We start from the raw sequence: 55706 nt of genomic DNA, 5'->3' as shown, positions 1-55706 counted from the left end.
TCAGCTCGCCCCATGCGGGCGACCGACAAGGGGCCGCCAGTCGCCGCGGCCCCTTGACCCCGGGCTCCCGTCCTGCCCACCCGCCGCTGCGCGGTCCCTTCGCTGCTTCAGGATTTCTGCCGGACCGCCAGGCCGCGCCATCCCTGGCGCGGCCTGACTTTCGCCGACGTCCTGTCGGCTCATCCGGAAATCCTGCATCCGCTCAGCGAGTGGGAAGGCCGGCCCACTCCACCGCTTTGATACCTGTGCCAAAACTACTTTCCGCGTCGCTTCAGATGCCAGAAAAGCATCACAGCTTATTGCTGTTCATTTTTTCATTTTCGTCAGGCCTTCCTGTCTTCAGTTCTGATTGCGCATGTTAATAACAGGCAAAGCAGGCCTTTGGGAAAAATACACGCCCTCACAGGCGAGGGTTTGCTCGAGGCATCCGCCGCGCTGAGGAGAGAACGAAGGCCAGGACGGCGCGGCACGGAAGCCGCGACGAGGACGGCTGCGCCAGGGACGGCGCATCCGGACGGTCCGTCAGGCCGCAGTGAATGACGAAGGTACAGCGGCGGCTGCCGGACGCCGGGATTGTTAAGGGGCTGGCGCAAGCCCCTTAACCCGACCGCCTGCATGGACAGGCTGAAACTCCCCACCGCCTGGCGGGCGGAACATTCTCAGTGCAAAACCGTAAATACCCGCAGGCAGGCAAAGTATGCGCCAGCCTTGAAGACAAACTCATTAAAGAAAAACCCTCCAGGCAAAACCACACCAAACAAAGAACAAGATCCCACAGGCGGGGGGGTTCCGGAGGCATCCGCCGCGCTGAAGAGAGAACGAAGGCCAGGACGGCGCGGCACGGAAGCCGCGACGAGGACGGCTGCGCCAGGGATGGCGCATCCGGACGGTCCGTCAGGCCGCAGTGAATGACGAAGGAACAGCGGCGGCTGCCGGACGCCGGGATTGTTAAGGGGCTGGCGCAAGCCCCTTAACCCGACCGCCTGCACAGACAGGCTGAAACTCCCTCACGCCTGGCGGACGGAACATTCTCGGAGCAAAACCGTGGACTTATCACCTGGCAGGCCCCAGGCAAAGCCGCACCAAAAAAAGAACAAAATCCCACAGGCGGGGGTTTTCCTGAGGCATCCGCCGCGCTGAGGAGAGAGCGAAGGCCAGGACGGCGCGGCAGGGAAGCCGCGACGAGGACGGCTGCGCCAGGGATGGCGCATCCGGACGGTCCGTCAGGCCGCAGCGAATGACGAAGGAACAGCGGCGGCTGCCGGACGCCGGGATTGTTAAGGGGCTGGCGCGAGCCCCTTAACCCGACCGCCTGCACGGGCAGGCTGAAACTCCCTGCCGCCTGGCGGGCGGAACATACTCAGAGCAAACCCCATCCCCGCCAACGGCGGAACTCCCTCTATATGCCCAGCAACAGCTGCCGCTCCAGCTGCGGATCCACCAGCGTCACATGCAATCCCACCAGCCGCACACCGCGACCCGCCCGGCGCTCATCCCAGGTTTTACGCGCCACGGCAATCATGTCTTCTTTATTTAGCACCGGCCAGACATGCTCCTGAGTCGTCTGTTGGAAATCACTGAACTTCAGCTTCACGCCCTGGCGCGCAATATGCTTATCGGGGCGAATCTGCGTCAGGCGCCGATCAAGCTCGGCATAGAGGTAATCAATGATTTCCAGGCAGCGCTCCCAGCTGTCGATATCGTCAGCCAGCGTACGCTCAACGCCTAATGATTTCCGTTCGCGTTCCACCACCACACCGCGTTCATCAATACCGTGGCTGCGCTCCCATAATATCCGGCCAAACTTACCAAAACGTTTTAGCAGCAGCGCCAAATCGGCATTTTGCACGTCGGCGCAGGTGTGCAGGCCCATCTCTTCCAACTTTTTTGCCGAGACTTTCCCCACGCCGGGGATTTTTGCCAAGGGTAACGCCAGCAAAAAGTCAGACATCTGCGCAGGCGTGATGACGTACTGACCATCCGGCTTATTTAAATCAGAGGCGATCTTGGCAAGGAACTTGATCGGTGCGATGCCCGCCGAGGCGGTGAGCTGCGTTTCGCGAAAAATAGTGGCGCGGATCTCCTGGGCGATCAACGTGGCAGAGCCTTGGCAGTGCGTGCTGTCGGTAACGTCCAGATAGGCTTCATCCAGCGACAGCGGCTCAATAAGGGAGGTAAAACGGGAAAAGATGGCGCGAATCTGGCTGGAGGCTTCTTTATAGACTTCATAGCGCCCGGGCAATAAACGCAGATGGGGGCAAAGCTTTAATGCCATACCGGTCGGCATCGCACTGCGCACGCCATATTTACGTGCCGGATAGTTAGCGGTACTGATCACGCCGCGGCGATCGCGGCTGCCGCCAATGGCCATGGGAATATCACGTAATGAAGGGTCATCACGCATCTCCACTGCAGCAAAAAAGCAGTCCATATCGACATGAATGATCTTACGCATCGCCCCTCCAGTACTGGATAAGTATACAGTCAGAAGAGACTTGTGCAATATTTCTTGCAGTTGCTAACAAACTTTACAAATTTTCAGCGCTATTCCATCAAAGAAATGGACATTTTGCTCTGCGCTGTATTGCTAAAAAAACACACAATGTTTAATGTTGCGCTGCGGTAGCGGAAAGTTCCGATAATGCAAACAGAGGCGCACTTACCGCGCCATTGTTCTTCTTCACTTCAAGGTATACACAGCATGGGCAAAATCGCACTTCTGTTTGCGATGATTTTACTGCCAGCCCTCAGCATGGCAATGACTCCTGAGCCGGTTCAGCAACTGGCCCCGGTCAGTAAAGAATTAAAGAAACAGCTAATCGGTACACCGGTTTATATTCAGATCTTTAAGGAAGAGCGTACGCTTGAACTATACGGCAAAATTGGTAATGAGTACCGTTTGCTGGATACCTACCGCATCTGCAACTTTTCTGGCGGCCTTGGCCCTAAACGTCGTGAAGGCGATTTTAAAAGCCCGGAAGGTTTTTACAGCGTAAAAATGAATCAGCTGAAGCCAGACAGCCGTTTTTACCGCGCGATTAATATTGGCTTTCCCAACCAATATGACCGCGATCAGGGCTACAGCGGTAACTACCTGATGATTCATGGCGACTGCAAGTCTATCGGCTGCTATGCCATGACCAATGCTTACATGGATCAGATTTTCACTTATGTGAACGCCGCATTACGCAATGGCCAGCAGGAAGTGAATATTGCCATTTATCCGTTTCGCATGACGGAGAGCAATATGCAGCGTCATCGCTATTCCACCTATGCGGATTTCTGGAAGCAGCTTCAGCCCGGCTATGCCTACTTTGCGCAATATCATCAGCCGCCAACGGTGAATGTTGCCAGCGGCAGATATGTGATGAACAGCAGCCCGGTCATCACACAACCCGAAGCGGCCTCACAGTCGTTCCTGGCGCTCTCCAAGGTAAAATAAAGCCCATTCGCCTGGCACGATCCGGTGCCAGGTTTCATTCCCCGTTAACGGCTGTGTCGCAATGACAGTGACCACATCGTTCGCGCCGGTATGTTTCTGGAAATCAATTTCCACATCCTGATCAAGTAGCTGCGCCCGGCCAAAAGGGGCTCGGCGGGTAATCCAGAACAGATTGGTCGAGCAGAACGCCATTAAGTAGCGACCATCCGACAGCAGCATGTTAAACACGCCCTTCTGCCGCAGTTCGCCCGCCAGTTCGCCGATATAGCGAAAGACCGCAGGCCAGTTACCTGGCGTACGCGGATAGCGCGTGGCCAGCTTGTGCAGGATCCAGCAGAATGCCTTTTCACTGTCGGTTTCACCAACCGGACGAAAGGTTCCGGTCTCCAGTTGCCTGTAGCCTTTAAGCTGCCCGTTGTGCGCATAGGTCCAGTTTCGCCCCCACAGTTCCCGCGTAAACGGATGGGTGTTTTCCAGAGAGACCGGCCCACGGTTCGCCTGGCGAATATGCGCCACGACGGAATGGGACTTGATCGGGTATTCCTGCACCAGACGCGCAATGGGGGAATTAAAACTCGGCAACGGATCTTTAAAGGTGCGGCAACCTTTATCTTCGTAAAACGTAATACCCCAGCCGTCTTTATGCGGCCCTGTTCCGCCGCCGCGCTGCACTAATCCGGTAAAACTGAAACAAATATCGGTGGGAACATTGGCGCTCATCCCGAGCAATTCGCACATAGCAACCGCCTTATGTCAAAACGCCTCCTGCCGCTCAGGAGGCCAGTCGTGCTGTTACCTGACCATCTCTTTTTCAATCAGCAGCATCAGGATATGAATCACTTTAATATGGATCTCCTGAATGCGATCGGCATAGCCAAAATGCGGCACACGGATTTCAATGTCCGCGCTGCCAGCCATCTTACCGCCATCTTTACCCGTCAGAGTGATCACTTTCATCCCCTGCGCACGCGCAGCCTCAACGGCCTTGATGATGTTGGCCGAGTTTCCTGACGTCGAGATCCCGAGCAGCACGTCGCCTGAACGCCCTACCGCTTCAACGTAACGGGAAAAGACGTGGTCATAGCCGAAGTCATTGCTCACGCAGGAAAGGTGGCTGACGTCTGAAATGGCAATAGCCGGATATCCAGGACGATTTTCACGGTAGCGGCCCGTGAGTTCTTCAGCAAAGTGCATCGCATCACAGTGAGAACCACCGTTGCCGCAGGAAAGCACTTTGCCGCCCGCTTTGAAGCTGTCAGCCAACATCACCGCCGCCCGTTGGATGGTGTGAATGTTCGCGTCGTCACTCAGAAAGTGATTCAACGTCTCTGCCGCTTCATTGAGCTCTGAACGAATAATGTCCTGATACATAGACTTGTCCTTTGTAGGGGAGGTTAATCGCAGCAAGTTTAACGGAATGGTTGACCTGCGCAAAGCACCACAGGGTCAGATAGCCGTGTGCCCGCCGTTTTTTTCACGTTCGTTATTTTCATTACGGGCGCTGTTTCGCTGATTTTGTGAGTCAGGTTGTAATTGCGATGTAAACAAATTGATAAATGCCAGCAGGTGATTTAAACCTCTCTTTATAACAGGTCAGACCTCTTACTACTTAACGGAGCACTTCATTATGATGGTTGTCTCGATTCTTGCGACAGTGGTGCTAATTGGCGCCCTGTTTTATCACCGCATCTCTCTGTCACTCAGTAGCGCAATCCTGCTGCTGTGGACCGCTGCGATGGCGGTGGCCCACCTGTGGACGCCGTGGCTGCTGTTGCCGCTGGCGATCATCCTGCTGCCGCTGAACCTGACCAGCCTGCGCCGCAAACTGTTTTCCAAACCGGTGCTGCAGCGCTTTCAGCAGGTCATGCCGCCGATGTCTCGTACGGAAAAAGAGGCGATTGACGCGGGCACAACCTGGTGGGAAGGCGATCTTTTTCAGGGCAAACCTGACTGGCAGAAACTGCACAACTACCCGCAACCGCGCCTGACGCCGGAAGAACAGGCCTTTATTGATGGCCCGGTGGAAGAAGCCTGCCGCATGGCGAATGATTTCCAGATCACCCATGAACTGGCGGATATGCCGCCAGAGTTGTGGGCCTATCTGAAAGAGCACCGCTTCTTCGCCATGATCATTAAAAAAGAGTACGGCGGACTGGCATTCTCCGCCTATGCCCAGGCACGCGTGTTGCAAAAACTGTCGGGCGTATCGGGTATTCTGGCGATTACCGTGGGGGTGCCTAACTCACTGGGTCCGGGCGAACTGCTGCAACATTACGGAACGGAAAAACAGAAAGACCATTATTTGCCGCGTCTGGCGCGGGGCGATGAGATTCCCTGTTTCGCCCTTACCAGCCCGGAAGCGGGTTCCGATGCCGGGGCAATCCCCGATACCGGCGTCGTTTGCATGGGCGAATGGCAGGGCCAGCAGGTGCTGGGCATGCGACTGACCTGGAACAAGCGCTATATCACGTTAGCCCCAATCGCCACCGTACTGGGTCTGGCCTTTAAGCTTTCCGACCCCGAGCACCTGCTGGGCGAGAAAGAGGAACTGGGCATTACCTGTGCCCTGATCCCAACCAGCACGCCGGGCGTGGAAATCGGTCATCGCCACTTCCCGCTCAACGTACCGTTCCAGAATGGTCCAACCCGTGGGAAAGACATTTTTGTCCCCATTGATTTCATCATTGGCGGCCCGGAAATGGCTGGTCAGGGCTGGCGGATGCTGGTGGAATGTCTGTCCGTCGGCCGTGGCATCACGCTGCCGTCAAACTCAACCGGTAGCCTGAAAACGGTGGCACTGGCGACCGGCGCCTATGCGCACATCCGTCGTCAGTTCAAGCTGTCTATCGGTAAAATGGAAGGTATTGAAGAGCCGCTGGCGCGCATCGCAGGTAATGCCTATGTAATGGACGCGGCCGCTACGCTAATCACCACCGGGATTATGCAGGGTGAAAAACCCGCGGTGCTGTCAGCCATCGTCAAATATCACTGTACCCATCGCGCTCAACAGTCAATCATCGATGCGATGGATATTGCGGGTGGTAAGGGCATCATGCTGGGTGACAGCAACTTCCTGGCGCGTGCCTATCAGGGTGCGCCCATCGCTATCACCGTGGAAGGCGCGAACATTCTGACCCGCAGCATGATTATCTTTGGTCAGGGGGCAATTCGTTGCCATCCTTATGTCCTGCAGGAAATGGCCGCCGCCGCCAGCAACGATGTTGCCGCCTTCGATAAGGCGCTGTTTAGCCATATTGGTCACGTTGGCAGCAACGCGACGCGCAGCCTGTGGCTAGGCCTGCTGGGCGGTCGCACCAGCGCCGCGCCAACCCGCGATGTAACGCGTCGCTATTATCAGCACATGAACCGCATTAGTGCCAACCTGGCCTTGCTGTCAGACGTCTCTATGGCGGTCTTAGGCGGCAGCCTGAAACGTCGCGAACGGATGTCTGCTCGCCTGGGTGATGTGCTGAGTCAGCTCTATCTGGCGTCTGCCACTCTGAAACGCTATGACGATGAAGGACGCCACGAAGCCGATTTACCGCTGGTGCACTGGGGCGTGCAGGATGCACTGAATAAAGCAGAGAAAGCCATGGACGATCTGCTGAGTAACTTCCCGAACCGCCTGGTGGCTGGCGTTATTCGACTGATGGTGTTTGCCGGTGGTCAGCACTGCCCTGCACCGTCCGATCGTCTTGATCACAAACTGGCAAAAATGCTGCAGGTGCCTTCGGCGACGCGTACGCGTTTAGGTCGTGGTCAGTATCTGGCTCCCAGCGAGCATAATCCTGCAGGTCAGTTAGAGCAGGCATTGCAGGACGTGATGGCGGCGGAAGTGATTCACGACCGCCTGTGCAAGCAGCATAAAAAACACTTCTCATTCACCCGACTGGATGCGCTGGCTAAACAGGCGTTGGAACAGGGCTGGATTGACGACAAAGAAGCTGAAGTGCTGAAACGCGCCGAGCAGAGCCGTCTGCGTTCCATTAACGTGGATGAGTTTGAGGCTGATGCGCTGGCCGTGCCGGCAAAGCAGGATGTCTCAAAACCCGCCCGCCCCAGTGAGGCGGCATAAACAATCAGGCCGACATCATGTCGGCCTTTTTTTATCCTGCCTGACGAATGCGGGCAATCAATGCCTCGACATCGTCCACGTGCCCGGCGGCCAGAATCAGGGTGCGGCCTAAGGTAATCGCATTGCGAATACAATCGGTGCGCATTTCATCATCCCGAATCAGCTTCATGTCCGCCACGTGCGACATGCCCACCGTTCGACGGATCAACTCCGTTCCACAAAAGCCAATTGTATCCGCCCAGACTTTGCGCAGAAACGCCTGTGCATAACCCGGATACGCCATGGCCACATCCTGGGTGTGACTTTCTGCCAGCGCCAGGAAGCGCGTCGCAAAGGTATTCCAGACATCACGCACGTCGCTAAGGCGCTGCTCACGGGCATCAACGGCTTCGCGGGGAGGCAACAGGCCCGGTAAACCACAGTAGTTGATCAGCAGGTTACCCAGCGCGGTGCCCACGTCAAAGCCGATGGGTCCAAAATAACCAAACTCGGCATCAATCGCTTTTAAGCTGCCGTCAGCCACAAAAATCGAGCCGCTGTGGATATCCCCATGCAGTAACGCCTCGGCATGGCTGAAGAAAACGTGTTTGAGCCCGGCCACAGCAATACGCAACGCGTCGTCAGTGCGGAGGGATGCGACCAGCGGCTCCAGCGCGTCAGGATAGCTGTTGCGCTCGTGGTCAGTGTAGGGATCGTTAAAGAACAGATCTTCGGTGATCTCGCACAGCTCAGGGTTGATAAAGCGCGCCACCTCGGCTTTCTTGTGATGCGGGTGCAGAATAAAGTCTGAAGTGTGAAACAGCGTTTGCGCCAGATATTCGCCGAGCTGACGCGGCGCTTCAGGGTAGTAGGCGCCTTTCACCAGCTCACTGCGCCAGATGCGGTGGCTGGAAAGATCTTCCATCACCATCACCGCCAGATCCGCATCGTAATGCGTAACCTTAACCGTGTGCTGGGGGCAATATTTGTAGTGCTCAACCAGCGTTTGCGCTTCGATACGCGCACGATCCAGGGTTAACGGCCACGATTCGCCGACGCAGCGAACATAGGGCAGCGCCTGTTTGACTACCACGCGGCTTTTACCCTGGTTGTCGTAAATTTTAAAGACCAGATTGAGGTTACCATCGCCAATCTCTTCCGCGCTGCTTAGAACAGAAGGATCATCCATGCCGCCAAACGTTTTGGCATATTCCACAGCATCGGCTGCAGTGAACGTACGGTATTGCGACATTGACCTTTCCTCATCAACAAACGCCGGTGCAAGCCGGACCTGATTAATCTTTCGTAATAAGCCGTTCAGACGTCTATACATCCGTTAAGCATGTTGGCACAATATCCGCTATTAACGCAACATGGATTTCACCAACAATGCAGACATTCCAAACTACCAGCTTACAGGTTCGTAACAACCAGCTCTGGATACTGGATCAGCAGGCCCTGCCCCAGCAAAAGAACTGGCTGCCTGCCCATTCGGTCGCGCAGTTGGTTGAACATATTCATGCGCTGCGGGTGCGCGGTGCGCCGTTAATTGGCCTGTCTGCATCCCTGCTGCTGGCACTGCTAGCGGAACAGGGTGAAACGCGCGAGCAGCTGGTGCAGTCGCTGGAAATATTGCGGGCCGCCCGCCCGACCGCGGTCAACCTGATGAATAACCTCGATCGTATGAAACAGGCGCTGGAGCAGTCAGACAGGGTGACGAGCCTGGCAGAAGAAGCCTTGCGGCTGGTACAGGAGGATAAACAGCTCTGCGATCGCATCGCCGAAGCCGGAAGCTCGCTGGTCAAACCCGGCAGCCAGCTGTTAACCCACTGCAATACAGGCGGCCTGGCGACCGCAGGCGTCGGCACAGCCTTGGGCGTTATCGCGCGCGCACATCAAGAGGGCAAGGTCCGAAATGTTTGGGTCGATGAAACGCGTCCCCTGTTGCAGGGCGGGCGCTTAACCGCCTGGGAACTCGGCGAACTCGGCGTGCCTTACCAGTTGATCACCGATTCGATGGCCGCCAGCCTGATGGCTGCGGGCAACGTGGACGCTATCTGGGTGGGCGCGGACCGTATCGCCGCCAATGGTGACGTAGCGAACAAAATCGGCACCTACAGCCTGGCGGTGTTAGCGCACTATCACGGTATTCCGTTCTACGTTGCGGCCCCGCATACCACGCTGGATCGGCTCTGCCCGACGGGCGCGGCCATTCCTATTGAACAGCGTGCCGCCAGTGAAGTCACCGGTGTGTCCGGAAGCTTCGGCAGCGTGCAGTGGGCTCCTGAAGAAGCGCAGGTCTACAATCCCGCCTTTGATGTTACGCCTGCCGCGCTGATCAGCGGTTGGGTGCTGGATACCGGCGTGATCGCACCGGCTCAGGTTGCCGCTGGCATCTTCCAGCCACAGTAAGCGGACGGGCGGCTTACGGAATCAGCCGCCCGCAGAATGCGCCGTGATTACGCAAGGCGCGGATAGGCATCGGCAATCTTGTCGCCGGTGAAATTGGCGATCCAGCCTTCCTGATTATCAAAAATGCGAATCGCGGTGAAGTGCGGGGACGATCCCATATCAAACCAGTGCGGCGTGCCGGCGGGCACCGAAATCAGATCGTTCTTTTCGCACAGGATCTGCAAAATTTCACCGTCCAGATGCAGACAAAACAGCCCCGCACCCTCGACAAAGAAGCGCACTTCATCTTCGCCGTGCGTGTGTTCCGACAGAAACTTCTGGCGCAGAACGTCCTTCTGCGGGTTATCGGCACGCATGCTAATCACGTCCCAGCTCTGATAGCCTTTTTCGGCCACCAGCCGGTCGATGGCATGCTGATAGGCGTTGATGACCGTTTCCGCATCCGGGTTTTCGCCCAGATCGCGGTCGGCCTGCCAGCGTTCAAAACGGACGTCTTTGGCATTCAGCCGCGCGCGAATCGCCTCAGCATCGGTGCTGTGCCATATCGGCTGGCTGGGATCGCTATCGCTAAAAATGGTCAGTGCACTCATCTCAAATCGACTCCGGGTTAATCTGGGAAAAATCGGCGACCTGACGATGATGGCTGTCATCATCTGCCGCGTCACGAATCAGCTGCAGCGTGTGCCAGCCGGCCTGCTCTGCTGCGTCCAGCTCCTGATGAATATCAGAAAGAAACAGCAGTTGTTCGGCGGGCAAGCCCGTTTGCGCAGCGATGTTCTGATACGACGTCTTCTCACGCTTGGCGCCCACGTGGGTATCAAAATAGCCGCTGAACAAACCAGTAATATCACCTTCGTCGCTGTAGCCAAATAACAATTTCTGCGCGGCAACCGAGCCAGAGGAATATATATATAATTTAATGCCTTGCGCGTGCCAGGCCTTAAGCGCGGGCAGCACATCAGGATAAAGGTGCCCGGTAAAGCGACCGCTCAGGTAGCCCTCGCGCCAAATCATTCCCTGCAGCGCCTTCAGGCCGGTCGATTTGCGATCCGCATCCATGTAAGAAAACAGAATAGCGATGACCTCGTTTGTATCGGCATCGGGTTGCCCCGCTTCGGTACGCACGGCGTTTAGCGCCTGTTGCACCTCAGTCTGCGTCTGATTCTTGCGAACATAATCAGCCAGATGCGCTCGGGCATAGGGAAACAGAACGTTATGTACAAAGCGGATATCGCTGGTGGTCCCTTCAATATCGGTAACAATGGCCTTTATCATGCTTTCTCCAGCAGGCGACGTTGGCGCTCGCATTCAAATAAAAATTCCAGACCTTCAAGATGACGACGGGCTTCAGCGACATCTTTGCCCCAGCAGGTCAGGCCGTGTCCGCGCAGCAGAAAGCCATAGCGCAGGGGAAAACGGGCGGCATAATCCTCGATCTCTGACGCCAGCGCCGCCACATCCTGACTGTTGTCGAACAGGGGAATCGCCACGGTAGCATCGTGGGTCGTTTGCCCGCTCAGCGACTTTTGCATCTCATAGCCGTAGAGCAGCACGGCGGCACCCTGCTCAACCCGCGACAGCACCGTGGAATTGACCGTGTGCGTGTGCAGTACCGCGCCCGCCTCCGGGAACAGACGGTAAATCAGCGTGTGCAGCGCGGTTTCTGCCGAAGGCTTGCGGCCCGAGGGGGCCAGATTAGTGGCAATGTGGACCTGAATAAAATCATCCCGCGTCAGGCTGCCTTTGTCTTTGCCCGACTCACTCAGCAGGCAAACATGTGCATCCTGGCGCACCGACATATTGCCACCGGTGGCCGGTGCCCAGCCCTTCGCGCCTATCCAGTGACAGGCTTGCACCAGCTGATCTACTGCAGAAGAATCGGACATCATCGTTCCTTTTAGCCGTCTAAGCGTCTTGATTGCCAAATACTAGCATCCTGTTTATAGTGGCATCAACTAAGGGTTTTTCCGCTACCGTTTTTGCGCGTAAGGCTACCTAATCATGACGCAGTCCAACCTGACGCCCGAGAGCAAGCTGCCTGCACTCGGCACCACCATATTCACGCAAATGAGCACGCTGGCACAGCAGCATAATGCGATTAATCTTTCTCAGGGATTTCCGGATTTTGATGGTCCGTCTTACCTGCAGGAAAGGCTGGCTTACCACGTCAGTCAGGGCGCGAATCAGTACGCACCCATGACCGGCGCACAACCGCTTCGCGAAGCCATTGCGGATAAAACCGCCGCGATCTATGGCTATCGGCCCGATGTGAACAGCGATATCACCGTGACGGCAGGGGCTACTGAAGCCCTGTATGCCGCCATCACCGCCCTGGTGCGGCCCGGTGACGAGGTCATCTGTTTCGATCCCAGTTACGACAGCTATGCGCCTGCGGTACAGCTGGCGGGCGGTACACTGAAACGCCTCACCTTGCAGCCACCGTTGTTCACGGTTGACTGGCCTGCGTTCTCCGCGCTGCTAAGCGACAAAACCCGCCTGGTCATCTTAAACACGCCGCATAATCCCTCGGCCAGCATCTGGCATCACGCGGACTATGCCGCGTTATGGCAGGCTGTCGCCGACCGAGAAATCTACGTGCTGAGCGATGAAGTCTATGAACACATCTGCTTTGCACAGGACGGTCATGCCAGCGTGCTGGCGCACCCTGAGTTGCGTCAGCGTGCGGTGGCGGTGTCATCCTTTGGCAAAACCTTTCATATGACGGGCTGGAAAGTCGGTTACTGCGTAGCACCGGCGGCCATTAGCGCCGAGATCCGTAAGATCCATCAGTACCTGACGTTTTCAGTCAACACGCCTGCGCAACTGGCGATTGCCGATATGCTGCGCCAGCATCCCGAACACTATCGTGAACTGCCCGAGTTTTATCGCGCGCGCCGTGACCGACTGATACAGGCCTTGCGCAGCAGTCGTTTTCACCTGTTGCCCTGTGAAGGCACCTACTTCCTGCTGGCGGACTACAGTGCCATTTCGGACCTGGACGATGTCAGTTTTTGCCAGTGGCTGACGCGTGAAGTGGGCGTAGCCGCCATTCCGCTGTCGGTATTCTGCGAGGCGCCTTTCCCGCACAAACTGATTCGGCTGTGCTTTGCAAAACAGGAAGCCACACTTGATGCGGCAGCGGAGCGGTTATGTCGACTTTAGCGATAACGCTGCTACAGGAGCCACTGACGTGGATGGATGGCGAGGCCAACCTGCGCCATTTCGATCGGATCTTAGCCGACCTGACGCAACGGGATGTCATTATTCTGCCCGAAATGTTCACCACCGGTTTTGCCATGGAGGCCGCACAGTCGGCGCTACCGCAGGCGCAGGTCGTGGAATGGTTACAGCACCATGCTAAGCGCAGCAATGCGCTGGTGGGCGGCAGCGCCGCCGTTCATACCGCAGAAGGTGCCGTGAACCGTTTTCTGCTGGTTGAGCCGGATGGCACGCTGCACCAATATGACAAACGTCATCTGTTTCGCATGGCCGATGAACAGCAGCATTATCTTGCGGGCAAGGCGCGTACGGTGATTCCGTGGCGCGGCTGGCGTATTCTGCCGCAAATCTGTTACGACCTGCGCTTTCCGGTGTTCTCACGCAATCAAAATGACTACGATCTGGCGCTGTATGTCGCCAACTGGCCTGCAGCGCGCGCCCTTCACTGGCAGGCCCTGCTGCTGGCTCGCGCTATCGAAAATCAGGCATATGTAGCAGGCTGCAACCGTGTGGGCAGCGATGGTAATCAGCATCAGTACAGTGGGGACAGTCGAATTATTTCTCCGCAGGGGGAGATTCTGGCGGCGGGCGAGCCGTTCAAAGCCGGTCAGGTTGAGGCGTCGCTGTCGCTAGCCGAGTTGCAGGCTTATCGCGAGCGGTTTCCGGCATGGCGCGATGCGGATGGCTTTACGTTGGCAGAATAAAATCGCCCCCGACCAGGCCGGGGGCGATTCAGGCGTTTACTGCAGGTCGAAACGGTCCAGGTTCATCACTTTCGTCCAGGCCGCCACGAAGTCGGTAACAAACTTCTGTTTTGCATCGCTGCTGGCATAAACTTCGGCCAGAGCGCGCAGGATGGCGTTGGAACCGAACACCAGATCGGCGCGCGTCGCGCTGTACTTCACTTCTCCGCTCTGACGATCGCGGCCTTCGAAGATCTCTTCACTGCCGTCGGTCGCACGCCATGCGGTGCGCATATCCAGCAGATTCACAAAGAAATCATTACTCAGCACGCCCACGCGGTCGGTGAACACGCCGTGATGGCTGCCGTCAAAGTTGGTGCCCAGGACACGCAGGCCACCCAGCAGGACGGTGAGCTCTGGGGCACTCAGCGTCAGTTGCTGCGCCTTATCCAGCAACAGGGTTTCAGTGGATGATCCTCCCTGTACGCGACGATAGTTACGGAAACCATCTGCCAGCGGTTGGAGTACGTTAAAGGATTCTACATCAGTTTGATCCTGACGAGCATCCACGCGGCCTGGGGTAAAGGGCACCTGTGCGCTGACGCCGGCTGCGGCTGCGGCCATTTCGATGCCGACGCTGCCCGCCAGGACAATGACGTCAGCTAATGAAGCTTTACCGGATTCCTGCTGGATCTGCTGCAGTTTCGGTAACACATCGTTAATGACGCTGGCGTTCACCGCCCAGCTGTTCTGGGGCGCCAGCGCCAGACGGGCACCGTTTGCGCCGCCGCGTTTGTCGCCACCACGGAAGGTTGAAGCCGAAGCCCAGGCCGCCGAAACCAGCTGGCTTACCGTCAAACCTGATGCAGCGATTTTCGCCTTCAGTTCACTGATATCATCGGCCGTCGGCTGATGCGTTGGCTGCGGTAACGGATCCTGCCACAGTAAATCTTCCTTTGGCACTTCCGGACCGATGTAACGCGCTTTTGGCCCCATATCGCGGTGGGTCAGCTTAAACCAGGCGCGGGCAAAGGCTTCGTTAAAGGACTGCGGATCGTTCAGGAAGCGGCGAGAAATCTTCTCGAACTCGGGGTCGAAACGCAACGTCAGATCCGTCACCAGCATGGTCGGTTTGCGCTTTTTCGCAGGATCGAACGGATCCGGAATAATGTCGTCAGCGTTGACCGCTTCATACTGAATCGCACCCGCCGGGCTGTGCGTTTTCACCCACTCATATTTGAACAGGTTCTCAAAGAAGTAGTTGCTCCACTGGGTTGGCGTTTGCGTCCAGACGACTTCAAGGCCGGAGGTAATCGCATCTGCACCCACACCGCTGCCGTGGCTGTTGTTCCAGCCAAAGCCCTGTGCTTCGATAGGTGAGGCTTCAGGATCGACGCCCACGTGACTGGCGGCGGCGGCACCATGGGTTTTGCCCAGGGTATGTCCACCCGCAATCAGCGCCACGATCTCTTCGTCGTTCATGCCCATGTTGCCGAATGTCGCGCGAATCGCTGGCGCGGCAGAAGCGGGATCGCCGCTGGCTTCAGGCCCCTCTGGGTTCACGTAGATCAGCCCCATTTCGGTCGCGCCCAGCGGTGCGTTAGCCAGGCTTTCCGGATGGCGATGGGCCAGCCACTCGGTTTCGTTACCCCAATCCACGTCCATATCCGGTTCCCAGACGTCTTCACGACCGGCACCAAAACCAAAGGTACGGAAACCTGAATTTTCCAGCGAAACGTTGCCGGCGAGGATGTAGAGATCGGCCCAGGAAATTTTCTGACCGTATTTTTGTTTTACCGGCCACAGCAGGCGGCGGGCTTTATCAAGGCTGACGTTATCTGGCCAGGAGTTCAGTGGGGCGAAACGCTGTTGACCCCGGCCTGAGCCACCGCGCCCGTCGACGGTGCGGTACGTACCGGCACTGTGCCACGCCATACGAATAAACAGGCCAATGTAGGTGCCCCAGTCGGCTGGCCACCAGGATTGGGAGTCGGTGAGCAACGCCCGGATGTCGGCTTTCAGTGCGGAGTAGTCCAGCGTGCTGAACGCTTCGCGGTAGTTGAAGTTTTCGCCGAGGGGATTAGAACGGTTGGAGTGCTGGTTTAGCAGATCCACGCGCAACATGTTTGGCCACCAGTCGCGATTGCTGGTACCACTGCCGGCTCCACGAGCCAGAACGCTTTCTTCTTCCGATTTACCGTGATGAAAGGGACATTTACCTGAAGCGGCTACATCATTATCTTTTGGCGTGCTCATTATCGGCTCCGTTGCCTTCACATTATTGACCTTAAGATAACCCTGGCGTTAGCAGGAATATAGTCGGATGGGCCGAAGGTATTGATAGCCGATAGCTCTCAAGCGCAGCGGAAAAACGCTGCGCCTGATGCACCTGTTAACTGCCGCGATAGGTAGACCAGCTCCAGGGCGAGATTAAAAATGGCAGATGATAATGGCTGGCGCTTTCCGTCAGCACAAAATCAATTTGCGCACTGACGTACAATGTTTCTCGTCCGCCTGCGCGGAAGTATTCGCCAATCGCGGCCGTCAGGCGGTACTGTCCCGGCGCAAGCGGCTCGGGTGTCAGATCCTTCAGGCGACCATCGTTATCCGTGATGCCCCGGGCACAGGTTACCCACCCTTGTGCCCCGTGCTGTTCCAGCAACATGGCTACGCCTGGCGCGGGTTTACCCAGCGCGGTATCCAGAATATGGGTGCTGATAGTGCTCATGAAAAACTCTCCTTAAGGCGCAGCAGGGTGATTTCCCGCAGTTGTTCCAGAGATTCCTGGCGCTCGCTTTCCGGGCTGTTGTCCAGCCGCCGTGTAAGTTCATCAAGCATATTCTGTGCGCTGCGCCCTTTCGCCCGGATCAAAAAGACCCGGTTAAAGCGCGCCTCATAAGCCTGGTTGCCCTGCACCATCGCCTGCTGTAACGCATCGTCTGCCTGTTGCATGGCCGCTTGTTCGCTGCGTGATAACCGTTTTTCCTTCTCGTCGCCCTGTGCCTTTTCCCCGATGCGCGGATGAGCTGAAAGCGCCTGATTCAGATCGTCTTCCTGCCAGGCCTGGGCCAGCCGTTGTGCCTCAGCCAGCAGGGCCTCAACGCTGTGAAACGGGCGGGCCGCCACCAGCGCCTGCTGCCAGCGAGGAATCGCGACGCAGTGCGAGAGCGCAAGCTGAGCGGCGGCTTGCGGTAGCTGGTTAAAGGTGCCTAAATCCATCTTAATGCTGCTCCGCAAGGTGACATATCGTCTGCAAATAGGCCTGAACCGCCGGGGCGACATCGGCTTCATTGACCGATTCGGCCGGATGGTGGCTGATACCGCGATGGTTACGCACAAACAGCATGCCTACCGGCCAGCGTTCTGCGATTGCGATAGCATCATGGCCTGCGCCACTGGGCAGGGCCAGGCTGCGCCCCTGTACGGTTTCAACCGCGTGGCTCAACGCCTGTTGCAATCCGGCATCGCAGGCCGTCGCCGCAATGCGGTAATACTCATGAGATTCGAAGGTTAATCCCCGACGCAGCGCAATGGCTTCCGCCTGGGTCAGCAAGGCGGACAGCAGCGCTTCAAGCGGTGCGTCCTCGGGCCCGCGCACATCCAGCGACAGATTCACCTCGCCCGGAATGACGTTGACCGCGCCCGGTGCGCAGTTGAGCGTGCCTACCGTTGCCACTAACTGCCCCGGCTGTTCGCGCGTCGTGTGTTCAATAAACACCATCCATTCCGCCGCCGCCGCCAGGGCATCTTTACGATGCTTCATCGGCACCGTACCGGCATGGCCCGCCTCGCCCGTAAAGCAGCAGTTCAGGCGACGGGCACCGTTGATCGCCGTGACCACCCCGAGCGCGAGATCTTCCTGCTCCAGGCAAGGTCCCTGCTCAATGTGCAGCTCCAGATAGGCCACGATATCGCTGACGTTGCGCGCGGCACGCTGGATCTGACTGGCATCCAGCCCCACGTCGCTCATCGCCTGGGAAACCGTGATGCCGTTGCCGTCAGGATGTGTCGGCCAGCTGTCAGGCCAGGTGCCGGTAATGCCGCGACTGCCCAGCAACGTGATGCCAAAGCGCGTGCCCTCTTCATCCCCGAAGCCGATGACTTCAATGGCCAGCGGCAATCGACGCTGGCGATCGTGCAGCCACTGGACGGTTTCAATGGCGCTCAGCACGCCTAGCATCCCGTCATAGCGGCCGGCGTTGCGTACCGTGTCCAGATGCGAACCCAATAACAGTGCGGGAGCGCCGGGCTGCGCGGCCTCATAGCGACCGCAGATATTGCCCACCTCATCCTGCCAGACCGTCATACCGGCAGCCTGCATCCATTCGCCCACGCGCGCATTGGCCCGCAGGTGCTCTGGCGACAGGTAAACCCGTGTCAGGCCCTGATCGCTTTCACTGATCTCAGCCAGCGCATCACAGCGCGCCATCACGCGCCGGGCGGCAATCTGAGCCTCGCTGGCATTCATCATCATGCATGGCTCCCATAGTGGTTCCATGCCGCCTGCGAACCGGCCCCCTGTGGCGTACGATAACCGACATGGGACAGGACCATTTCCAGCGCCGCCAGCGTTTGCATCACGCAGTCTTTACGCGCGTTATAACCCATGGTGCCGATGCGCCACACTTTGCCATGCAGCGGGCCAAAGGACGTGCCGATCTCAATGCCAAAATCCTCCAGCATGAGCTTACGCACTTCATCGCCATTGACGCCCTGGGGAATCACCACGCCCAGGACATTGCTCATCTTGTTACTGAGATCGCCAAAGGTTTCCAGCCCCATTCCCTGAATGCCTTTCAGCATCGCCTCGCCGTGAAGCTGGTGGCGGGCAATGCCGTTGTCCAGCCCTTCCTGCAGAATCAGACGCGCACACTCACGCGCGCCGAACAGGGCGCTGGTGGCTTCAGTATGGTGATTGAGCCGTTCCGGGCCCCAGTAGTCCATGATCATGCCGAGATCGAAATAGTTGGAGTAGATCATCTCGTCGTCACCATCCTGATGCGCGTCGGTGCGGATCCCCTGCTCCACGCATTTGCGCTTGCGGACTATCGCCGCCATCTCATCGCTTAACGTGATCGGGGAGGTTCCGGACGGGCCGCCCAGGCATTTCTGCATGCCCGCGGAGACCGCATCCAGTCCCCATGCATCGGTTTCCAGCGCATTGCCCGCCAGCGACGCCGTCGCATCGGTATAGAACAGCACGCCATATTTTTTGCAGATGGCACCCAACTCAGCCAGCGGCTGCAGCATGGTGGTCGAGGTATCGCCCTGCACGGTCAGCAACAGGCGCGGTTTGACTTTTTTGATGGCGTCTTCAATCTGGTCTGGCGTAAAGACCTCGCCCCATGGCACGTCAATCGTGTGCACATCGGCACGGCAGCGGCGGGCAATTTCACACAGCAGATGACCAAAACGGCCAAAGACCGGCACCAGCACTTTATCGCCGGGGCGAATCGCCGACAGCAGAATTGCCTCAATACCGGCGCGTGAGGTGCCGTCAATCAGTAACGTCCAGCGGTTTTCCGTGCGAAACACGCCACGATACAGCGCCATCACCTCATTCATATAGTGCGTCATCGCCGGATCGTATTGCCCGAGCAGCTGGCTCGACATCGCACGCAGCACGCGCGGATCGGCATTGATAGGGCCAGGCCCCATTAACAGACGCTGAGGAGGATTAATTTGCGGAAATTGAGAGATATCCATAGTGAATTCCTTGTTAAGCACTCAAAGACGCACAGAGGAAATAAACTGCTTTAGCTCCGCCGTCTGTGGAGAAGCGAACAGCGTTTTACTGTCGCCCTGCTCCCAGACGCGCCCCTGATGCATAAAGACCACACGATCGCCCACGTCGCGGGCGAAGTTCATTTCATGGGTGACGAGAATCAACGTCATGCCCTCGGCGGCAAGCTGTTCCAGCACTTTTAGCACTTCACCGACCAGCTCAGGATCCAGTGCAGAGGTAATCTCATCACACAGTAAGACGCGGGGTTCCATCGCCAGCGCGCGGGCAATGGCAACGCGCTGCTGCTGACCACCAGACAGGCTGGAAGGGTAATAATCCAGCCGCTCGCCCAGCCCCACTTTCTCCAGCATGCGCGCCGCCAGTTCGCGGCACTCTGCCTGGCTTTTTTTCAGTACCCGACGCGGCGCCAGCATGACGTTTTCCAGCGCCGTCATATGCGGGAACAGATTGAAGTTCTGAAACACCATGCCGACTGAGCGGCTGATTTCCCGCGCCTGGGAATCACGGTCGGTAATCGTCATACCGCCGAGTTTAATGCTGCCATCCTGATAGCCTTCCAGCCCGTTCATGCAGCGCAACAGCGTACTTTTGCCTGAACCGCTGCGCCCGATAATGGAGATCACTTCTCCCATATCGATATCCAGATCCACGCCTTTGAGAACGTGGTTGGTGCCGTAATACTTCTGCACCTGATTAATGGTGATGAGCGGCATTAAATTTTTTCTCCAGATACTGGCTGTAACGCGACAGCGGATAACACAGCAGGAAATAGCCCAGTGCCACCAGCCCAAAGACTTTAAAGGGCTGATAGGTCACGTTATTCAGAATGGTGCCGGCCTTGGTCAGCTCGACGAACCCGATAATGGATGCCAGCGCCGTGCCTTTGATCACCTGCACCGCAAATCCCACCGTGGGGGCAATCGCAATGCGAATCGCCTGGGGTGCGATGACCCGCGTCAGCGTCTGACCAAAATCAAGCCCGAGGCAGCGTGATGCTTCCCACTGGCCCTTGGGCAGGGCCTGAATACTGCCATGCCAGATATCCAGCAGAAACGCGCTGGTATAAAAGGTCAGCGCCAGCGAGGCGGCGGTCCAGGGCGCGACGTCGATACCGAACAGTCCGACGCCAAAGAAAGCCAGAAACAGCTGCATCAGCAGCGGCGTGCCCTGGAACAGTTCGGTATAGGCACGGATCACGCGCGTCAGCCATTTACGCTTTAACAGGCGTAAAAACAGCAGCGGCAGCGTGACCAGCGTGCCGCCTAAAAAGGCCACCAGCGACAGCGCGATGGTCCAGCGAGCCGCCAGCAGCAGATTGCGCAGGATGTCCCAGTCAGTAAAGGTTGTCATCATGCCTGCACCCCCAGCCATTTGCGGCCAATCGCCAGCAGCAGCTGACGCATCACAATCGACAACGCCAGGTAAATCAGCGTGGTCACCGAGTAGACTTCAAAACTCAAAAAGGTGCGCGACTGAATCAGGTTGGCGGCGAAGGTCAGTTCCTCGTAGGAGACCTGCGAAACCACCGACGATCCCAGCATGACAATGATGCACTGGCTCACCAGCGCCGGATAAATCCGCTGCAGCGACGGCGGCAAAACCACGCGTAAAAACGTCTGGCTGCGCGTCAACCCCAGAACCCGACCGGCTTCCCACTGCCCTTTTGGCGTGACCTGAATACCGGCACGGATAATTTCCGTACTGTAAGCCCCCAGGTTAACCAGCATGGCCAGCAGCGCGGCTTCACCCGCCGTGAGTTTCAGCCCCAGGTTCGGCAAGCCGAACACAATAAAGAACAGCTGCACCACAAACGGCGTGTTGCGTATCAGTTCAACATAGAGGCCCCACAGGCGGCTTAACCAACTGGGTTTACCACTGCGCAGCGCCGCGCCGATGATACCGATACTGACGCCCCCGACCGTTGCCAGCACGGTTAACTGGATCGTTACCCACAGGCCGGAGAGCAACTCCGGCCAGTACGGCCACAATGCAGGGAAATTAAGTTGCCCGGTCATTGCTCCGTCCTTATGCGCCCAGGTTGGCTGGCAGCGGCGCTTTCAGCCACTCTTCGGACATTTTATTCAGCGTGCCGTCTTTAATGCCCTGCTCGATCAGCGTATTCACTTTGTCTTTCAGCGCCGGCTCGTCTTTCTTCAATCCGATATAGCACGGAGAGTCTTTCAGCATAAATTGCGCAACAGGGGCTTTTGCCGGGTTCTGACGCGTAATGGCCGCGACCACAAGGTTACCCGTTGCCACGTACTGCACCTGGCCGGAGAGGTAAGCGGATAAGGTGGTGTTGTTATCTTCATAACGTTTCACCTGCGCATCCTTAGGGGCTACCTCACTCAGTACCATGTCCTCTACCGCACCGCGGGTGACGCCAACAGATTTACCGCTCAGTGCTGCGGCATCCTTCAGATGATCGCCTTTAGGACCGAAAACGCCCAGGAAGAACGGCGCATAGGCCCGGCTAAAGTCGATCACCTTTTCGCGTTCCGGGTTTTTCCCCATGCTGGAGATCACCAGGTCAACTTTGTCCGTTTGCAAGTAAGGTACGCGGTTCGCGCTGGTGACCGGCACCAGCTGCAACTTAAGTTTCATCTGCTTAGCCAGATACTTCGCCATGTCGATGTCATAGCCCTGGGGTTGCAGATCGGTTCCCACTGAGCCAAACGGCGGGAAATCCTGCGGTACCGCAACCCGCAGCACGCCGCGTTTCTGGATATCCTGCAGTTGATCGGCCAACACGTTGCCCGCCTGCACCATCAATACTGCCGCTGCTGCGACCGCCATCAGAACTTTTTTCATTATGCACCCCGGTGAGATTATGTGAAACAAAAGATTCTTATTGAAGGCATTCTGCAACTAATGTGCCAACGCGGACGCACGCTGAAAAAAGCGACTTAATGGCTGCTAAGCGCTATTTATAGCGATACAGAGGCATCAGACGTTGCCCCGCAGGACGTTCCAAAACGGGGCAAAGCACCAAAACGGTGCCTGTTAACGGTGCTCCAGCTCGTCAAGCTGGTGATAAAGATCGGCAATATGGTGAATGCGCTGGCGTCCGTCTGACAGCAGTTCATGCAGCAAGGCATTGGCAAGCAGGTTGATCAGGCTCATGGCCGACGCGTAACTGTCAAACGCTGACACGCTGTCCAGTGGTGCGCAAAACTGCCAGCGCGCCAGGGCGATAACGCTCTGCGCCTGAGGCTCGCACAGCGCCAGCACGGGAATAGCGGCGCTTTGCAACTGCTGCATCAGCGGCTGGATAATGCGGGTGCGCCGCCGGAAGGCGATAACCACGACCATATCCTCAGGCGTTATATCCACCAGGTCCTCGGCCAGCGTCTGTCCCGGCTGGGGCAGGATATGCACCTGCGAACGCGTCTGGATCAGCTGTTGGCGCAGGTGCAGCGCCACCGGATAGGCATTGCGCATGCCGACAATGTAGATACGTTTCGCCTGAGCCAGTTGAGCGATCACCTCAGTAAACTGCCGGGCATCAATGCTGTTTACCCACTGTGTAAGGTTGGCCATCTCCTGCTTGTAATGGCGCGACAGTAAGGTATTGCCCTGCACGGCATCGCGGTTATCCGTTAGCGGCATCCCGCTCTGGCGCAGGGTACGCAGCTCATCGCGCATATCTTTGTACTTGTCATAACCGAGCCGTTTAAACAGCCGGCTGACGGTCGCTTTTGACACGCCGCTCAGGCGCGCCAGCTCGGCGCTGTTATAGCTAATCAGATCGTCGAAGTGGTCAAAGATAAAGTCGGCAATGCGCTGCTCCTGCGGCGAAAGCTGGGGGTAATGGGTTTTGAGCCGTTCATCAAGCTGTTTCATTCAGGTCCTGTAACTTTTGTTTCAACCGCGGGGTTTAACAGAAGCTAGCATAATTTGGGCCAGATGAACCGGTTCCGATCCTTAGCGACGATAAAAACTGGAACGGCTCTTGCTTAGTTATTGGTTCTGTACCCTGAATAACACAATGAGAAGAGCATGATTCAGAGCAATATGGCCCCGCTGGGCATGGCGGTAACGCCTCATCATCTGGCCAGTGAAAGTGCGCTGGCGGTGCTGCGTGAAGGCGGCAATGCGATTGAGGCCATGGTGGCCGCTGCTGCGACTATTGCCGTCGTCTATCCGCATATGAACGGCCTGGGCGGGGACGGTTTCTGGCTGATAATGCCGGGTAAGGGCGACCCTATTGCTATCGACGCCAGCGGCAGAGCGGGTTCTCTTGCAAATATCGACTTCTATCAGGGTGAAACGCAAATTCCACATCGCGGGCCAAAAGCCGCATTAACGGTGGCGGGCACGGTGAGCGGCTGGCATGAGGCATTGGCGCTGTCAGCCGAGCTCGGCGGCACGCCCCTGCCCCTGGCACGATTACTGCGTGACGCGGTGCGTTACGCGGCAGACGGCATTCCGGTCACGGCCTCGCAGGCCTCGGCCACCCGCAGCAAGCGCGAAGAGCTCCAGCATCAGCCCGGCTTTTCCGCCCTGTTTTTGCCGGACGGAGATGTTCCGGCGGAAGGCAGTCGTTTCACCCAACCCGATCTGGCGCGCACGCTCAGTCTGTTAAGTGAAGAAGGGCTGGAAAGCTTTTATCGCGGCACGCTGGCGCACCATCTGGCAGGCGAGATGGTCAACCTGGGCATTCCCGTTACCCTGGCCGATTTACAGCAGCAGCGGGCCAGTCGGGTCAAGCCGTTGCATGTCAGACATAGCGAAGGCGATATCTGGAATATCACACCGCCGACGCAGGGGCTGGTTTCTCTGGCGATCCTGGGCATTACCGATCATCTGGATATGGCGAATGCCGATGAAGCACAAACCATTCACCGCATCGTTGAGGCGACAAAAAAAGCGTTTGCTTTACGCGATCGGCACATCACCGATCCTCGTCATGTGGTGGACGATCTGCAGGCGCTGCTCGACAGCGATCTGCTCACAACGATCGCCAGCCAGATTGATGATAACCGCGCTGCGCCATGGGGAACCGGACGAGGCCCCGGCGATACCGTCTGGATGGGCGTCATGGACAGCAGCGGCCTTTCCGTCTCTTTTATCCAGAGCATTTATCATGAATTTGGCAGTGGCGTGGTGATGCCCGGCACCGGGATCGTCTGGCAAAACCGCGGGGCGGCTTTCAGCCTCGATCCCGATCACCTGCTGGCACTCGCCCCGGGTAAACAACCTTTCCACACGCTGAACCCTGCCGCAGCGCGCCTGAAAGACGGCCGGACGATGGTATATGGATCCATGGGCGGTGACGGACAGCCCCAGACCCAGGCTGCCATTTTTACCCGCCATGTGATCCAGCGCCTGCCGCTGCAACAGGCGGTCAGCGCACCCCGCTGGCTGTTGGGCCGAACGTGGGGACAGACCTCGGATTCCCTCAAGCTGGAGAGTCGCTTCGCGCCAGAAACGCTGGAGCGGTTACGTCAGTTAGGCCATGAGGTGGAGTCACTTCCGCCATTCAGTGAAGTCGTCGGCCATGCAGGTGCGATTGTTCGTCACAACAACGGTATGTTCGAAGGCGCAAGCGATCCGCGTAGCAACGGCAGCGCCGCCGGTTTTTGACAGGAGTACGTTATGAATCACATTGAGTGGGCAACCTATATCGCCCAAATGGAACACATTCTTCATCTGGAGCTGGACGACGCACGCCGTGCAGCCCTGCTGGTCCAGATGACGCGCATTGCCGATATGGCGGCCCCGCTGATGGCTTATCCGCTGGACGATCGTCTTGAAGTTGCAGGAGTGTACAACGCATGAGGCTGAGCGAGGTTTCCATTCAGGCACTTCAGCAGAAGATTCAGCAGGGAGAGATCAGTGCGCGCGAAGTGGCGGAGCAGACGCTGACCGCGATTGAGAAACAGAATCCGCAGCTTAATGCCTGGACGGATATCACTTCAACGCGAATGTTGCAGGAAGCGGATGCGATTGATAAACAGCGCCTGCGCGGTGAGATGTTACCGCCGCTGGCGGGCATTCCCTATGCGGTAAAAAACCTGTTTGATGTGCAGGGTTACTCAACCCTGGCTGGGGCTGAATTATTTGGTCAGCGCCCGGCAGCCAACCGTGACGCCTTTGCCATCACCCAACTGCAACAGGCCGGCGCCCTGCTTTCTGGCATGGTGAATATGGATGCCTATGCCTACGGTTTTACCACTGAAAACAGCCACTATGGCGCCACGCGCAATCCGCATGATCTGGCGCGGATCGCCGGGGGATCCTCCGGCGGTTCAGCGGCAGCCGTGGCGGCCGGACTGGTGCCTTTCTCGCTGGGCACGGATACCAATGGATCGATACGCGTGCCGGCTTCCCTGTGCGGCATCTTTGGCCTGAAGCCAACCTTTGGTCGCCTGTCCCGCAGCGGTAGCCATCCGTTTGTCGCCAGTCTGGATCACATCGGTCCCTTTGCACGCCGCGTTGACGATCTGGCGCAGGTTTACGATCTCCTGCAGGGTAAAGACAGCATGGATGCCTTTCAGGCCGATCGGCCTCAGGCACCCACGCGGCCTCAGTTGGAACGGGGGGCACAGGATTTGCGCTGTGCGGTTCTGGGCGGCTTCTTTTCGACGTGGTGTGATCATGATGCCCGTAACGCGCAGATTCAAATCGCGACCGCGTTGCAGGCTAGTGAGGAAGTGATTATGGCGGAAGCCGAACTGGCCCGCTCAGCCGCCTTTATTATGACCGCGTCAGAAGGCGGCAATCACTATCTGCCGGCGCTGCGTCAGCAACCTGAACGGTTCGAACCTCATTCCCGTGAGCGCCTGCTGGCGGGCGCGATGCTGCCGGGTGCGTGGTATGTGCAGGCGCAACGCTTCCGCCGTCATTTCCAACAGCAAATACTGCCGTTATTTGATCGGTTTGATGTCCTGATCGCCCCCGCCACCCCTTGCAGCGCGCCGCTGATAGATCAGGAAACTATTGCCATCAACGGGCAGAACTTGCCGACCAAGGCCAGCATGGGCATGTTAACCCAGCCGATCTCTTTTCTCGGCCTGCCCGTCTGTACTGTTCCACTGGCCACGGCAAGCGGCTTGCCGATTGGCGTGCAGCTTATCGGTGCGCCGTTTAACGAACAGGCGGTATTACGAGCCGCCTTTGCCCTTGAACAACAAGGTCTGACATTTTCGCCTACCTGTATGGCTGGAGCCTGATGAATACTGAAGAGATTAACCACCCCGACGTGCTGGATGCCGTAACCGCCGCCTTTTACCGTTACGAACAGGCGCTGACGGGCAACGATATTGCCGTTCTGGATGAGCTGTTCTGGCACGATGCCAGAACGGTGCGGCTGGGTGCCGGAGAGAATTTATACGGCATTGATGAGATTCGCGCTTTCCGTGCCGCCCGTCCTTCGGCGGGGCTGGATCGCACCTTACAGAACACGGTGATCACCACCTTTGGCGATGCCTTTGCCGTGTGCAGTACCGAATTCACCCGTGCAGGCACGGAGAAAATTGGCCGTCAGCAACAAACCTGGGTGAAATTCCCCTCAGGCTGGCGCATCGTCGCGGCCCAGGTCAGTCTGATGAGTTAAACCGAACCATTGCGCCAGAGGCAAGGATGCCTCACCTTCATGCTGGTCGATCATCGCCCCGGTGACCAGTGCAGGCCCCTCAGGAAAGCGAGGCAGCATCCCCGGCTGGCTTTCCGGCGGGACCGTGCTCTGCCGCGCGTTCCCGCAGCCAGGCAATCATCTCTTCACTTCCCTCCTGGCTGGTTGTCCGCGCAGGCCAGGCAAGATAATAGGGTTTACTGAGCGGCAGACATAAGGAATCGATCGCCACCAACTCACCCCGGGCCAGTTCCCCGGCAATCATGTGACGTTGCCCTAACAGCATCCCCGCGCCTGCCACCGCCGCATCAATCGCCAGTGAGGTCAGATTAAACGTCAGGCCGGGCTGCGCCACGGGCTCAGGGAGTCCTTTTGCCTCAAACCACGCAGGCCAGTCCGGCAGAAAACGTCCCTCTTTCCCCCAGTCGAGATGAATCAACGGAGCCTGGTTTAATCTGTCTGCGGCAGCAAAGGTATTGATCAGCGCGGGGCTGGCGACCGGAAAAACCTCATCATGGAACAGATACTGTTTGTTCAGCCTGGGATAGGCCTCTTCCCCAAAGCAAATAACAAAATCAGCCGGGGTTTTACTGAAGTCCACGTCGGCGTGCGTGCCATGAAGAGAGAGGCCGACATGCGGGCAGCGCGCTCGCCAGTCAGACAAATGCGGCAGGACCCATTTTGATGCCAGTGCGGGAAGCGCATACAGCGTAAGCTGAGCGGCGGTATCTTTTCGCCCGATATTCCGTTGGCCAAGCTGCAGTATATCGAAGGCTTCCGACACGTAGCGGAGATACTGCCTGCCCATCTCAGTCAGCATGACACCATGCTGAGTCCGTAAAAACAGGACGCAGCCAAGGTGATCTTCCAGCTGACGAATCTGCTGGCTCACCGCGGCTGGCGTCAAGGCCAACTGCGCTGCCGCCTTTGTCAGGCTGCCGGTTTCCGCAGCGACCTTAAATGACTGAATAACGTTAATTTTAGGCAGGCGCAACGACGGCGTGGGCATTAAGGCTTCCTTATCAGGGTCTTAAATATTTATTGGTATTCAGTACAATCGGGCCTCGTTACAGTGATGACTAAATAATCACGCGTAGGAAATAAACGATGTCTGAATCTCTGGTACGCACTGACTTACATCCTCTGTCCAGTCACGCCTGGCGTCAACAGTGTCGGACGCAACTTCATCAGCAGGGCGCGCTGGTGCTGCGCAATTTTTTACAGCCCGCCGCCTTAGCGGCCATCGTCGCAGAAGGCGATGCGCAACGCCACCGTGCTTACCATACCCAAAGTAAGCATAACGTCTACCTGATGAAAACGGACCCTGCGTTTAGCGATACGCATCCCAGGAACCGCGAAGTCAGTAGCACTAAGGGCTGTATTACTGATGACGTCATCGCGCTGGATTCTCCGCTGCGTCAGCTCTACGACGATGCACTTTTTCAGTCTTTTTTGTGTGAGGTGCTTGATGAAGAGGCGTTGTATCCCTACGCCGATCCTTTGTCGTCCATTAACCTTCACTATGCCTCGCACGGGAAAGAGCTGGGATGGCATTTCGATAACTCGTCGTTTGCCATCACGTTACTGGTGCAGAAACCAACCGGCGGCGGGCGGTTTCAGTATGTGAAAGATCTGCGGGATGCCGATGCGGGCGAGATGAATTATCCGGGCGTGGCCGACGTGCTGGATGAACAGCAGCCCGTCGAAGAGCTGGCAATTGAAGCCGGTGACCTGGTACTGTTTCGCGGACGTAATTCCCTGCATCGCGTGACGCCTACCGAAGGCGACGTGACCCGGATGCTGGCGGTGCTGGCTTACAATACCGCGCCCGGCATCGCCTTGTCTGAGACGGCCCGGATGACATTTTACGGTCGGTTGTAAACGGCACCGGCGAGCGGATGGGCTCAGGCCACACGGGGCGTTCCGCCCTGCGTGGCTTAATCGGTCGCGTTTACAGACGTGACCGCATCCACTGGCGCAGATTTTTTAACATCGTCATACAGCGTTCAAGCTGTTCAACACTGACAAACTCATCTGCTTTGTGTCCCTGTTCCATACTTCCCGGCCCACAAACCAGGGTCGCTATTCCCATCTCGTTAAATAACCCGCCTTCGGTGCCAAAGGCCACCGTGGTGAAGTCGTCTTGCCCACTCCACTGCGCCAGCCAGCGGGCAAAGTCGGTCTGCGGATCCGTCAGCAAGCCGGGATAGTCGCTCAGCGGCTGAAAGGCAATGTGACATACCGGATCAATGCGCTGCATTTCAGGCATCAGCTCAGCTTCGGCGAAGTGGCGCACACTGTCATACAGGTTCTGTATATCCGTATCGGGCAGCGTTCGCCACTCCACATCAAACTGGCAGGTTTCAGGCACAATATTGAGTGCTGTTCCGCCCTGAATCGTGCCCACCTGCAGCGTGCTGTAGGGCGGTTCGAACCGTTCATCACGTTGCTGCCTGAGCGCCGCTTCCTGATGCAAAAGATGCGCAATTAGCCGCCCGGCATAGTGAATCGCGTTGACGCCCTGGTGCGTATAGGCGGAATGACAGGCAAGGCCCTGTACCCGGCAGCGCACCGCCCGCTTTCCCTTATGTCCGTAAACCGGCTGCATGCCGGTCGGCTCACCCACGATACACATCGCGGGCTTTGCCGCTGAAGCATTGAGCATCGCCACCAGCGAGCGCACGCCCAGGCAGCCGACCTCTTCGTCATAGGAAAAAGCAAGATGTAAGGGCATGCGGAGGGGCTGTTGCAGAAAGTCATCCAGCGACGCCAGCACGCAGGCAATAAAGCCTTTCATGTCGGCGCTTCCCCGGCCATAACATCGCCCGTCACGCTCCGTCAGGGCGAAAGGCGGGACGGACCAGTTTTGTCCCTCAACCGGCACCACGTCCGTGTGCCCCGACAGCATGACCCCGCCCTCGCCGTCCGGCCCCAGACGCGCATACAGATTGGCTTTTTTACCGCTGTCGTCATGCAGCCACTGCGTCGTCACGCCTCTGTCAGTCAGGTAGTCGTCAATAAACTGAATCAGGGCCAGATTTGACGCCCGGCTGGTTGTGTCAACGGCCAGCAGTGAGGCCAGAAGCGCCCGTAAACGATCATTCATCGCCGGGCACGCCATAGGAGGGAGCCTCACGCGGATCCAACGCGCGCGTGACATAGGCTTCCATCTGCGGTTCATAGGCAAGCCACAGTTGCGTCAGTTGTCCGACAGGATCGCCTTCTGTCCAGTCGATGCGCAGATCCACCAATGGCCAGGTGTAGTCATCCACCAGTTTGAGCGCGGCAGAATGTAACGGTCCGGCTTCTCCGCCCGCCGCTACACCGGCCTGAAGGGCCGCAAGCAGCCTGCTGGCCAGTTCACCGGAGGCCGCAGCAAAAGCCGCACACATTGCTGCCGTCACGCCTTTGTCCGCCAGCATATTACCTGCGGCGATACAGTTTTTTCCTTCAGCCACGCTCCAGATCCCCAGGGTTTGGCTGCCACTGAAAAACGCCGTATTCCCCTCGATATCGATTGCGGCGACCTGACGGTAGTCACTGAATCTGTCTTCAGCCAGCGCCAGCTTGAGCGCCACATCGAGCGCGCGGCCCTGATCCAGATACACCAGAATCTGCTGCCCCAGAGAAGGCAGCGTAATGTTCTGGCTGGATACGGCCCCCACACCAGCCTGCAGCCAGGGGCAGCGCGCGCCCACGGCGATGCTGGATGAACTGATGGCGATGCCAAGTTGACCGGTTTCTTCACAACGTGCCGTTACCGATAAGGTCATTGGGTCGCTCCACCTTTCCAGTCATCCGGAATCACCGCAATGACATCTATTTCCATCAGCCACTGCGGCTGCGCCAGAGCTGAAATCACCAGACCGGTCGAGACGGGGAAAACGCCTTTGAGCCATTTTCCCACTTCACGGTACACCGGCTCGCGATAGCGCGGATCGATAATATAGGTGGTGGTTTTGACGATATGCGACAAGTCGCTTCCTGCCTCTTCCAGCAGTTGCTTCACATTTTTCATCGCCTGCGCCGCCTGTGCAGCCGGATCGCCCAGACCAATCAGATTGCCGTCGAAGTCAGTGCCGACCTGGCCCCGCAGATACACCGTGTTACCTGCACGCACGGCCTGGCAGAGATCGTTGTCCAGCGTTTGATTGGGATAGGTTTCTTTGGTGTTAAACATCCGAATACGTGTATGGGTTGGCATAAAGACAGTCTCCTGGTTCAGTTTTCTGAAGCGGCACGGTAATCCTGATACTGGCGCTGGATAGCAATATGGTCGGCGACATATTTTGCGTCATGCCACACGCCCCAGATAAACGAGGACCCCCGGCGCGACTGCCAGGGAAGCCCGAGAAAATAGAGCCCGGACTCGGTGGAAACGCCGCGTTGATGAACGGGTCTGCGCTTCTCGTCAAAGGCGTTAACCTTCAGCCAGCTGTAATCGGTGGCATAGCCCGTTGCCCAGATGAGGGTGGTGATCCCTGCGCGGACGAGATTGAGCGACTGCACAGGATGCGAGACGCTTTCCGGATCGGGCAGAAACGCGCGCGCGGCCGGATCCTCGGGCAAATCGAGGCCATGCCGTTTTACCCAGGCATCTGCCGCGTCAAGCAGGGATAAATAGTTTTCATCACCCGAGGCGATGTTTTGCGCCAGATCGGGCTTAAAGGTCACGACATCACCGGAAAAGCGCTCCGTTAACCCGACCAGGTTGATGCCCTGTTCCGCCAGCCTGCGAAAGTCAACGGTGTGGCCGCCTCGCGCGCCGCTGACCGCAATGGTGACGTGCTCTTTACCCGGTTGACTGGCAGCAGCATCCCACAGGCCGAGCACACCTAACCACCAGCAAAAATCCCGGTTGCGATAACGGCGCGGCGGCCGATCGTGCGGCCCAACAGAGAGCCAGACGTCTTTTCCTGCACGCTGCAGCTCATCGGCAATCTGCACCCCTGACGAGCCCGCGCCGATCACCAGCACGCCGCCTTCAGGCAGTTGTTGCGGGTTGCGATAGTCTGCTGAATGCAATTGAGTGAATCCCGCATCCGTGGGCGCAATCGCGGGGATAATGGGCTTCTGAAAGGGGCCTGTGGCAACGACCACGCGTTGAGCGACGAGCGGGCCTTCAGAGGTGAGGACATCGAACCCGCTGCGCCCGGCACGGGGCGCCACGCTGATGACCTCGACGCCGGTCTTGACAGGGGCTTTAATGTGTTGCGCATAGGCTTCAAAATAGTCCGCGATCTGTTCTTTAGGCACAAAGCTGTCGGGATCTTGCCCCGAAAACGTCATGCCGGGAAACCGGTCGTGCCAGGCCGGGCCGTTGGCGACCAGCGAATCCCATCGGCGGGTCCGCCATGCCTCAGCAATACGTTTTTTTTCCAACACGCAATGCGGAATGCCGAGCCGCCCCAGATGCTCGCTCATGGCGATACCGGCCTGTCCTGCCCCAATCACCAGGGTGTCTGTTTCTTGCTCTGTTATTGTCATTCCACCATCCTCAAGCCCGCCGTTTCAATGACGTGTTCCTGACACGCGATAGCGCCAAGACTATTTGAGGCAAGTGAATGGGTAAAATATTATAAAGCTAATATCTGAATAAGAAATTAATAAGCAAAGGATGTGCAGCCGATTATTATGGCCACCCAACGATTACAACGCGGAATGACTCAACACCGTGGTCAAAAATACTTTTCCTTTTCTTACCGAACTGCACGATAAATGCACCCTGCTTTTCACGCCGTCGGCCCTAATGCACTATTCTGGCAATAGTCCATAAAAAGTTTTGTTGGGCGCGTCGGTTCATTATGACTTAACCAGGCCATGATTAACGTCGAGGCTTCCATCTCATCTTCAATATCAATCTGCGCAAGTTTTTCACCGTCATAAGTCATATCCGTGTAAGGCCGGGTGACCAGCACGGAAAAGCCTAATCCCTGCCCCACCATGCACCGTACCATTTCGATGGAGGGCGAACTGTAGGCAACCTGCGGGTGATAACCTTTGCTTTTGAAAATATTGATGAAGTAATTCCTGCTGGGTACAGCATCCAGTAAAATCATGGGTTCCTGACTCAGCTCACGCAACGTGACGAGGGATTTTTGCGCCAGCGGATGCTTTACTGGCAAGAGCGCATAGGGTTTATGCGGCGCGTTCAACGCCGCTTTTTGTATCGTGTTATCCAGCTCAAGATCGTACAGGAAAGCCAGGTCGAAACGTCCGCGATGGAGCCCGTGCATCAGTTCATGCTGCTCGCCATCGTAAAGTTCAATGGTGATGCCGGGATAACGCTTTTTGAAGCCCGCAATCAGTTTTGGCATGTACAGCGGTGCCGCAGATTCGAAGCAACCTATTGCAATCGTTCCTGAAATCAGCGTGTTATCTGCACGTGAATTTTGCTCAAACTCATGTGTCAGGCGTAACAGCTCCTGGGCTTTTTCATAAAAACGGCGGCCACCGGGCGTCAGAGAAACCCCTTGAGCATGATGACGGATCAACAGCTGCTGATCGAAGGCGTCTTCCAGATTTTTAATGGAGACAGAGATAGAGGGCTGTGCGATATGCAGCTGGCGCGAAGCTTCAGCAATGCTTTCTGTCTCTACGACGGCGACAAAATACCTGAGCTGTTTAAGTGTAAAGCGACTCATAGCGTTACCTCTGTTTTTTATGGCTAACCGGAAGCCTTGCTTCGTTTTCGACTAAGTAGCGCTGCAAATGCTGTGCCACATCACGTTCAGTTAGCCTGCGTGCCCTTTATTCAAAAATACCGCCCGCCTGTTTTTTTAGCGGCAACCGATCGCGACGCTCAAAAAAAGAAATTGCACCAATAACTCTCACGTTGCGTCTTAATGATCAGCGCCCTGCCCTAAATAAGCGCAAAAAGGGAAGCAATACGCTAATTATTCCCCTGTGATATTAAAAAACACGTCATTTAAAAAGGCAGATAGCCATTGGATAGTTTTTTTAAAATCAGAACCAAAGAAATTACTAATTGCTATCGTTCCCGTCATGCCGCCATAGTGAATTACAGAATTAAATGACTAACCCTCTTCTGTTTAATGTGAGCAAGCCCATGACATTTAACTGGAACTATATGTTCAGTCTGTTTAGCGACGCTAACTTTTGGCTGGCGACCTGGACCGTCATCAAACTGAGCCTGCTGACCTGGGGAATGAGCATTATCGCGGGATTTATTCTGGCGCTGGCCAAGCAGTCGCGCCATCCCTTGTTGACGCTGCCTGCCCGATTTTATATCTGGCTCTTTCGCAGCCTGCCCTTACTGGTTCTGCTGATCTTTGTTTACAACCTGCCTCAGGCAGTGCCCGCCACGTCGGCGATATTGAGCGATCCGTTTTGGGCCGGGTTTATTGCGCTGACCATTTGTGAGAGCGCCTACATCGCGGAGATTCACCGCGGTGGGCTGCTGTCAATTCCCAGGGGCCAGAGCGAGGCTGCCCGGGCACTGGGACTACGCTATGCCGGTATTCAGTGGCGCATTATTATTCCGCAGGCTCTGCGTGTGGCCTTGCCAGCGCTGGCGAACGAATACATCGCGATCGTGAAGCTGACGTCGCTGGTCTCTGTTATCTCACTTACCGAAATTTTGATGGTCGGCCAGCGGCTTTACTCGCAGAACTTTCTGGTCATGGAAACCATGGCTGCCGTGGCCTTCTATTACGTGCTGATCGTCACCGTCTTTGATTTCCTGTTAAAGCAGCTGGAGCGCTATCTTGACGTCACGCAGCGTCAGCCTTCCGGCAAACCCGATGCGCAACTGTTCGACCTCGCACAACGCACGGCAGTGAGCCCGGTTCGTCAGGCAGTGCACGACAGCGGGCCAGCGTTGCAGGCCCTGCGTCTTCACAAGGCTTACAACAATGTTGAAGTACTGGGCGCAGTGAACCTGCAGATCCACGCTGGTGAGGTGGTCTCGGTGATCGGGCCTTCAGGCTCGGGAAAAACCACGCTGATTCGCCTGCTCAACGGCCTGGAGCAGATCGATAACGGTGAGATTCGTATTAACGGAAAACCTTTTATTCACCTTCGTCAGCAGGGAGAACAACGTAAGCCACGCTTCATTGAGCATACCGAGCACCGCCTCAACATTGGGATGGTTTTTCAGAGCTTCAACTTGTTCAGCCACCTCAACGTTATGGATAACCTGATGCTGGCACCGCGCTATCACAAGCTCGCGCCCACCCAGGCCTTAAAGCAGCAGGCCGCCGCGCTGCTTTTCAAAGTCGGCATGCTCGAACATGCGTGGAAATACCCTCATCAGCTCTCCGGTGGTCAGCAGCAACGCGTGGCTATCGCACGCGCCTTAATGATGCGCCCCCAAATCATGCTGTTCGACGAACCCACGTCAGCGCTGGACCCTGAAAAAGTGAATGAAGTCCTTCAGGTGATTGAAGCCCTGGCAAGCGAGGGCATCACCATGGTGATCGTGACCCATGAGATGAACTTTGCCTTCAAAGTTTCTGACCGAATTGTCTTTATGGAAAAAGGACGCGTGGTCTGTGACGACGCACCCCAGGCGCTGCGCGATGGCCAGCATCCGCGCGTGGAAGCATTTCTGAAGGATGTCTCGCTGGCGTAACGATGTATTCAACACGAGGGCACGACCATGATTGAACAGTGGCAGGTAGATCAGTATCACCAGCAGGGATTTCTGGTAGTTGAACATGTCCTGACAAGCGAGGAAATCGCCGCGCTGCAGCACGATTTTGACCAGTGGGTTGAGGAAAGCCGCAGCCAGAGTGCCCCATGGGGCAATACTCAGGATGGCCGTTCGCGTTTCGACATTGAGAGCGATCACAGTGCCGACCATCCTTCTTTGCGTCGCGTGAGCTCACCAAACGACATCTCTGCCGCCTATCGCCATGCGGCACTGCAGTCACGAATGGCGCAGATTGCCGGGCAGTTAATTGGTGGCAGCGGCGCACGCTATCATCACAGCAAGATCAACTCGAAGCTGCCCCATACCGCAACGAAAGTGGAATGGCATCAGGATTTCCTGTTCACCCCGCACAGCAACGACGATATCGTGACCGCGCTGCTGATGGTCAGCGAGGTCACGCCGGAAAATGGCCCGCTGAACGTGGTGCCGGGCAGCCATCGGGGACCACTGTATTCGCACTGGCAGGACGGGCGTTTTACCGGGGCCGTCGAGCCTGCGGTGGTGAAAGAGCAGTGTCAGCAGCCCAGCGCCTGCTTTGGTCCCTCCGGGTCCGTGTGCTTTATGCACACAAGGCTGCTGCACGCCTCCAGCCCCAATGAAACCGAGTGGCCGCGCACGCTGTTTATCGCCGTGTACGCGGCGGAAGACGCGCTGCCTTTCGGTGAAAACCCCTTGCCCAGCCCGGATGCCGGAACGCTGGTTTATGGTGACGAAAGCGGCATGGTCCGCAGCACCCCAAATGAACTTCGCCTGCCGCAGAAACCGCGCGGAGCATCGTTCTTTGTTCAGCAGGCAGGTCAAGATCTTGCCAACGTCTGATTGCGCCTAACAGAGAGATAATAATGATGAAAACATATGTATTAAGTCTGCTTGCCGCAGGCGCTGTCCTGGCGTCATTTAACGCCTCAGCCTTTTTACAACCAGGTAAAATCATCGCCGGATCGGATATGACCTTCTTTCCGTATGAATACATGAAGGATAATAAACCCGCTGGCTTTGACATTGAGTTTCTTGATGGCCTGGCAAAAGTGATGGGCCGTCAGGCCGTGAATATTGATACCCGTTTTCCTAACCTGATCACCGGTTTACAGAGTAACCGGTTCGATATCACTAACTCGTCGATGTATATCACCGCCGATCGCATGAAAGTGATCGACATGATTCCCTACCTGAAAAGCGGCGAGGCTATCCTGTCGCTGAAGGGAAGTGATTATCAACCCAAGACGCCTGAAGAATTCTGCGGCCATAAAATTGGATCGATGGGCGCCACCTCCTGGCTACAGCAGTTGCATAAACTGTCTGACGATTACTGTGTGAAAAACGGTAAGCCCCCTATCGCGATCAGCGAATATGCGACCGATCCTCAGACGACTCAGGCGATGCTTTCCCATGCGGTGGAAGCGCAGATCACCGATGCCGCGGTGGCGCGTGGCGTTGTCCAGAAGCTGGGCGACCGCATCCAGATATCTTCCACGACGCTCATCTATCCCGTATTAAACGGTTTCGGCGTGAAGAAGGACAATACGGAGGTGAAACAGGCCCTGGTTGCGGCGCTGGAAGCCTACAGTAAAACGCCAGAGTATGCCGCACTGCTCAAAAAATACCATTTTGAAGCGCCGACGGCGGACGATCTCAAGACCTTGATGCCTAAGCCTTAATCTCAAACGCGTGCCGGGCACGCGTTCATTTTCAGGAGGTAATATGGCGCTTTCTTTCGAAGAACAAACGCGTATCGATCTGGCGGCAGCCTTCCGCATTATTGCCCACCTGGGCATGCATGAGGCGGTAGCGAATCATTTCAGTGCCGCTGTCTCACCGGATGGTAAGCAGTTTCTGATGAACCCAAAGTGGAAACACTTTTCACGCCTTCGCGCCAGCGATTTACTGCTGCTCAATGCTGAGGATGCATCCTGTGCAGAGTGGGATGATGTTGATGCCACCGCATGGTCCATTCATGGGCAAATTCATCAGCGGCTGCCAGAAACCCGGGTCGTGATGCATCTGCATCCGGTTTACACCACCAGCGTTGCCTGCCTGGCGCAGCCGCACATTCCGCCTGTCGATCAAAACAGCGCGCGCTACTTCAACCGCATCGCGGTAGATACGTTATACGGTGGCATGGCCGATACGAAAGAGGAAGGCGCACGTCTGGCCAGCCTGCTGACCGATAAGCGTCGTCTGTTAATGGGCAATCACGGCGTCATGGTTACCGCCCAGACCATTGGCGAGGCCTTTGATGACATCTGGACGCTAGAGCGCGCCTGCCAGATTTTGGTTACCGCCTGGTCTACCGGGCAACCCTTGAAAGTCCTGAGCGATGAGGTCGCGGAAAAAACGGCCCGCGACTGGGAAGGTATTCCCGACTTCTCTCTGCGGCATTTCGAGGAGATGAAGCAGTTGATGATTGAGGCCGATCCCGCCCTGTGCGACTGAGTGCTTCCACGCACGGCTGTCACGCAGGTGACAGCAACAAAGACAGCACGTGGCGACAGCCTTTTGCCGCCACGCGCTTGCCGCCCGGAAGCGATTACGCTTCTGAAGCGGGATGCGTTTTTATCCAGTGCTCGGCAATCTGCTGCCGGGTACAGATCCACACATCCTTATGCTGCTGAATGTGGTCAAGGAAGTTTTGTAGCGCGCGGAATTTTCCTGGGCGCCCTAACAGGCGGCAGTGCATCCCCACCGACATCATTTTGGGCGCGGTCTCGCCCTCTTCATACAGCACGTCGAACGTATCGCGCAAATACGTGAAGAACTGCTCTGCGGTGTTAAAGCCCTGGGGCGATGCAAAGCGCATATCGTTACATTCGAGCGTATAGGGAATGATCAGATGCGGTTTTACCGTACCATCCTGACAGGTAACCTGCGTCCAGAAGGGCAGATCGTCGCCATAATAGTCGCTGTCGTAACTGAATCCGCCCTGTTCGACCACCAGACGACGCGTATTCGGGCTGTCGCGTCCGGTGTACCAGCCCGTCGGCGCCTGACCAAACAGATCCGTTAACACATCCACCGCCTGCTGCATGTGCTGACGCTCGGTTTTAGCATCGATGCCCTGATAGTGGATCCAGCGCCAGCCGTGACTGACCACGTCGTACTTCGCCTGTTTAATGGCGTCTACGATTTCCGGATGACGCGCCAGGGCCATCGCCACACCGAACACGGTGAGGGGCAATCCCCGTTTCTGAAACTCGTTATGAATGCGCCAGAAACCGGCTCGGGAACCGTATTCATACAGCGATTCCATCGACATGTGACGATCGGGATAGCTGGCGGCACCAATGATGTCAGACAGGAACTGCTCTGAACCCGTGTCGCCATGTAATACGCTGTTCTCGGCCCCCTCCTCGTAGTTGAGCACAAACTGCACCGCCACCCGCGCTTTTTTGGGCCACGCCGCATGAGGAGGATTCGCGCCGTAACCGATTAGATCGCGCGGGTAATTTTTATTGAAGCTGTAGGTTTTCTTATCCTGGCTTTCAGTCATAACTTGCATCCTGTCGGTGAACGGGAACATCTGCTTAGTTTAGGTGCTGAAAGGCACCCGAGAGGGGTTTATGTAAAGGATAAGCCAAATCGCCCTGTTTGCTGGTGCCAAATCCCAGCGCCACCAGCGATTCCACCATTTTTACCGCTGCACTGACGCCATCAATCACCGGCATCTCCAGCTCCTGTGTGAGCGACGCCGCCAACGTTGCCATGCCGCCGCAGCCTAAAACAATCGCCCCACAGCCATCTTCCCGTTTTGCCTGGATACAGCGCTGGCGCACTTTCTCCTGTGCCAGCCCGCTGCCATCCTCCAGCGCCAGCACGGGTAAATCGATAGCATGTAAGGCCGCACAATGGTGGGTAAAGCCATACTGCTGAAGTAAATGTCGTGCGATGACCAGCGTGCGCGGCAACGTGGTGACGATCGAGAAACGCGTTGCCACCAGTGTGGCCGTATGCATGGCCGCTTCTGCGATGCCGATGACCGGACCGCTGGCCAGTTCACGTGCCGCCAGCAGTCCCGGATCGCCAAAACAGGCAATCACGTGGCCACTGACGCCCTGTGCTCTGCCAAGTTTCACCTGCTCCAGTACGCCTATCGCCGCAATCGCCTCATCGAAATGCCCTTCAATGGAGGGCACGCCCTGCGAAGGGCACACGGCGAGGATGTCCGTACCCGGCGCGGCAACGGCGCGGGCTGCCCGACCGATGGTTTCCGTCATCGCCTGGCTGGTATTAGGATTAATAACCTGAATCAGGCTCATGATACGGCTCCTTTGTGACCCGAAAATAGTCGGGTGAAATCGGGCAAGGTTTCGCCGCCGCGTTCGAAATGCAGGCTGGAAACAATGTGTTCAAAGTGGTGCTGCAGTGAGTCAGTGAGCGGCACCAAGGCCTTTTCACGTAGCAGCTGTAACAAACGATCGTGATCATCACAGCGACAACCGCGTTGCCACGGCGCGCCCCACGCGGCAATCACCAGAGACGATCGCTGCGCCAGGCGCGTAACAAGATCGGTTAACACCTGATTGCCGGAAATCGCCTGCAGCTGAATATGAAATGCCGCCGAGAGACGAATCGCCGCAGGGCCATCGTGATGTTCGATGGCCGCCTTTTCCTGGGCGACCAGCGCAGCCAGCCCGGCAAGGTGAGGCGGCTGCATATGTTCCAGCACAGCGGGAAGGTTGGCGCACTCGAGTAAACTGCGGGTACGAAAAATATCACGGGCTTCATCAACGCCGGGCGTAGCAACATGTGCACCACGTTTGGGCGTAAGCGTAACCATTTGCACCGCAGCAAGGCGCTGCAACACTTTACGGATGCCCGTGCGGCTGACGCCAAAGACCTCTGAAAGCGCCTCTTCCGGCAATTTGCTGCCGGGCGGCAGTTGGTGTTCAACAATGGCGTTCATTAACGCCTGATAGATAGGTTCATCTTTATCATGCAGATCGGCCGCCGTTCTCTGGCCCTTTTCACTCTTCATTACCTGCTCCGGTAAACAGCGTTGCGTCACTTATCGTATACGTTAAAAATAAATTTTGTATACAAAAAACAAATTTGGCCTGGATCCTGCAAAGTCATTTCACAAGGTTATTTTATTCATGTCTTTGAGAGGAGCAGGTTTCATGCCAAATCATTCAACGGTGAGTAGCACATCGGCCTCTGAAGCCGGGAAAGCATACAGTCCAAAGCTATGTAATGAAGACCTGGCGCCTACGCGCCATCAAAACTGGTCCTGGTACAACATCTTTTCTTTCTGGATGTCGGACGTACACAGCATGGGCGGCTATGTGGTAGCGGCGAGCTTCTTCACGTTGGGCCTGGCGAGCTGGCAGGTGTTGCTCTGCCTGTTGGCGGGGATCTGCATTGTTCAGCTCTGCGCCAACCTGGTCGCTAAACCGAGCCAGATGGCCGGTGTGCCTTATGCGGTTATTTGTCGTCAGGCATTCGGTGTTTTTGGGGCTAATATTCCGGCGGTGATCCGCGGCCTGATTGCATTTGCCTGGTACGGTATTCAGACCTGGCTGGCGGCAAACGCGCTGATGCTGGTGCTGCTGAAGTTTTACCCGTCGCTTGAAAGCCTGACCCACAGCCACTGGCTTGGTTTATCGCAGCTGGGCTGGTACTGCTTTGGCGTGATGTGGGTTCTGCAGGCAATGGTGTTCTGGCATGGCATGAGTGCGATTAAGCGCTTTATCGATATCGCAGGCCCCGCAGTGTATGTGGTGATGCTGGCACTGGCGGGCTGGATTGTATACAAAACCGGTTTCGACGGTATCTCCTTTACGCTGGCCAGCAAGTCGCTGTCGGCAGGCGAACAAACCTGGCAGATGATTACGGCAACGGCATTAGTGGTGTCTTACTTCTCAGGCCCGCTGCTGAACTTTGGTGACTTTTCCCGCTATGGCAAAAGCATGGGCGAGATCCGCCGGGGTAACCGCTGGGGACTGCCGTTCAACTTTCTGCTGTTCTCCATCGTGACCGTTGTCATTGTATCGGGCACTCAATCCCTGTTTGGCAAAATGATTACCGATCCTATTGAAACCGTCAGCATGGTCGGCAGCGATTTAGCCGTGGCGATTGGCTTACTGACTATGATCACCGCAACGATCGGTATCAACATCGTGGCGAACTTTGTCTCGCCTGCTTTCGATTTTTCAAACTGTTCGCCGCAGAAAATCAGTTTCCGCACCGGTGGCATGATTGCGGCAGTCGGATCGGTCCTGCTCACACCGTGGAATCTGTTTCAGTCTCCTGAACTGATTCACTACACGCTCGACGTACTGGGTTCGTTTATCGGGCCGCTGTTTGGCATTCTGTTAGCCGATTTTTATCTGATTAAGGGCGGCCGTATTTCAGTAGACGATCTGTTTGATGCCACACCGCAGGGGCGCTACTGGTATCGCGGTGGATTTAACCCGAAGGCCATTATCGCTTTGCTGCCCTCAGTCGCTATCTGTCTGGTGATCAGTTTTATCCCTTCCCTGCATCAGGTGGCCAACTTTAGCTGGTTTATCGGCGTGGCGCTGGCGGCAAGCTGCTACTGGTTAGTGGCGCGAGAAAAGCAGACTGAGCAGAAAGACCTCACTATGCCTTCCGGCACGGTGGTCATGCAGAAGGAATAACGCCCTGTTCAGATGCAGTATGCCTGTACAATAACCATATAAACGACTCTGACTGGAGTCGTTTTTTTTAATAGCCGAACACCGGATCGCCTTGATGGCGAATACTGCTGACTGTTTGGCGCGCCAGCCCTTACCGCCCCAGATAATGTTCGCGTGTGAATACGCGCTCATCCTGTTTGCCCCTCTCCCTTTCGTGCAAAAGCGCCGTGTGCCCGTTACCCCCTGTCTTGACCTGCTAGAAATTTGCAGTGACAAGGCATTTAAAATCAGCGAGATAAGTCATTAAACCCTCTGCGTATCCCGGCGTCGCGGTAACGAAAGAACGCGGGATTCCCGCACCCGATAACATTCATTTCAAAATAAAAAAGATTCAAAATGAAAGTTAAATGATTTATTTGTGATCCATATAAAATATTTATGCCTTTTAAACGACTATATTTTCTGCGTGTTAAGACCTAACCAACGTGAAAATCCGGGCAACCTTAAAAGGAGCGGCACATGATTGATGCAATCACCTTTGGTGCGGAATGGTTTATTGGACTGTTCCAGAAAGGAGGTGAAGTTTTTGTCGGCATGGTGACAGGAATTTTACCTTTGTTAATTAGTTTATTAGTCGTAATGAACGCGTTAATACGATTCGTAGGGCAACATCGAATTGAACGACTGGCACAGAAATGTGCGGGCAATCCTGTATCACGCTATTTGCTTTTACCGCTTATTGGCACCTTTGTTTTTTGTAACCCGATGACACTCAGCCTGGGGCGATTTATGCCCGAGAAATATAAGCCAGGATATTACGCGGCCTCGTCATACAGTTGCCATTCAATGAATGGGTTATTTCCGCACGTGAATCCGGGTGAACTCTTCGTTTATTTAGGGGTTGCCAGTGGCCTGACGACTCTGGGCTTACCCTTGGGCCCTCTTGCTGTCAGCTATTTTCTGGTTGGGCTTTTTACTAACTTTTTTCGCGGCTGGATTACCGATCTCACCACCAGCCTGTTTGAAAAAAAGATGGGCATCAAACTCGATAAAAACGTTCAGCTCTAATAAAGGCGGAAAATAAAATGACGACACAAATCCGTATCGAAAAAGGAAACAGCGGTTGGGGCGGCCCTTTACAACTTGATATAACACCCGGGAAAAAAATTGTTTACATCACCGCCGGCGCCGACCGTCAATCGTGGACAGGATCAGTGAAATCACCCATTGGGAAGCTGTAGATGGTTTCAAACAAGGGGAACCGCCAGCCGATGAAATTGGTCTGGCCATCATCGATTGTGGTGGCACGCTGCGTTGTGGTCTTTATCCCAAACGCGGTATCCCCACCGTGAATATCCATGCGACAGGAAAGTCCGGACCGCTGGCACAATATATCCTGGAAGACATTTATGTCTCTGGCGTTAAGCCTGAGAATATCAGCATCGTCAATCGCGAGGATCACGGCAGTAAAGACGTCATTCACACCCATGACGAAAAACGTGCTGCCCCCGCGCCCCGTGGCGCTGGCGCGGGGAAAGATTATGACTCGAGTAAAAAAATTACCGAGCAAAGCGACGGTTTACTGGCAAAAATTGGCACAGGAATGGGGACCGTCGTTGCCGAATTTTTCCAGGCCGGGCGGGATACCATTGATACCGTACTCAAGACCATCCTCCCTTTTATGGCATTTGTGGCGGCCATCATTGGCATCATCATGGCCTCAGGTTTGGGCGATATGATTGCCCACGGGCTGACGCCACTCGCCACCAATCCTCTTGGCTTAATCACGCTGGCCTTAATCTGTTCCTTTCCGCTCCTGTCGCCGTTCTTGGGGCCGGGCGCCGTGATAGCCCAGGTTATTGGTGTACTGATCGGCGTTCAAATCGGACTGGGTCATATTCCGCCCCATCTTGCCCTGCCAGCCCTGTTTGCCATCAATGCACAAGCCGCTGCAGATTTTATTCCTGTGGGTTTATCGCTGGCGGAGGCGAAACAGGACACCGTGCGCGTGGGGGTTCCTTCCGTTCTGGTCGGCCGCTTCCTGACCGGTGCCCCTACCGTGCTGATTGCCTGGGCAGTCTCTGCCTTTATTTATCACTAAACGCCCCCCTTCTGGAGAAAAGTCATGACGCACTTTGAAACCGAAATAATCAAAGTGGGCATAAACGCCCACGATGCGCTGCTTGAAAACATGATGATTTTATTTCGGGAAGGCGCACCCGCCGATATTCAGGATTATTGCTTTATCCACCAGCATGGCACGCTGACGGGGCATCCTGTCACGGGTTCAACCCTGCAGCTGGGAGAACGGTGTTATGCCGTGACGGCCATCGGTGAGGTCGCGATCGAAAACTTGCGCGAACTGGGCCATATCACCGTTGTTTTCGACGGGCAGCCAACCGCGCAACTGCCTGGTTCAATCCATGTTAGTGGAAAAGCGCCCGACAGAATTACGACGGAAACATCCGTAAAACTCTTTGCATAGGAGCGAGTTATGTCTGAAGTTGCTGTGGTTATCGGTGGTGGGCAAACGCTGGGGGCATTTCTGGCAAAAGGGCTGGCCGAAGCAGGTTACCGCGTTGCCGTCGCGGATTTGAAAGGGGAAAACGCCCGAAAGGTCGCCTCAGAAATTAACGCCGAATATGGCGCCAATCGGGCCGTGGGTTTTGAGGTTGATGCAACAGATGAGGCGAGTGTTATTGCGCTTGCTGGCAATATCGATAAGGTCTTTAAACAGGTCAATGTGATGATTTACAGTGCCGGCATGGCAAAAGCGTCCTTTGTCACTGATTTCGCCTTAAAAGATTTTGAAATATCTTTGCAGGTCAATCTGGTTGGGTATTTTCTCTGTGCACGTGAATTTTCCCGACTGATGATTCGCGATAATATTCCGGGCCGCATTATTCAGATCAATTCGAAGTCGGGCAAAACAGGCAGTAAACATAATTCGGGCTACAGCGCGGCTAAATTTGGCGGCGTGGGATTAACACAGTCACTGGCCCTCGATTTAGCGGATTATGGCATCAGAGTACATTCGCTGATGCTGGGTAATTTGCTCAAATCGCCGATGTTTCAGTCTCTGCTTCCTCAGTATGCAAAAAAACTGGGCATCTCGCCCGAGGAAGTTGAAGCCAGCTATATTGCAAAAGTGCCACTCAAGCGCGGTTGTGAATACCAGGATGTGCTGAACGTCTTGTTGTTTTATGCAAGTGACAAGGCCTCATATTGCACCGGGCAGTCTATCAATATCACGGGCGGCCAGGTGATGTTCTGATTGCCCCCTTCAATATCGCTGGCCTGGTATGTTGGCCTTGCTCAGGAGACGAAGATGAGTAGCGGGATAATTGCTGTAGCACTGTTGGCATGGCTGGCCCATTCGTTGTTTGGCTGGTATCAGTTACGACGCTTTAACCATATGCTGGAGGGGTTATTTCAGCAAGGTCGGGTTGGCATCGGGCGATCGGCTTCAAACCGCTTCAACGTTAAACCCCGCGTAATTATCGCAGTCGCGGTCAATCCCGAAGGACGAATCCTGGCGGCTGTCATTATGAAAGGCTTCACCGTTTTTGCGCGTCCACATGCTTTGCCTTTGTTAACCGACTGTTATCTTGATGATATCGATGCGAAAAAAATTTTTCCCGAACGTGAAACGTGTCAAAAAGCCTTACTTTCCGCCATATCAATGAAAGAGTGATGTGTTAAATTGAAAGCAGGATGAAAATTTTAGCGCTGCTTTAATTTTGACAAAACCCCTTTCAGATAAGGCGTTACTGATGAAACCGCAACAAAGACAGGAAGCTATCCTTGCCTATCTCCAAAAAAATGGCAAAACCACCATTGGCGATCTGATCGACTATTTCAAAGCAACAGGCACGACGATTCGCAAAGATCTGACCGAAATGGAAAAGCGCAGCGAGGTGATTCGTATTCACGGTGGCGTCATTCTGAGCCATGAAGAAGGCGATCAACCTATCGACCATAAAACGCATATCAACAGTGACAGAAAAAGGCACATTGCTGAATCGGCCATACAACTGGTTAACGATGGTGATTCGCTAATCCTGGATACTGGCAGCACTGTGCTTCAAATGGTCAGGCATCTCAAACCCTTCAATAACATTACCGTCATGACAAACAGCCTGCACATTGTGAATGCGTTAATGGAATTAGATGGCGATCAGACCATTTTAATGCCCGGCGGAACGTTACGAAAAAAGTCCGCCTCATTTCATGGCGGACTTGCCGAGTCAGCCTTTCGCTCTTTTAACTTCGATAAGTTATTTATTGGCGCCGATGGTATTGATTTGGATATGGGGATCACCACCTTTAACGAAGTTCATGCCGTCAGCACGTCGATGTGCGCGGCGGCTGACAGGATTATTGTTCTTGCTGATTCATCCAAGTTTGGTCGTAAAAGCCCAAATGTTGTGTGTAGTCTGGATAAGGTGGATACCATTATCACGGATGCCGGTATTACGCCTCATTACCTTCAGCGACTCGTGGACAAAAAAATCAACGTCATTGTCGCAGGAGGGGAGGATGAAGAATAAAGAGGTGCTGCTCGAGTATGCCAGAGAGGCCCTGTCGCTTGAAATTGCCGAGGCTCAGAATCTGTTTAACAGCTTAGATGACGCGTTTATCAATGCGTGTGAATTAATTCTGCAATGTCAGGGCAAAACGATTGTTTCTGGCATCGGTAAATCTGGCCATATTGGAAAAAAAATCGCCGCTTCGCTGGCCAGTACCGGCACTCCCGCTTTTTTTGTGCATCCTGCTGAAGCCTTGCATGGCGATCTGGGCATGATCACTTCGCAGGACGTGTTTATTTTTATCTCGAATTCCGGCAGCGCGGCTGAATTACAGATTATTGTTCCTGCCCTTAAGGCGCTCAACGTTCCCATTATTGCGATCACTAATGTCGCCCACTCCTTTCTGGCCCAGCAGGCCAACCACGTACTGCATCTTGCTGTTAATCGGGAAGCCTGCCCGATGGGGCTTGCGCCCACGTCGAGCGCCGTGAATACCCTGTTATTGGGTGACGCTTTGGCAATGGCGCTGATGCGTTCACGTAATTTTAATGAGGAGCAATTTGCCCGCTCCCATCCCGGAGGCAGCCTGGGCGCTGGCCTGCTTAATTCGGTTGCTCAATCTATGCGAAAAGGCGAACGCATTCCTCGCGTAAATAAAAACGCCTCCGTGTTAGATGCCATGGAAGAACTGACCCGTACCGGTATGGGGATTGTGATTGCCTGTGATGACGACAACGATATCGAGGGTATTTTTACTGACGGCGATCTGCGCCGCGCGCTGTTAGCTGGTAAAAAGCTGGACGATCGGCTTGATCCTCTCCTGACGCGCCCCGGCTACAAACTGGCCGAACACCTTTGCGTTGCGGCCGCTACGCAGAAATTATATGACCGACGCATTAGCGCGGCGCCAGTCGTCAATCAACAGGGTCAGTTAGTTGGAGCCATCAATCTCTATGATTTGCATAAATAACATTTATTTAGCCCGTTTTTAATCTATCAGCCACCTGGGAGGGAATATGGAATTGTATATCGATAGTGCAGATACGTTAGCTATTCACGATCTGGTCAACGTTTTACCCGTTAATGGCGTGACCACCAACCCTTCGCTCGTCGCCAAATCTGGCGTCGAACTGACAAAGTTAATCAGCGAGCTACGCACGATTTTAGGGGAAGAGAAGCTTATCTTTGCTCAGGTTCTGGCAAAGGATACACCAACGATTATTCGCGAGGCGCAGTACCTCCATGAGCTGTGCGCCAATATGGTCGTGAAAATCCCCGTCGACCGGGCCGGACTCGCCGCGATTACCCAGTTGAAACAACGTAACATTCCTACTTTAGGCACGGCGATTTACTCTACCTCACAGGCGATGTTGGCGGCCTTTGCTGGCGCTGATTATATTGCGCCCTATTTCAACCGTATGGAAAATAATAATATCAATGCAAAGCAGGCCGTTTCAGATATGCAGCAATTTATTCAACTGCATAAGATGGAGTGCAAGATATTAGCAGCCAGCTTTAAAAACACGACGCAGGTAGCGGACTGCCTGCTCTCTGGCGCGGCGGCTGTCACCTTACCTGTCGATGTGATGTGCGAAATGTTTAACTCCCCTCTGGCAAAGCATGCCATTGATGATTTCAGTCATGACTGGCATCGGGCGTTCAACCGTTTGCAGTTAATGATTTAGTGGTGCGAAGATGTTAATCGTGCTGGCGTGAGACAACGTTTTTATTTGGCAGCATTAATACTTTGGTTGCCTGAATGAAAGGAAATTGTTTCGGAGTTTTCGACGCTAGAAAAGCAAAAACGCCATGCTGATAACCAGCATGGCGTCGAAATTTGGCGGAACGGACGGGGCTCGAACCCGCGACCCCCTGCGTGACAGGCAGGTATTCTAACCAACTGAACTACCGCTCCGCGCTTTGTTCCCCGTCGGGAACGAGGCGCATATTAATCACAACAAGAGTACGCGTCAACGCTTTTCCCCGTGCAACATTCTGTTTGCTGCTATTTTCGCCCCAATGTTGATTTTACACACAAATCTTTGCGACTCAGGCGCGCCACAGACAGCTGCCGCCCTTCTTCATAATGAGATCTAACCGGGACTCATGCTGGTTAACTTCCTCATCGCTGGCGGTAACCACACGCAATCCCGAGCTGGGGCGAGCAATACGCTGAATACCTTCGCTCTGCTGCTGACGTGCTCGTTCCTCTTCCGATGAGAACGACAGCGAAGTTTGCCCGCCGGTCATCGTTAAGAAAACTTCGGCCAGTATCTCGGCATCCAGCAGTGCGCCGTGCAACGTACGCTTGCTGTTATCTATTTCGTAACGTGAGCACAGCGCATCAAGGCTGTTGCGCTTGCCGGGAAACATGCGGCGCGCCATTGCCAGGCTGTCGGTAATCTTGCAGAAGGTTTCGGTTTTCTCAATACCGCGCTGCAGTTTACCGAATTCGTAATCCATAAAGCCGATATCAAACGACGCGTTATGAATCACCAACTCCGCACCGCGGATGTAATCGAGAAACTCATCGGCAATATCGCTGAAGGTCGGCTTATCCAGCAGGAATTCATCGGCGATACCGTGAACGCCAAACGCTTCAGGATCCACCAGCCTGTCGGGCTTGAGATACATATGGAAGTTATTGCCCGTCAGGCGGCGGTTAATGACTTCGACGGCACCAATCTCAATGATGCGGTGACCTTCATAATGTACCCCGATCATATTCATACCGGTGGTTTCAGTATCGAGAACAATTTGACGGTTATTTGCAGTGCTCATAGGCCTCGTTTTATGTCAGACTTGGCGTTTTGTCAGAAGGAAGTCTACCAGAGATGCGTAAACAGGTAGAGATTTTCACCGATGGATCTTGTCTCGGCAACCCGGGCCCCGGTGGTTATGGCGCAATTTTGCGTTACGGGCAGCATGAAAAAACCTTCAGTGCGGGTTATCGCCTGACGACCAATAATCGCATGGAGTTAATGGCGGCCATCGTGTCACTGGAAGCCCTGACGCAACCCTGCGATGTGGTGTTAAGTACCGACAGTCAGTATGTGCGCCAGGGTATTACACAATGGATACACAACTGGAAAAAGCGTGGCTGGAAAACGGCTGAGAAGAAGCCGGTTAAGAACGTCGATTTGTGGCAACGGCTGGATACCGCGCTCAGCACACACCAGATTCAGTGGGAATGGGTTAAAGGTCATGCCGGCCATCCCGAAAACGAACGTTGTGATGAACTGGCGCGCAGCGCAGCGAACAACCCGGCCTTTGATGATATTGGCTATCAGCCAGAATCCTGATCTTTGACGTGTCGGAACTGGCGCGTCGCGTTGACCGTCTGGGGCAATTGTCTTTTGCTCAGGCTCATCCGCGCCTTGGTGGGCGTAAGGGGAAAACTTCGTTTACGCGCCACAACAATGTTTAGGCAACCTAACGCGGGAAGATGGGCGCTGATCATTTTCCCCCCCTGCCGATGCCAGGGCAGCACCTGGAAACGCGTGCGGTAAACCACTTCGTAATTCAGTAAGCCCAGCCAGTCCAGTAATCGCATCTGACTAAACATCCGGCTGCTCCAGGGCGCTTTACGCTGGATGCCCGGCACCATCTTACTGATGCCCAGCAGACTGAACGGATTAAAACCACTGATGATCATCCAGCCGTCATCGATCAGAACGCGATCAACCTCGCGCAATATCCGGTGCGGATCCTGACTCCAGGATAACGTATGGGCCAGTAAACAGGCATCAACAGACTTCGATTCAAACGGCAGCTGTGCCGGATTTGCCAGCACCTGTAGCTGTTCCCCTTCAGTGCCTACACTGACCTGATGTGAGATAGCACAATTTTCTGTATTGATTTCTGCGCTGAGGTTGCCAAGCTTAAGCATATGAAAGCCGTACAGCTTTCCCAGGTAAGGCTGAAGCTGCTGTGTAAGCGCATCGCGGAAATAGACGCCCCAGGGCATATCGTGCCATGAGCGTGGCGCGTTCAGGATTTGGCGTGTTTTAGCGGGCTTCATGCTTTACCATTTTCCTTTTTATACGGCCAGCGAGAGGTATCTATGAATCTTACCAGTATTCCTGCATTACAAGATAACTACATCTGGACGTTAACAGATGACAACGGAAAATGCCTGATTGTTGATCCCGGTGAAGCTCTGCCGGTACTGGAGAAGATCAAAGCTAACGGCTGGCAGCCTGAAGCGATTTTGTTAACCCATCATCATAATGACCACACAGGCGGTGTTAAAACCCTCTGCGAACATTTTCCTGACATTGCCGTTTATGGTCCGCAAGAAACAGCGGACAAAGGTGCAACCATTCGGGTCAGCGAAGGGGATAAATTCAACGTTCTGGGTCTGTCTTTCGAGGTTATCGCTACGCCCGGACACACTTTAGGACATATCTCATATTACAGTTCGCCTTATCTTTTCTGCGGTGACACTCTGTTTTCGGGCGGCTGCGGTAGATTATTTGAAGGTACGCCAGAGCAAATGTTCGATTCTTTTCAGAAGCTTAACCAACTCCCAGAGGATACCCTGGTGTGCTGTGCACATGAATACACTTTATCCAATCTGAAGTTTGCTGCTGCAATTTTACCCCACGATCCGCAAATAACGGCTGAATACCATAAAATTAAGGACTTACGGGCCGAAAATCGCATTACTTTACCTACAAAACTGGCTCACGAGCGTGTGATAAATTTATTTCTCAGAACGCAAGATCCTGATTTACAACATGCTTTGAGCGTTGATTCAGAGGTAGAGCCTGTATGGAAGACATTTGCCGTTCTACGCGAGAAGAAAGACCGTTTTTGATTTTTCAGGTTGTGTTGTGAAGGACCGTCACGTATAGTTGCTCGTCTTTTAAGCGAACTATTGACACACACATGAAGGCTAAAGCGATATTACTCGCCTCGGTCTTGCTGGTAGGATGTCAGGCATCACGGAATGACGCCAATATCCCCGAACAGCATGCACAGAGTCTGTCTTCAGCTGGTCAAAGTGAAAATGGAAAGTACGGTGATCGACTTTTATCGCCGCGATGGCAGGAAGATGGAACTGGCCTCGCAGAAGATAGTGATCTCTGGAGTTTCATTAGTGACGAGTTGAAGATGGGGATTCCGGAAAACCCCCGGATCCGCGAACAGAAATTAAAGTTTTTAAAAAATAAGAGCTATCTCCACGATGTAACATTACGGGCAGAGCCGTACATGTACTGGATAGTCGAGCAGATTAAGAAACGTAAGATGCCGATGGAACTAGTACTGCTACCCATAGTGGAGAGCGCTTTTGATCCTCACGCAACGTCATCTGCAAATGCCGCTGGCATCTGGCAGATTGTTGGCAGTACGGGTCGAAACTATGGTTTAAAACAAAACCGTTACTACGATGGTCGTCGCGATGTTGTCGCTTCAACCAAAGTAGCGCTGGATATGATGCAGCGTCTAAATACCATGTTCGGTGGTGACTGGCTTCTGACAGTTGCGGCCTACAACAGTGGCGAAGGACGCGTGCTCAAAGCGATTAAGCAGAACAAGGCACGCGGTAAGCCTACCGACTTCTGGCATCTTTCGCTTCCACGTGAAACGACGGTTTATGTTCCAAAAATGTTGGCCTTGAGCGAGTTGCTTAAGAACAACAAGCGTTACGGTATCAAACTGCCGACACCTAACGAAAACCGTGCACTGGCACGTGTTGAAGTGGGTCAGCAGATAAAACTGACGCAAGCCGCTGAAATGGCCGGTATGTCGCTCACAAAGTTAAAGAGCTTTAATACCGGGTATAAAGGCGGTGCGACAGCACCTAATGGGCCACACTACATTATGGTGCCGAAAGCTAACGTCGCACAGTTGCGGGATTCACTGGCTTCCGGTGATATCTCTGCAGTGCAGCCCACCCAACTGGCGAAGGCCAGTAATGATGGTGGCTACAAAGTGCGAAGCGGCGATACCCTGTCGGGCATTGCCAATAAGTTAGGCGTCAGCGTTGCAACACTGAAGCAGCAAAATAACCTGCGCAGTGCCAGCATTCGTCCGGGTCAGATACTGACTGTCGGATCGAGCGGCACGAGCCTGGCGGATAATGGCAACAGCATCACCTATCGTGTTCGTAAGGGTGATTCTCTTGACAGTATCGCCCGTCGTCACGGCGTGAATATTAAAGACGTGATGCGCTGGAACAGTGTTGTGAGTAATGCAAAAGATATTCAGCCTGGCGATGAGCTAACGTTGTTTGTTAAGAATAACGCAACGCCAGATACCTGATACGTTGAAAAGGCTGACAAATGTCAGCCTTTTTTCTTATTCGATTCTTCTGCACTTTGCATGATCTCCCGGCGTTTCGCCCTCTCCTCCTGACAGAACGCCTCTCCGCGATTCTCCTCACCGACTGGCGTTAAATTCGACCAGTAAGGGATTATGATCGGATGCGCGCGTCACCAGCACTGACGCCTCACTAACGTGCATGTCGCGATAGAAGACGAAATCTAACGGCCGGCCAAAGGCTTTACGTCGATGATCCGCGGTGAACATCACTTCTTCCAGCTGCATCTGATGAGCAAACCGGTAAAGCGCGTTAATCCGTTGACGACTCCACGCATTGAAATCGCCAGCCATGATAACCGGACCACGGTGGTGGACAATCTGTTCGCCAATAGGCCCAAGTTGTTTACTGTAGACATCCACGCCCAGACTAAAGTTTACGGCATGAATGTTGACTACCATAAGCGTTTCACCCGTGGGTAACGGATAGGCCGTGACTAAAGCCGATTTAGAGAGCCTCAGAAGCGGCTCTCGCTCACGCAAAGGGCAACAGTAGACTGGGTGAGCGGAAGCCAGTGTCATCACGCCAGAGGGATGCTGAGGCAACACGAATGCCGGAACCTGATCGGCCGCCAGATAGTTGCTGGTCGCAAACCGGATAAGCTCTGGCGTGGTTTGCGCTTCCTGGAGCAGAACCAGATGCGCATCTTTACCAAAGCCTTCCAGTACGGACATCCAGTCGGCACGCTGCTGTTTAAAGATATTCCATACCAGCACTTTAAGATTGGGGTGAGCGGGGAGCGGCGCGCCGGGAGGCAGCGCCTGGCCGAGATGAAACATTGCACCCGGGGGAAAGATCCTCTCCGCTGGCTGTCCGGCTACATATCTCATCGCGTAGGTTTTTTTGCGCACTTTCCCGCCTGGCTAATCGTTCAAAAAGTCGTATGACTTATCTGTTATAGGGATTTTAGTACGCGGTTTCAATGGATGCTGCCGATTGTTCCAAACCCACTCTGTTTATTTTAATCATAACGGGCTGTATTGATACGCTGTCTTGTGGGCCGGTCTGCTCAAGCGCGGCATAATTTATCATCTGTCTTATCGGGAAAAAGCCTTTCGCGCCAAGGGGCCAGGTCAGTGCTGTGCTTTAATAACAGTTCTATCGGCCTACAGGCTATTTGGCGTGAAGAGACACCATGAAGGCATCGTCTGAAGAACTGAAAGTATTTGTGAGCGTGGTTGAAAGTGGAAGCTTCAGCCGGGCTGCCGAGACGTTAGAGATGGCCAACTCTGCCGTAAGCCGTACGATTAAGAAGCTGGAAACTAAGCTGGGGCTGGCCTTACTTACGCGAACGACCCGCAATCTTGCATTAACGCAGGAAGGGGAACGTTATTTTCAGCAGGTCCAACATTTTCTTCAGGTGATGACCGCGGCGGAAAACGAGTTGATGGAAAGCCGTGATGTGCCCAAAGGGCTGTTGCGGATAGACGCAGCTACGCCAGTCATATTGCATCTCATCATGCCGATGATAAAGTCCTTTCGGGAACGCTATCCGGACATCGCGCTTTCGCTGATTTCTTCTGAAAACTTTATCAACCTGATTGAGCGAAAAGTCGATGTGGCAATTCGGGCAGGCAGTCTGACGGATTCTGGCCTCAGAGCGCGACTGCTTTTTATCAGCTATCGCCGTCTCATTGCCTCTCCCGACTATTTGAAAAAACACGGTATACCTTTGCGGGCGGCCGATCTGGATAATCATCAGTGTCTTGGTTTTATTGATGCACCGCGCCTTAATCGTTGGCCTGTGGCCTGTGAAGGCGGCGAACTTTATGGCATTCGTTCTGAGCTCGATTCAAATAGCGGAGAGACCATCAAGCAGCTTTGCCTGGAAGGGAATGGTATCGCCTGTCTGTCAGATTACATGGTGCATAAAGAAATTGAAGAAGGCAGCCTGGTGGAGATCATGGCCGATCAGCGTTTGCCGGTTGAGATGCCCTTTAACGCCGTGTATTACAGCGATCTCGGCGTAACCCAGCGCGTGCGTGCCTTTATTGATTTTCTCAGTGAGTGGGTGGTCAGACAGCCCTGGCATGTGCAAAACGATTTGCAGCAACACCTCTCTATAAAGCCCTGAAGGGCTGTGCTCGCTACAGCCTGTGAGACGTTGCCGTGTGGGAGAGTAATGGCAATTATTTTGGCTCAGAAATGGAAAAAGCCCTGACCGTTAAGTCAGGGCTTTCCAATTAAGTGGCGGAACGGACGGGGCTCGAACCCGCGACCCCCTGCGTGACAGGCAGGTATTCTAACCAACTGAACTACCGCTCCACCGATTCTGTACTGACGTCAGAAAAACGTTCTGATATCAGGTATATCGCCCTTCCGCGTCACCGGTAAGGTCATGACCAGCGTACTGGTCTTAATTTGATGCCTGGCAGTTTATGAATCACGCTGTGATTCACCCTTCGGGCTGCTGCTTCGCAGCGTTCAAAAGCGTTCGCTTTTGTCCTACTCTA

The 55706-nt window shown here is 55.1% G+C and carries 55 protein-coding genes, 2 tRNA genes and 1 pseudogene; 27 read left to right on the top strand and 31 right to left on the bottom strand.

What is annotated here, in order from left to right:
* Nucleotides 1-1399 precede the first annotated feature (1399 nt).
* Complete coding sequence (dinB, locus tag DFO57_RS16125) at nt 1400-2455, bottom strand: DNA polymerase IV (protein ID WP_014593005.1); 1056 nt, start codon at nt 2453-2455, stop codon at nt 1400-1402.
* Nucleotides 2456-2701: 246 nt separating this feature from the next.
* On the opposite strand from dinB, the gene dpaA reads away from it, so the two are divergent.
* Complete coding sequence (dpaA, locus tag DFO57_RS16120) at nt 2702-3442, top strand: peptidoglycan meso-diaminopimelic acid protein amidase (RefSeq protein WP_014606503.1); 741 nt, start codon at nt 2702-2704, stop codon at nt 3440-3442.
* Here dpaA and DFO57_RS16115 read toward each other — a convergent pair.
* Together DFO57_RS16115 and lpcA are read right to left on the bottom strand one after the other, a co-directional pair.
* A complete protein-coding gene (locus DFO57_RS16115; protein ID WP_013024770.1) occupies nt 3407-4180 on the bottom strand; it encodes a class II glutamine amidotransferase in 774 nt (257 codons plus the stop codon). The two genes, dpaA and DFO57_RS16115, sit on opposite strands and share 36 nt — an antisense overlap.
* A gap of 54 nt (nt 4181-4234) precedes the next feature.
* The gene (gene lpcA, locus DFO57_RS16110) at nt 4235-4813 is read right to left on the bottom strand and encodes a D-sedoheptulose 7-phosphate isomerase (protein ID WP_014593004.1); all 579 of its coding nucleotides are present in this window, start codon (nt 4811-4813) and stop codon (nt 4235-4237) included.
* Between the two features lie 256 nt (nt 4814-5069).
* Between lpcA and fadE the strand changes: the two genes are divergently transcribed.
* Nucleotides 5070-7517: an acyl-CoA dehydrogenase FadE gene (gene fadE / locus DFO57_RS16105; RefSeq protein WP_105092009.1), complete on the top strand. Its 2448-nt coding sequence runs from the start codon at nt 5070-5072 to the stop codon at nt 7515-7517.
* Nucleotides 7518-7548: 31 nt separating this feature from the next.
* Here fadE and mtnK read toward each other — a convergent pair whose 3' ends face one another.
* Nucleotides 7549-8748 carry an S-methyl-5-thioribose kinase gene (gene mtnK / locus DFO57_RS16100; protein WP_014606506.1) on the bottom strand — a complete coding sequence of 400 codons (1200 nt, stop codon included), beginning with the start codon at nt 8746-8748 and terminating at the stop codon, nt 7549-7551.
* Nucleotides 8749-8885: 137 nt separating this feature from the next.
* Here mtnK and mtnA point away from each other — a divergent pair, with 137 nt between their 5' ends.
* The gene (gene mtnA / locus DFO57_RS16095) at nt 8886-9908 is read left to right on the top strand and encodes an S-methyl-5-thioribose-1-phosphate isomerase (protein WP_110015522.1); all 1023 of its coding nucleotides are present in this window, start codon (nt 8886-8888) and stop codon (nt 9906-9908) included.
* Nucleotides 9909-9955: 47 nt separating this feature from the next.
* Here mtnA and DFO57_RS16090 read toward each other — a convergent pair whose 3' ends face one another.
* From DFO57_RS16090 to DFO57_RS16080, 3 genes are read right to left on the bottom strand one after another with little or no spacing between them, the layout of a single operon-like run.
* The gene (locus DFO57_RS16090) at nt 9956-10498 is read right to left on the bottom strand and encodes an acireductone dioxygenase (protein ID WP_014606507.1); all 543 of its coding nucleotides are present in this window, start codon (nt 10496-10498) and stop codon (nt 9956-9958) included.
* A gap of 1 nt (nt 10499) precedes the next feature.
* Nucleotides 10500-11183: an acireductone synthase gene (mtnC, locus tag DFO57_RS16085; RefSeq protein ID WP_110015521.1), complete on the bottom strand. Its 684-nt coding sequence runs from the start codon at nt 11181-11183 to the stop codon at nt 10500-10502.
* Nucleotides 11180-11794 (bottom strand): methylthioribulose 1-phosphate dehydratase, encoded by a 615-nt coding sequence (locus DFO57_RS16080; RefSeq protein ID WP_014606509.1) that lies wholly within the window; start codon nt 11792-11794, stop codon nt 11180-11182. Before DFO57_RS16080 ends, mtnC begins: the two co-directional genes overlap by 4 nt.
* Nucleotides 11795-11909: 115 nt before the next feature.
* Between DFO57_RS16080 and DFO57_RS16075 the strand changes: the two genes are divergently transcribed.
* Together DFO57_RS16075 and DFO57_RS16070 are read left to right on the top strand one after the other, a co-directional pair.
* Entirely contained in the window at nt 11910-13070 is a 1161-nt protein-coding gene (locus DFO57_RS16075) for a pyridoxal phosphate-dependent aminotransferase (RefSeq protein ID WP_089517570.1), read from the top strand.
* The gene (locus tag DFO57_RS16070; protein ID WP_089517571.1) at nt 13058-13831 is read left to right on the top strand and encodes an amidohydrolase; all 774 of its coding nucleotides are present in this window, start codon (nt 13058-13060) and stop codon (nt 13829-13831) included. Before DFO57_RS16075 ends, DFO57_RS16070 begins: the two co-directional genes overlap by 13 nt.
* A 36-nt stretch (nt 13832-13867) precedes the next feature.
* Here DFO57_RS16070 and katG read toward each other — a convergent pair whose 3' ends face one another.
* From katG to hpxU, 10 genes are all read right to left on the bottom strand, one after another.
* Nucleotides 13868-16066, bottom strand: a complete 2199-nt coding sequence (gene katG, locus DFO57_RS16065) for a catalase/peroxidase HPI (RefSeq protein WP_014592998.1) — start codon at nt 16064-16066, stop codon at nt 13868-13870.
* Between the two features lie 136 nt (nt 16067-16202).
* Nucleotides 16203-16538 carry a hydroxyisourate hydrolase gene (gene uraH / locus DFO57_RS16060; protein ID WP_013024759.1) on the bottom strand — a complete coding sequence of 112 codons (336 nt, stop codon included), beginning with the start codon at nt 16536-16538 and terminating at the stop codon, nt 16203-16205.
* A complete protein-coding gene (uraD, locus tag DFO57_RS16055; protein ID WP_029569681.1) occupies nt 16535-17029 on the bottom strand; it encodes a 2-oxo-4-hydroxy-4-carboxy-5-ureidoimidazoline decarboxylase in 495 nt (164 codons plus the stop codon). The genes uraH and uraD overlap by 4 nt, the downstream gene beginning before the upstream one ends.
* 1 nt (nt 17030) lies before the next feature.
* Nucleotides 17031-18284, bottom strand: a complete 1254-nt coding sequence (gene hpxK / locus DFO57_RS16050) for an allantoate amidohydrolase (protein ID WP_014606513.1) — start codon at nt 18282-18284, stop codon at nt 17031-17033.
* Nucleotides 18281-19516: an alanine--glyoxylate aminotransferase family protein gene (locus DFO57_RS16045; protein WP_014592995.1), complete on the bottom strand. Its 1236-nt coding sequence runs from the start codon at nt 19514-19516 to the stop codon at nt 18281-18283. The genes hpxK and DFO57_RS16045 overlap by 4 nt, the downstream gene beginning before the upstream one ends.
* A 21-nt stretch (nt 19517-19537) precedes the next feature.
* On the bottom strand, nt 19538-20269 hold the full coding sequence (locus tag DFO57_RS16040) for an amino acid ABC transporter ATP-binding protein (RefSeq protein ID WP_014592994.1): 732 nt from the start codon (nt 20267-20269) through the stop codon (nt 19538-19540).
* A complete protein-coding gene (locus DFO57_RS16035) occupies nt 20250-20906 on the bottom strand; it encodes an amino acid ABC transporter permease (RefSeq protein WP_024471625.1) in 657 nt (218 codons plus the stop codon). Before DFO57_RS16035 ends, DFO57_RS16040 begins: the two co-directional genes overlap by 20 nt.
* A complete protein-coding gene (locus DFO57_RS16030; RefSeq protein ID WP_013024753.1) occupies nt 20906-21571 on the bottom strand; it encodes an amino acid ABC transporter permease in 666 nt (221 codons plus the stop codon). Before DFO57_RS16030 ends, DFO57_RS16035 begins: the two co-directional genes overlap by 1 nt.
* 10 nt (nt 21572-21581) lie before the next feature.
* A complete protein-coding gene (locus DFO57_RS16025; RefSeq protein WP_014592993.1) occupies nt 21582-22367 on the bottom strand; it encodes a transporter substrate-binding domain-containing protein in 786 nt (261 codons plus the stop codon).
* Nucleotides 22368-22559: 192 nt separating this feature from the next.
* Nucleotides 22560-23399: a MurR/RpiR family transcriptional regulator HpxU gene (hpxU, locus tag DFO57_RS16020; RefSeq protein WP_013024751.1), complete on the bottom strand. Its 840-nt coding sequence runs from the start codon at nt 23397-23399 to the stop codon at nt 22560-22562.
* A gap of 156 nt (nt 23400-23555) precedes the next feature.
* On the opposite strand from hpxU, the gene DFO57_RS16015 reads away from it, so the two are divergent.
* The 4 genes from DFO57_RS16015 to hpxZ are packed head-to-tail and all read left to right on the top strand — an operon-like array spanning nt 23556 to nt 27114.
* Nucleotides 23556-25142 (top strand): gamma-glutamyltransferase family protein, encoded by a 1587-nt coding sequence (locus DFO57_RS16015; RefSeq protein WP_014606518.1) that lies wholly within the window; start codon nt 23556-23558, stop codon nt 25140-25142.
* Nucleotides 25143-25154: 12 nt separating this feature from the next.
* A complete protein-coding gene (gene hpxX / locus DFO57_RS16010; protein ID WP_013024749.1) occupies nt 25155-25337 on the top strand; it encodes an oxalurate catabolism protein HpxX in 183 nt (60 codons plus the stop codon).
* The gene (locus DFO57_RS16005; protein WP_110015520.1) at nt 25334-26731 is read left to right on the top strand and encodes an AtzE family amidohydrolase; all 1398 of its coding nucleotides are present in this window, start codon (nt 25334-25336) and stop codon (nt 26729-26731) included. The genes hpxX and DFO57_RS16005 overlap by 4 nt, the downstream gene beginning before the upstream one ends.
* Nucleotides 26731-27114 carry an oxalurate catabolism protein HpxZ gene (hpxZ, locus tag DFO57_RS16000; RefSeq protein WP_110015519.1) on the top strand — a complete coding sequence of 128 codons (384 nt, stop codon included), beginning with the start codon at nt 26731-26733 and terminating at the stop codon, nt 27112-27114. The genes DFO57_RS16005 and hpxZ overlap by 1 nt, the downstream gene beginning before the upstream one ends.
* Before the next feature lie 79 nt (nt 27115-27193).
* Here the strand turns inward: hpxZ and DFO57_RS15995 are convergent, their stop codons facing one another.
* Nucleotides 27194-28141, bottom strand: a complete 948-nt coding sequence (locus DFO57_RS15995) for a LysR substrate-binding domain-containing protein (RefSeq protein ID WP_064373249.1) — start codon at nt 28139-28141, stop codon at nt 27194-27196.
* A gap of 98 nt (nt 28142-28239) precedes the next feature.
* Here DFO57_RS15995 and DFO57_RS15990 point away from each other — a divergent pair, with 98 nt between their 5' ends.
* The gene (locus DFO57_RS15990; protein ID WP_024471622.1) at nt 28240-29013 is read left to right on the top strand and encodes a 2OG-Fe(II) oxygenase family protein; all 774 of its coding nucleotides are present in this window, start codon (nt 28240-28242) and stop codon (nt 29011-29013) included.
* A 70-nt stretch (nt 29014-29083) separates the two neighbouring features.
* Here DFO57_RS15990 and argE read toward each other — a convergent pair whose 3' ends face one another.
* The 5 genes from argE to DFO57_RS15965 all read right to left on the bottom strand — a co-directional run bounded on the left by argE (nt 29084) and on the right by DFO57_RS15965 (nt 33776).
* Nucleotides 29084-30253: an acetylornithine deacetylase gene (argE, locus tag DFO57_RS15985; RefSeq protein ID WP_072136451.1), complete on the bottom strand. Its 1170-nt coding sequence runs from the start codon at nt 30251-30253 to the stop codon at nt 29084-29086.
* The gene (locus tag DFO57_RS15980) at nt 30231-30905 is read right to left on the bottom strand and encodes a DUF1028 domain-containing protein (protein WP_110015518.1); all 675 of its coding nucleotides are present in this window, start codon (nt 30903-30905) and stop codon (nt 30231-30233) included. The genes argE and DFO57_RS15980 overlap by 23 nt, the downstream gene beginning before the upstream one ends.
* Nucleotides 30902-31336, bottom strand: a complete 435-nt coding sequence (locus DFO57_RS15975; protein ID WP_013024742.1) for a RidA family protein — start codon at nt 31334-31336, stop codon at nt 30902-30904. The genes DFO57_RS15980 and DFO57_RS15975 overlap by 4 nt, the downstream gene beginning before the upstream one ends.
* A 17-nt stretch (nt 31337-31353) precedes the next feature.
* A complete protein-coding gene (locus DFO57_RS15970) occupies nt 31354-32619 on the bottom strand; it encodes an NAD(P)/FAD-dependent oxidoreductase (protein WP_014606525.1) in 1266 nt (421 codons plus the stop codon).
* 245 nt (nt 32620-32864) lie between these two features.
* Nucleotides 32865-33776 (bottom strand): LysR substrate-binding domain-containing protein, encoded by a 912-nt coding sequence (locus tag DFO57_RS15965; RefSeq protein ID WP_015700906.1) that lies wholly within the window; start codon nt 33774-33776, stop codon nt 32865-32867.
* Nucleotides 33777-34201: 425 nt separating this feature from the next.
* Here DFO57_RS15965 and DFO57_RS15960 point away from each other — a divergent pair, with 425 nt between their 5' ends.
* Genes DFO57_RS15960 through DFO57_RS15945 form a run of 4 tightly spaced genes read left to right on the top strand, consistent with a single transcriptional unit; the run spans nt 34202 to nt 38239 of the window.
* Complete coding sequence (locus DFO57_RS15960; protein ID WP_014606526.1) at nt 34202-35725, top strand: amino acid ABC transporter permease/ATP-binding protein; 1524 nt, start codon at nt 34202-34204, stop codon at nt 35723-35725.
* Nucleotides 35726-35752: 27 nt separating this feature from the next.
* Nucleotides 35753-36625 carry a phytanoyl-CoA dioxygenase family protein gene (locus DFO57_RS15955; protein ID WP_013024737.1) on the top strand — a complete coding sequence of 291 codons (873 nt, stop codon included), beginning with the start codon at nt 35753-35755 and terminating at the stop codon, nt 36623-36625.
* Between the two features lie 23 nt (nt 36626-36648).
* The gene (locus DFO57_RS15950; protein ID WP_015700907.1) at nt 36649-37464 is read left to right on the top strand and encodes an ABC transporter substrate-binding protein; all 816 of its coding nucleotides are present in this window, start codon (nt 36649-36651) and stop codon (nt 37462-37464) included.
* 43 nt (nt 37465-37507) lie between these two features.
* Nucleotides 37508-38239, top strand: coding sequence for a class II aldolase and adducin N-terminal domain-containing protein (locus DFO57_RS15945; RefSeq protein ID WP_014592986.1), 732 nt, complete (start codon nt 37508-37510; stop codon nt 38237-38239).
* A gap of 94 nt (nt 38240-38333) precedes the next feature.
* Here DFO57_RS15945 and puuE read toward each other — a convergent pair whose 3' ends face one another.
* The 3 genes from puuE to DFO57_RS15930 are packed head-to-tail and all read right to left on the bottom strand — an operon-like array spanning nt 38334 to nt 40778.
* Nucleotides 38334-39293: an allantoinase PuuE gene (gene puuE / locus DFO57_RS15940; RefSeq protein ID WP_014606528.1), complete on the bottom strand. Its 960-nt coding sequence runs from the start codon at nt 39291-39293 to the stop codon at nt 38334-38336.
* 34 nt (nt 39294-39327) lie between these two features.
* The gene (hpxA, locus tag DFO57_RS15935; RefSeq protein ID WP_013024733.1) at nt 39328-40059 is read right to left on the bottom strand and encodes an allantoin racemase; all 732 of its coding nucleotides are present in this window, start codon (nt 40057-40059) and stop codon (nt 39328-39330) included.
* On the bottom strand, nt 40056-40778 hold the full coding sequence (locus DFO57_RS15930; RefSeq protein WP_014592984.1) for a GntR family transcriptional regulator: 723 nt from the start codon (nt 40776-40778) through the stop codon (nt 40056-40058). The genes hpxA and DFO57_RS15930 overlap by 4 nt, the downstream gene beginning before the upstream one ends.
* A 142-nt stretch (nt 40779-40920) precedes the next feature.
* Between DFO57_RS15930 and DFO57_RS15925 the strand changes: the two genes are divergently transcribed.
* From DFO57_RS15925 to DFO57_RS15885, 9 genes and pseudogenes are all read left to right on the top strand, one after another.
* Entirely contained in the window at nt 40921-42420 is a 1500-nt protein-coding gene (locus DFO57_RS15925) for an NCS1 family nucleobase:cation symporter-1 (RefSeq protein WP_015700909.1), read from the top strand.
* 498 nt (nt 42421-42918) lie between these two features.
* Nucleotides 42919-43467, top strand: coding sequence for a PTS glucitol/sorbitol transporter subunit IIC (locus tag DFO57_RS15920; RefSeq protein ID WP_013024730.1), 549 nt, complete (start codon nt 42919-42921; stop codon nt 43465-43467).
* Between the two features lie 17 nt (nt 43468-43484).
* Nucleotides 43485-44500 (top strand): annotated as a pseudogene (locus tag DFO57_RS15915) (PTS glucitol/sorbitol transporter subunit IIB).
* Between the two features lie 24 nt (nt 44501-44524).
* Nucleotides 44525-44884, top strand: a complete 360-nt coding sequence (locus DFO57_RS15910) for a PTS glucitol/sorbitol transporter subunit IIA (protein ID WP_014606533.1) — start codon at nt 44525-44527, stop codon at nt 44882-44884.
* 9 nt (nt 44885-44893) lie between these two features.
* The gene (gene srlD / locus DFO57_RS15905; RefSeq protein WP_015700911.1) at nt 44894-45673 is read left to right on the top strand and encodes a sorbitol-6-phosphate dehydrogenase; all 780 of its coding nucleotides are present in this window, start codon (nt 44894-44896) and stop codon (nt 45671-45673) included.
* A 54-nt stretch (nt 45674-45727) separates the two neighbouring features.
* The gene (locus tag DFO57_RS15900; protein WP_015700912.1) at nt 45728-46093 is read left to right on the top strand and encodes a transcriptional regulator GutM; all 366 of its coding nucleotides are present in this window, start codon (nt 45728-45730) and stop codon (nt 46091-46093) included.
* Between the two features lie 79 nt (nt 46094-46172).
* The gene (locus DFO57_RS15895) at nt 46173-46949 is read left to right on the top strand and encodes a DNA-binding transcriptional repressor (protein ID WP_014606536.1); all 777 of its coding nucleotides are present in this window, start codon (nt 46173-46175) and stop codon (nt 46947-46949) included.
* Entirely contained in the window at nt 46939-47898 is a 960-nt protein-coding gene (locus tag DFO57_RS15890) for a KpsF/GutQ family sugar-phosphate isomerase (protein WP_110015517.1), read from the top strand. Before DFO57_RS15895 ends, DFO57_RS15890 begins: the two co-directional genes overlap by 11 nt.
* Nucleotides 47899-47944: 46 nt before the next feature.
* Nucleotides 47945-48613, top strand: coding sequence for a transaldolase family protein (locus DFO57_RS15885; RefSeq protein ID WP_019106318.1), 669 nt, complete (start codon nt 47945-47947; stop codon nt 48611-48613).
* A gap of 153 nt (nt 48614-48766) precedes the next feature.
* On the opposite strand, the gene DFO57_RS15880 is transcribed toward DFO57_RS15885, so the two are convergent.
* Both DFO57_RS15880 and dnaQ read right to left on the bottom strand, forming a co-directional pair.
* Nucleotides 48767-48843 (bottom strand) — tRNA-Asp (locus tag DFO57_RS15880).
* 134 nt (nt 48844-48977) lie between these two features.
* Nucleotides 48978-49709, bottom strand: coding sequence for a DNA polymerase III subunit epsilon (gene dnaQ / locus DFO57_RS15875; protein WP_014606539.1), 732 nt, complete (start codon nt 49707-49709; stop codon nt 48978-48980).
* A 53-nt stretch (nt 49710-49762) separates the two neighbouring features.
* On the opposite strand from dnaQ, the gene rnhA reads away from it, so the two are divergent.
* Nucleotides 49763-50230 (top strand): ribonuclease HI, encoded by a 468-nt coding sequence (gene rnhA, locus DFO57_RS15870; RefSeq protein WP_014606540.1) that lies wholly within the window; start codon nt 49763-49765, stop codon nt 50228-50230.
* On the opposite strand, the gene DFO57_RS15865 is transcribed toward rnhA, so the two are convergent.
* Nucleotides 50215-50949: a class I SAM-dependent methyltransferase gene (locus DFO57_RS15865; protein ID WP_013024720.1), complete on the bottom strand. Its 735-nt coding sequence runs from the start codon at nt 50947-50949 to the stop codon at nt 50215-50217. The genes rnhA and DFO57_RS15865 overlap by 16 nt on opposite strands.
* Nucleotides 50950-50991: 42 nt before the next feature.
* Between DFO57_RS15865 and gloB the strand changes: the two genes are divergently transcribed.
* Together gloB and mltD are read left to right on the top strand one after the other, a co-directional pair.
* Nucleotides 50992-51747, top strand: a complete 756-nt coding sequence (gene gloB / locus DFO57_RS15860) for a hydroxyacylglutathione hydrolase (protein WP_015700915.1) — start codon at nt 50992-50994, stop codon at nt 51745-51747.
* A 71-nt stretch (nt 51748-51818) separates the two neighbouring features.
* Nucleotides 51819-53195: a murein transglycosylase D gene (mltD, locus tag DFO57_RS15855; protein ID WP_013024718.1), complete on the top strand. Its 1377-nt coding sequence runs from the start codon at nt 51819-51821 to the stop codon at nt 53193-53195.
* A 117-nt stretch (nt 53196-53312) separates the two neighbouring features.
* Here the strand turns inward: mltD and DFO57_RS15850 are convergent, their stop codons facing one another.
* Nucleotides 53313-54104 (bottom strand): endonuclease/exonuclease/phosphatase family protein, encoded by a 792-nt coding sequence (locus tag DFO57_RS15850; protein ID WP_014606543.1) that lies wholly within the window; start codon nt 54102-54104, stop codon nt 53313-53315.
* 284 nt (nt 54105-54388) lie between these two features.
* Here DFO57_RS15850 and yafC point away from each other — a divergent pair, with 284 nt between their 5' ends.
* Nucleotides 54389-55327: a DNA-binding transcriptional regulator YafC gene (gene yafC / locus DFO57_RS15845; RefSeq protein ID WP_014592977.1), complete on the top strand. Its 939-nt coding sequence runs from the start codon at nt 54389-54391 to the stop codon at nt 55325-55327.
* A 114-nt stretch (nt 55328-55441) separates the two neighbouring features.
* Here the strand turns inward: yafC and DFO57_RS15840 are convergent.
* Nucleotides 55442-55518 (bottom strand) — tRNA-Asp (locus DFO57_RS15840).
* Nucleotides 55519-55706 lie beyond the last annotated feature (188 nt).

Source organism: Pantoea sp. AG702 (genome assembly GCF_003182295.1).
GTDB classification, from domain to species: Bacteria; Pseudomonadota; Gammaproteobacteria; order Enterobacterales; family Enterobacteriaceae; genus Pantoea; species Pantoea ananatis.
The sequence above is the reverse complement of the archived record's forward strand: the minus strand, read 5'-3'. Positions and strand labels throughout refer to the sequence as shown.

Excerpts from the sequence above, each read along its gene's own strand:
- dinB (WP_014593005.1), bottom strand. The coding sequence starts at position 2,455 with ATGCGTAAGATCATTCATGTCGATATGGACTGCTTTTTTGCTGCAGTG.
- dpaA (WP_014606503.1), top strand. The coding sequence starts at position 2,702 with ATGGGCAAAATCGCACTTCTGTTTGCGATGATTTTACTGCCAGCCCTC.
- DFO57_RS16115 (WP_013024770.1), bottom strand. The coding sequence starts at position 4,180 with ATGTGCGAATTGCTCGGGATGAGCGCCAATGTTCCCACCGATATTTGT.
- lpcA (WP_014593004.1), bottom strand. The coding sequence starts at position 4,813 with ATGTATCAGGACATTATTCGTTCAGAGCTCAATGAAGCGGCAGAGACG.
- fadE (WP_105092009.1), top strand. The coding sequence starts at position 5,070 with ATGATGGTTGTCTCGATTCTTGCGACAGTGGTGCTAATTGGCGCCCTG.
- mtnK (WP_014606506.1), bottom strand. The coding sequence starts at position 8,748 with ATGTCGCAATACCGTACGTTCACTGCAGCCGATGCTGTGGAATATGCC.
- mtnA (WP_110015522.1), top strand. The coding sequence starts at position 8,886 with ATGCAGACATTCCAAACTACCAGCTTACAGGTTCGTAACAACCAGCTC.
- DFO57_RS16090 (WP_014606507.1), bottom strand. The coding sequence starts at position 10,498 with ATGAGTGCACTGACCATTTTTAGCGATAGCGATCCCAGCCAGCCGATA.
- mtnC (WP_110015521.1), bottom strand. The coding sequence starts at position 11,183 with ATGATAAAGGCCATTGTTACCGATATTGAAGGGACCACCAGCGATATC.
- DFO57_RS16080 (WP_014606509.1), bottom strand. The coding sequence starts at position 11,794 with ATGTCCGATTCTTCTGCAGTAGATCAGCTGGTGCAAGCCTGTCACTGG.
- DFO57_RS16075 (WP_089517570.1), top strand. The coding sequence starts at position 11,910 with ATGACGCAGTCCAACCTGACGCCCGAGAGCAAGCTGCCTGCACTCGGC.
- DFO57_RS16070 (WP_089517571.1), top strand. The coding sequence starts at position 13,058 with ATGTCGACTTTAGCGATAACGCTGCTACAGGAGCCACTGACGTGGATG.
- katG (WP_014592998.1), bottom strand. The coding sequence starts at position 16,066 with ATGAGCACGCCAAAAGATAATGATGTAGCCGCTTCAGGTAAATGTCCC.
- uraH (WP_013024759.1), bottom strand. The coding sequence starts at position 16,538 with ATGAGCACTATCAGCACCCATATTCTGGATACCGCGCTGGGTAAACCC.
- uraD (WP_029569681.1), bottom strand. The coding sequence starts at position 17,029 with ATGGATTTAGGCACCTTTAACCAGCTACCGCAAGCCGCCGCTCAGCTT.
- hpxK (WP_014606513.1), bottom strand. The coding sequence starts at position 18,284 with ATGATGATGAATGCCAGCGAGGCTCAGATTGCCGCCCGGCGCGTGATG.
- DFO57_RS16045 (WP_014592995.1), bottom strand. The coding sequence starts at position 19,516 with ATGGATATCTCTCAATTTCCGCAAATTAATCCTCCTCAGCGTCTGTTA.
- DFO57_RS16040 (WP_014592994.1), bottom strand. The coding sequence starts at position 20,269 with ATGCCGCTCATCACCATTAATCAGGTGCAGAAGTATTACGGCACCAAC.
- DFO57_RS16035 (WP_024471625.1), bottom strand. The coding sequence starts at position 20,906 with ATGACAACCTTTACTGACTGGGACATCCTGCGCAATCTGCTGCTGGCG.
- DFO57_RS16030 (WP_013024753.1), bottom strand. The coding sequence starts at position 21,571 with ATGACCGGGCAACTTAATTTCCCTGCATTGTGGCCGTACTGGCCGGAG.
- DFO57_RS16025 (WP_014592993.1), bottom strand. The coding sequence starts at position 22,367 with ATGAAAAAAGTTCTGATGGCGGTCGCAGCAGCGGCAGTATTGATGGTG.
- hpxU (WP_013024751.1), bottom strand. The coding sequence starts at position 23,399 with ATGAAACAGCTTGATGAACGGCTCAAAACCCATTACCCCCAGCTTTCG.
- DFO57_RS16015 (WP_014606518.1), top strand. The coding sequence starts at position 23,556 with ATGATTCAGAGCAATATGGCCCCGCTGGGCATGGCGGTAACGCCTCAT.
- hpxX (WP_013024749.1), top strand. The coding sequence starts at position 25,155 with ATGAATCACATTGAGTGGGCAACCTATATCGCCCAAATGGAACACATT.
- DFO57_RS16005 (WP_110015520.1), top strand. The coding sequence starts at position 25,334 with ATGAGGCTGAGCGAGGTTTCCATTCAGGCACTTCAGCAGAAGATTCAG.
- hpxZ (WP_110015519.1), top strand. The coding sequence starts at position 26,731 with ATGAATACTGAAGAGATTAACCACCCCGACGTGCTGGATGCCGTAACC.
- DFO57_RS15995 (WP_064373249.1), bottom strand. The coding sequence starts at position 28,141 with ATGCCCACGCCGTCGTTGCGCCTGCCTAAAATTAACGTTATTCAGTCA.
- DFO57_RS15990 (WP_024471622.1), top strand. The coding sequence starts at position 28,240 with ATGTCTGAATCTCTGGTACGCACTGACTTACATCCTCTGTCCAGTCAC.
- argE (WP_072136451.1), bottom strand. The coding sequence starts at position 30,253 with ATGGCGTGCCCGGCGATGAATGATCGTTTACGGGCGCTTCTGGCCTCA.
- DFO57_RS15980 (WP_110015518.1), bottom strand. The coding sequence starts at position 30,905 with ATGACCTTATCGGTAACGGCACGTTGTGAAGAAACCGGTCAACTTGGC.
- DFO57_RS15975 (WP_013024742.1), bottom strand. The coding sequence starts at position 31,336 with ATGCCAACCCATACACGTATTCGGATGTTTAACACCAAAGAAACCTAT.
- DFO57_RS15970 (WP_014606525.1), bottom strand. The coding sequence starts at position 32,619 with ATGACAATAACAGAGCAAGAAACAGACACCCTGGTGATTGGGGCAGGA.
- DFO57_RS15965 (WP_015700906.1), bottom strand. The coding sequence starts at position 33,776 with ATGAGTCGCTTTACACTTAAACAGCTCAGGTATTTTGTCGCCGTCGTA.
- DFO57_RS15960 (WP_014606526.1), top strand. The coding sequence starts at position 34,202 with ATGACATTTAACTGGAACTATATGTTCAGTCTGTTTAGCGACGCTAAC.
- DFO57_RS15955 (WP_013024737.1), top strand. The coding sequence starts at position 35,753 with ATGATTGAACAGTGGCAGGTAGATCAGTATCACCAGCAGGGATTTCTG.
- DFO57_RS15950 (WP_015700907.1), top strand. The coding sequence starts at position 36,649 with ATGATGAAAACATATGTATTAAGTCTGCTTGCCGCAGGCGCTGTCCTG.
- DFO57_RS15945 (WP_014592986.1), top strand. The coding sequence starts at position 37,508 with ATGGCGCTTTCTTTCGAAGAACAAACGCGTATCGATCTGGCGGCAGCC.
- puuE (WP_014606528.1), bottom strand. The coding sequence starts at position 39,293 with ATGACTGAAAGCCAGGATAAGAAAACCTACAGCTTCAATAAAAATTAC.
- hpxA (WP_013024733.1), bottom strand. The coding sequence starts at position 40,059 with ATGAGCCTGATTCAGGTTATTAATCCTAATACCAGCCAGGCGATGACG.
- DFO57_RS15930 (WP_014592984.1), bottom strand. The coding sequence starts at position 40,778 with ATGAAGAGTGAAAAGGGCCAGAGAACGGCGGCCGATCTGCATGATAAA.
- DFO57_RS15925 (WP_015700909.1), top strand. The coding sequence starts at position 40,921 with ATGCCAAATCATTCAACGGTGAGTAGCACATCGGCCTCTGAAGCCGGG.
- DFO57_RS15920 (WP_013024730.1), top strand. The coding sequence starts at position 42,919 with ATGATTGATGCAATCACCTTTGGTGCGGAATGGTTTATTGGACTGTTC.
- DFO57_RS15910 (WP_014606533.1), top strand. The coding sequence starts at position 44,525 with ATGACGCACTTTGAAACCGAAATAATCAAAGTGGGCATAAACGCCCAC.
- srlD (WP_015700911.1), top strand. The coding sequence starts at position 44,894 with ATGTCTGAAGTTGCTGTGGTTATCGGTGGTGGGCAAACGCTGGGGGCA.
- DFO57_RS15900 (WP_015700912.1), top strand. The coding sequence starts at position 45,728 with ATGAGTAGCGGGATAATTGCTGTAGCACTGTTGGCATGGCTGGCCCAT.
- DFO57_RS15895 (WP_014606536.1), top strand. The coding sequence starts at position 46,173 with ATGAAACCGCAACAAAGACAGGAAGCTATCCTTGCCTATCTCCAAAAA.
- DFO57_RS15890 (WP_110015517.1), top strand. The coding sequence starts at position 46,939 with ATGAAGAATAAAGAGGTGCTGCTCGAGTATGCCAGAGAGGCCCTGTCG.
- DFO57_RS15885 (WP_019106318.1), top strand. The coding sequence starts at position 47,945 with ATGGAATTGTATATCGATAGTGCAGATACGTTAGCTATTCACGATCTG.
- dnaQ (WP_014606539.1), bottom strand. The coding sequence starts at position 49,709 with ATGAGCACTGCAAATAACCGTCAAATTGTTCTCGATACTGAAACCACC.
- rnhA (WP_014606540.1), top strand. The coding sequence starts at position 49,763 with ATGCGTAAACAGGTAGAGATTTTCACCGATGGATCTTGTCTCGGCAAC.
- DFO57_RS15865 (WP_013024720.1), bottom strand. The coding sequence starts at position 50,949 with ATGAAGCCCGCTAAAACACGCCAAATCCTGAACGCGCCACGCTCATGG.
- gloB (WP_015700915.1), top strand. The coding sequence starts at position 50,992 with ATGAATCTTACCAGTATTCCTGCATTACAAGATAACTACATCTGGACG.
- mltD (WP_013024718.1), top strand. The coding sequence starts at position 51,819 with ATGAAGGCTAAAGCGATATTACTCGCCTCGGTCTTGCTGGTAGGATGT.
- yafC (WP_014592977.1), top strand. The coding sequence starts at position 54,389 with ATGAAGGCATCGTCTGAAGAACTGAAAGTATTTGTGAGCGTGGTTGAA.